This is a genomic window from Kribbella capetownensis (genome assembly GCF_004331485.1).
Taxonomy (GTDB): Bacteria; Actinomycetota; Actinomycetes; order Propionibacteriales; family Kribbellaceae; genus Kribbella; species Kribbella capetownensis.
In genome coordinates, this window is record NZ_SJKD01000001.1 from 168756 (window position 1) to 224458 (window position 55703).

Genomic DNA, 55703 nt, shown 5'->3' on the forward strand with positions numbered 1-55703 from the left:
GTACCGATCGCGTTGTACCGCCGGGAACTCGGCACACCTTCAGATTCGTCGTACCGACATCGACACCCAGCCAGGTCACCGTCACAGGCTAGACGGCCCGATACGGTAGCGTCCGGTGTCTCCGAAGAAGGAATGTCATGGGTGAGCTAGCGAAGATCGTGGTCGTGGTGCCGACCTACAACGAGCGGGAGAACCTGCCCGTTCTGGCCGGGCTGCTGTCCGACCTGAACCTGCCCGGCCTGCAGATGCTGGTCGTCGACGACAACTCCCCGGACGGCACCGGCGACGTCGCCGACGAGCTGGCGAAGGCGTCGCCGGAGCAGGTCTCGGTGCTGCACCGGACCGAGAAGAACGGCCTCGGCCGCGCCTACATCGCCGGCATCAGCCGCGCCCTGGACGACGGCGCCGACATCGTCATCCAGATGGACGCCGACCTGTCCCACCCGGCCTCGGTGGTCCCGATCATGGTCGAGACGCTGCGGACGACCGACGCCGGCGTGGTGATCGGGTCGCGGTACGTCGAGGGTGGTTCGGCCGCCGCGGAGTGGGGCTGGCACCGCCGGGCGCTGTCGGCCTGGGCGAACTTCTACGTGAACGCGATCCTGCGCCTGCACGTGAAGGACGCGACCGCCGGCTTCAAGGCCTGGAAGGCGGACACGCTCCGCTGGATCGACGTCACCACCATCCAGAGCAACGGGTACTCGTTCCAGGTGGAGATGAACTACCGCACGGTCCGCCGTGGGCTGCACATCGCCGAGGTACCGATCCGGTTCGAGGAGCGGACGGCGGGTGCGTCGAAGATGAGCCTCAAGGTGCAGCTGGAGTCGGCGCTGATGCCTTGGAAGCTGTTGTTCAAGCGGTCTTCTTAGAGCCTGTGGCTCAGCCGTAGCCGAGCTCGTGCAGGCGGGCGTCGTCGATACCGAAGTGGTGCGCGATCTCGTGCACCACGGTGATGTTCACCTCGTCGACGACGTCGTCCACGGTGTCGCAGATCGCCAGCGTCGGGTTGCGGTAGATCGTGATCCGGTCCGGCAGTACGCCGCCGTAGTAGTGCCCGCGCTCGGTCAGCGGGATGCCCTCGTAGATCCCGAGCAGCGCCGGGTCCCCGGCCGGCGCGTCGTCCTCGACGAAGATCGCGACGTTGTCGATCAACGCCGCCAGCTCCGGCGGCACCTCGTCCAGCGCCTCGGACACCAGCACCTCGAAGTCCGCCCGGCTCATCTCGATCACGCTGCCAGCGTAGTGAGTCAGAGCCAGCCCTGACGGGACGCCTGGACGCCGAGCTGGAACCTCGTCTGGGCGTCGAGCGCCTCCTGCAGCCGGCCGATCCGGCGCGCGACCGCACCATGTGCAAGGTGTTGGCGTCCTGGAGGACGTGGGCTCCGTAGATGACCTCGTACCTGACGCCTCGCTCGAGCGCGTCGAACATGCCCTCGACGATCCGGATCTCGCGGGCCGCCAGGTTGCCTATGGTCATGGCCCGGACCTGGCTGTGCGTGTCCGACTGGACCGAGTTCAGGACGGCCTGCGCGGCGGCGTACGTCGGCAGGATCTCCAAGTAATCGTGGCGGCCTGCGGCCGACTTCCAGAGCTCGGTGAGGACATCGGCGCTCTCGTGGGCCAGGGCTGCCTGCTTGGTGTGCCGCTCCGCGAGCGCGTCCATCGCCAGCCGCGGCGGACGGACCACCAGGCCGTCGTCGATTCGTTCGACCAGGCCGAGCCCGATGCGGTCCAGAGCGCCGTACCACAGCAGTTGTCCCCCGAGATCCAGCAGATCGTCGACAATCTGCCGGCGATGCGGGCACGGGCGGACGCCGTACGCGCACAGCTCGGTCTGCCGGACGACCCGGTCCGTTCACCTGCGGCGCCCATGGAGAGTTCACCAACCAGGTCACGCACGATCAAGGACCTGCGCCGCTTCTGGGACATCCCGTCCAGCGACATCGAGCTGGTGCCTGCCCACGGCCGCTCCATGCTCGACCCAGAGGTGAACTACCGGGTCTTCACCGCCGTCTACGGCTTCAACGCGGAGCAGTCCCGGGTGTCCGCCGACCTGGTCGCCCGTGAGCTCAACAGCGCGACCCTGGGGTACGGCGATCTGCGGATCTTCACGTTCAACGCGTACGCGGCTTCCGGTGGCGAGACCATCCCCGGGTACGGCATCGCTCCGAAGCGGATCGCGTTCGGCGACGGCGTGATGGAGGGCTTTGCCCAGGTCGGACTCGGCGATGTGGCACCGCAGGCGATCCTGGCTTATGAGTTCGGTCACCACGTCCAGTACGCCGGCGGCCTGATGCGGGACGACCTGCCGGCGCCCGAGGCGTCGCGCTGGGCCGAACTGATGCCGGACGCGTTCAGTGCGTACTTCCTCACCCATGCTCGCGGTGCCTCGATGAACTGGAAGCGGGTCCAGTCGTTCGGCCAGATGTTCTACCAACTGGGCGACTGCGGCTTCACCGCCGCCGGCCACCACGGCACACCGAACAGCGGATGCGCTCGGCCCTCTGGGCGTACGGCGTCGCCGACTCGGCCCGTCCACAGGGTCACATCCTGCCGTCCCGCAGCTTCTACGACCTGTTCGCAGCGCAGTACCCCGACGCTGATCGCCCCTGACGCGACCGCCTGACCCAGGGCCGCGCGATCCCGGCTCTCTCCGGCCAGGGCGCCGTACGCCGACCTCCTCCCCGGCGTACGGCGCCCCGCTCCGGAACTCGTTTTGGAGCGCGGGGACAAACCCTCTATGCTTACGGCTGTCCCTGGAGCTTCGGCTCCCGCGGGTCCGAGTCCCCATCGTCTAGTGGCCTAGGACGCTGCCCTTTCAAGGCGGTAACGCGGGTTCGAATCCCGTTGGGGATACGGCCGAAAGGCCGGTGTCAGAACCACCTCGGAGATGCTGTACGATCGTCGAGTCAATCTGGCCCAGTGGCGCAGTTGGTTAGCGTGCCGCCCTGTCACGGCGGAGGTCGCGGGTTCGAGTCCCGTCTGGGTCGCCAGGAGAAGGCGGCGGTGTTCACACACCGCCGCTTACTTTCTCCCCGGTCAGGTAGCTCAGCTGGTAGAGCGTCCGCCTGAAAAGCGGAAGGTCGGCGGTTCGAGACCGCCCCTGACCACCACCACCCTCTCCGCTCAACCGGGGAGGGATTTTCTTTTCCCAGCGTGCTCCCGCCCACCCGACGTAGCCTGCGGCTCATCGCCGCACTTGTGCGCTTGTCGCGCGCATTCGACCCCACACGCTGGCCGTCTCCTCCAAGTGACCGTGGTCACGCCGATCGCGTGGCTCCGAACACCCAGGCTGCCCGACATCAGCCAGGACGCAGGATCCCATCGGGCGATGGTCATCGAGTGCAGCGCACCTGCGAGCGGCCGGCGAGGCGGCAGATGCTTCTGGCAACGATTGCTGTGTGGGACATCATCCGGGGCTGAGCGGATGCCGCAGGCGCTCGATGCCTGAATCGGCGCGCGCTCAGGGCTGCGTCAAAAACTTACCTGATCTTGTAACGCGTGGGTGGTCTGGACCGATGTAGGTCTCGAACGGGTGGGGATCGACTATTCACGCGCGCCCGGGCCCGGCCCGGATGTGAGGCGTGTGCGGAACCGCTGACCCGGACTGTCGAGCAAGTCTGGAAGGGTTGAGATGTTCCGCAAGCTGATGACGTCTGCTGTCGTTCTTGTGGTGGTGGCGTCCGCCACGTTGTTCGTTTTGCGGTCCGCGGACGCGGCCGGCGCCAATGTGACCATCACGGCGACCACAGCCTCGAACGGTACGACGACCTTGACCTACCGGGCGAGCGTGCTCCGGGCCGGGTCCCTGCGGGACATCGTGGTCTCGATTCCTTCCGGCTCGACCGGGCGGATTACCTCGGTCAACGGGACAGTGAGCACGGCGTCACCCGGCGTGCTCACGTGGCGGCCCAGTAAGACCGTGAACGTTGCCGTCGGCGCTCGTTTCTCTATCCCGCTGTACGGGCTGCGGTTGCCCGCCGGTGGGCCGTGGACGCTCAGCTTCAAGGCGACCGGAACGGCCGGGCAGGTCCTGACCTCCGGCACCGGGGTCCTTCAGCCGCTCAAGACCTACAAGCCCGATGTGCGCATCACCGCGACCAAACCGATTCCTGGTCAGACCACGACGCTGACCTACGCAGGTACGGTGACGCGGGCTGGGGTTCTGTCGTCTGTGCGCATGCAGCTGCCGGGGGGATCGCGCGGTGCGATCACCAGCGTGAACGGGACACTCAGGACATTGAGCGGCTATGTGACTTGGACGCCCAAGGCTCCCATCAGCGTTGCCGCCGGCGCACGCCTGGCGATTCCGATCTACGGACTGGTGCTGTCCAAGTACGGCGGTGTCCTCACCCTCGGGATGTCTGCCCAGACGTCGACAGGAACGTTGCTGCTGTCCGGGACCGGCTCCATCGCGTTGATCGCTCCGCCGGTCGCGATGCCGGCGGTGTCGGCGGCGGGTTTCGCGGCCGTTCCGGAGGGGTGCCCGACCAGTTGGCCGACGACCGCCGCGGAGAACGCGAAGCCCGGCGACGACGAGTGGGTCATCCCGACGTCGATGAACGGCCCGCTGTCGGCGTACCTCACCGAGGTCTCGGCGACGTGCGGCGACGCCGTTGACCTCAAGGTGACCTCCGGCAAACCGGTCAGCGTGGTGGCGTACCGGATGGGCTACTACCAGGGCCTCGGTGGCCGTGAGGTCTGGCGGCAGGACGACGTACCGACCGTCGTGCAGCCGGCACCGACCACGGGCGGCACCGCCAACGGCAAAGAGTTGCGGATGACGTCCGCGGCGACCTGGACCAAGACGCTGACCATCCCCGTGGACAAGGACTGGATTCCTGGCACGTATCTGATCAAGGTCAGTGATGGCCAGTATGCGTCGTACGCACCGCTGACCGTCAGGGACGACACCGGGATCAAGCACGACCTGCTGATCCAGCAGGCGACCGCGACCTGGCAGGCCTACAACTCCTATGGTGGCTTGGGCTTCTACTCCGGGGGTGTGGCCGGAGGTTCCGGTCGGCTGACCTCCGATCGCCCGTACAACGACGGCCAGGGATCGGGGCAGTTCCTCTCGCTGGAGCAGGGGCTGGTGTTCTGGGCCGAGTCGAAGGGTCTCGACGTCACGTATTGGACCAACAACGATCTGGACGAGTTCGGCGGTCAGCTACCGGCGCGGGCCGGGACGATTTTCCTGCCCGGGCACGACGAGTACTACTCGCTCCGGATGCGCGCGGCGCTGAGTCAGGCGATCAATCGTGGCGTGAATGTGGCGAACCTCGGCGCGAACACGGCGTACCGGCTCATCACCTTCACCGACGCCAGTCGGCGGGCGTGGGATATCGACCGGTACACCGACGGCTACAACTCGACGACGTGGCGGTACCAGGGCGATGCCTATGCTTCGCAGCCGTTGCTCGGTGCGGAATACATCTGCCCGGTGCTGGGGCAAACGCTGACCACGGGGACCAGCTGGATGTTCGACGGCATCCCGGCAGGCACTGCACTGCCAGGGTTCATCGCGGGCGAGGTCGACTACGTCTGGCCAGGGCTGTACAAGCACCCGGGGCTGACCACGATCGCGAGCGGTACCGGCAACTGCCACTCGAACAACCAGGCCGTGCCAATGCACACGACCGCGTACACCGCACCGTCCGGTGCCCGGGTGGTCAACGGCTCGACGTTCGCCTACGGCTGCTTCCTCGTCCGCCGCTGCCCTTCCAACTGGACAGTTCCCGCACCGTCCCTGGCCTCGCAGCAGGCCGTCGGCACGATCGTCGGCAACATCACCGAGTGGGTCAGCAAAGGCACCATCCAGGTACCGGCCGACACCACAGCGGCCGCGATACGCGTCGCCCCACCAAAGCACACCCTCCAAACCAACACCCAACCCTGACCTTGGATGGACGGATTCGAGGCGCTCGCGGGACTGATGTGATCTCTCGGCGGCTAGGTTGGCGGCGCGTTCGGCGGCAACCTTCTCCACCGAGAGTCCGCGCGAGCTCGTACCGCCCAACATCGGGGACCGGTCACGGTTCCTGTCCTTCATCTTCTTTGTTCTCGAAGCAAGCTGAGTCGCCGTCAGGTCTGTTCGAACGTGCGCGGCTTGTCTGGTAGGTCTTCGACGAAGGGGATCTTGCTGACGGACTGGTGGTACTGCTCGGCTGCCTCTTCCACGGAGAGGTGGCCGAACTGGAGGGAGGTCGCCACACCCTCGAGCTCGGTGCTGCAGACCTCGGCGGCGGTGACGCGTGCGGCGAGATCCTGCGATTTGCTCAGGTTCGCGGAAATCACCGACACCAAAGAGACGATCAATGCGGCCACGCAGAGCGGTCTCCAAACGCCCGCAGCGGTGGCGATTGACAGTTCTTCTTTTACGCTGTTTGTGAATGCCAGACCGCCGACGGCCGGACCTGCCACCAAAACCGCCGCTAGCGCGCTGCTGACGATGCTGATATTGGTGAGGCGGTTGCGGCGTGGGCGGACGTCGTGCAGAAAGGCGGTGATACCCGCCCGCCGTGTTTCGATTTGGGCGCGCAACTCTGCGCGCACTGCAGGATCATCGGACATCCTGCGCCTGCCTTCCCCCGGGCCGGTCGGCCGTGGTCTGCGGCGACCGGCAGATGGTGCCAGGTCGCGCAACAGGCACAGGGCCTTCGCTGAGGCTCGGCGGCCCGAGGCACGGCCACTTCGTGTCCGCCGGCCGAAGGACTCGCACCCGCGGATTAATGTTTCGCCTGATCCAATAATACCGCTGCGCTGACGTCGGCACACAGGCATTTTAATGAGCGTCACATCGACGACCTTGAGTGGTCACCCAAACCAACTGCGGCAATGATCAAATGCTTGCTGGATATGCGGAGACCATGAGCAAATCCGATGCGCAGAGGCGGGTGCCTGGCATGCTGGGCGGCATGGCTGATGATCGGTCGGTTCGGGGTGCTGGGGCAGGTGATCGGGACGAGGTCTGGAAGCTGGCGCGGGAGACGGAGGTGCCCGGGCAAGGTGTTGCCGGGTATCTGCTCGCCGACAGTCATACGACCTTCTCGCCAACGGATCTGTCGCCTGGGTTGAGGAGTGATGGTCGACGAGGGTGCCCGTCGGATGGGCGTCGGACGACGGCTGATGGAGCATGCCGAGGAGTGAGCACAGTCGGTCGGCGCTTCCTACCTTGCGATCGCCAGTCGGCGCGCCGGGGACTCTTATGTTGCCCTGGGCTACGAAGACCCGGCCACGTTCTACAAGAAGACGTTCAGGTAGGTCAGGAGAACGCGCGGGCTGCGGCGGCTACCACTTCTTCGTGGGGTACGTCGTGCAGGTGTTGGTCGATGTTCCAGACGTGGCCGAAAGGGTCGGCCAGTTGGCCATGGCGGGCGCCCCAGAACGTGTCCTGCAGTGGCTGGCGGACCTCGGCGCCGGCGGCGAGCGCCTGGGCGAAGACTGCGTCCGCGTCGGCGACGTCGAGCGCGAGTACGACGGGAGTGCCGCCGATGGTGGGCGGGGCCAGGACGTTCATCTCGGGGAACTCGTCGGCGAGGTGGAGCAGGGAGTCGCCGATACGGAGCCGGACGGACATGAGTCGGCCGTCCGGCGTCGGGATTCGTTCCAGTTCTTCGGCGGTGAAGGCCTCGCGGTAGAAGGCCGCAGCGCGGTCGGCGCCCTGAACGACGAGGTGTGGGGTGATCGACATGTCGATCAACCTAGGTCGCCACTGTCGAGGGTGTCTTGAACGTTCTTGCGCGTGCCTAGCATGGCGGGGTGGAGCAGGTTCGGATGTGGCGCGCGCCCGGCGAGGGACGGGTGCTGCTGATGGCAGGGCGGACCACTCGGTACGCCGTGGATCCGCGAGGTGAGTACGTGTTCGGCGTCGTCGGTGGCGAGCCGATGCGGTCGTGGCGGGGGCGGCAGAAGCGGGTGGTACGGCCGGGGCAGTTGGTTGCCTGGGATCCGTCGTACCCGCACTCGGGGCGATCGGTCGATGAGAGTCGGCCGTGGGATGCGCGGTTGATGGTGATCGAGGTGGCTGATCTGGCGGCGCTGGCTGAGGATGCGGAGGCTGATCCACTCGCCGACGTACTGTTCCCGGAGCCGGTGTTGAATGATCCGGAGTTGGCTGCAGGGTTCCTGCGGTTGCATGCCACGCTCGAGGCGCCGAGTTCACGGCTCGAGCAGGACGAGCGGCTGGTCGAGTGGCTACGCCTTCTCATCGACCGAACCTCAGCCATCCGCTCGGCACGCCCAGCGATCACCTCACAAGACGATCGCGCTCTTCGCAGTGCCTTGGAGTACCTCGCTGATCAGCCTGAGCGGAACGTCGGCCTGGACGAGCTTGCCGGGGTCGCGGGCATCGGGAAGTTCCGGCTTATTCGGCTCTTCAGGCAACGGACCGGGCTTCCACCGCATGCGCTGCAGCTTGCTCACCGGATCCGGGCGGCGCGACGTCTACTCGAGGCGGGAGTACCAATCGCCGAAGCCGCCGAAGCCACGGGGTTCGCTGATCAGAGCCATCTGCACCGGCACTTCCAGCGGAGCCTCGGCATGACACCGGCTGAGTATCAGCACCGCTTCGGCTAGTGCGTCAGCGTGCGGTCGAGTAAGGCGAAGAGCTCGGTGAAGTGGCGTTCGGCGGCGGGTTCGTCGTACGCCGTGGTATCGGCCATGGTGTAGCCGTGGGCGGCGCCCGGGTAGACCTCGGCGCGGTGCCGGACGTCGGCGTCGGTGAGGGTCCGGTCGAGTTCGGCGATCTGCTCAGGGGTCGCGTTGCGGTCGTTGTCCGCAAAGCCCAGGTAGACGTCGGCCGTGAGGTTCCCGGCGGTCAGGTGCGGGCTGTCGTCGCCGTCGGCGACCAGGCCGCCGACGTGGAAGCCGGCGAGCGCGGCGACGCGGTCCGGGTACGCCGCGGCGATCCGCCAGCCAACCCGTCCACCCATGCAGTAGCCGGTGATCGCGACCGGTCCGGGCGCGACGCGCTCCAAGGTGTCCAGGTAGACGCGGCCGTCACTGACAATCCGCTCGGGCGTCAGTTCGTTCATCATCGGCCGGATCCGCGCGAACAGGCCCGGATCGCTGATCTCGTCCAGCGGGACCACGGGAGACCGGCCGGAGCGGTAGAAGACGTTCGGCGCGAGTACGACGTACCCGCGCTCGGCGATCCGATCCGCCATCCGCTCGATCTGCGGCCGCACGCCGTACGCGTCCATCACGAACAACACGCCTGGATGTTCTCCGCCGCCCGAGGGCCGAGCGAGGTAGGCGTCAGCAACGCCGTCGGACATGGTGATGTCGATCGTCTCGGACGCCATATCCGCACCTTAGCCCTGCCGATCCGCCTGACCGAGGCGGGTGGTCAACGACGTCAGGTGGGTGGTGGTTGCGCCGGCTTGGATGACGTACGCGACGGGGCCGCCGTACTTGGTGTCCAGGTGGGCGAGGACCCGAAGGATGGTTTCGGCGGTGGGGAGGTCGAAGCCGGGGCGGGATTCGGTGAGGTTGGTGATGGCGTAGTCGGCGGCGATGGCGTCGCGCGGTACGCCGATCAGGGCAAGCGTGAGGGCGGTGACGAGGCCGGTGCGGTCTTTGCCGGCGTGGCAGGTGAGTACGACTCCGCCCGGTGGAGCTTCGGCGATGGCTGTGATCGCGGAGGCGAAGCGGTCGGGGTAGTCGTCGATGAGGATCCGGTATTGCTCGAACAGTTCCGACGTGGAGACGTCCGGGTCGGCGGGGTCGGTGAGGGGGACGTTGAGCCAGCGGTCGTCGTGGGTGAACGGGGACGGGAACGTCTCGCACTCCCAGACACTGCGCAGGTCGACGATGCGACTCACACCTGCTGCACGCACGGCGGCGACGCCTGCGTCGGTGAGCTGATCGAGGTTGTCGCTGCGCACGAGTGCGCCGGCGCGGATCCGGCCGCCGTCGGTCAACGGCAGGCCGCCGAGGTCTCGTACGTTGGTGCAGTTCGGCCAATCGAGCACGGCCGTCAGTCTAGGGTCCGGGGCAGGCCGAAGTACGGCGCGAGGGTTGTTTCGAAGTGGGTCAGTTCGTGGATGCGGGTGCCGGTGATGCCGATGACGAGCACGCCGACGATGTGCAGGGCTCCGGTGACCGGGTCGCGGATGTATTCGCCCCAGGCGGGTTGGCGATTCGCACCAACCGGGACCATCTTCGCGATCTCGCGGCGGTGTCCGGCGAGGACGGTGAAGAAGCGGTGGACGGCTTCGGTGCCGCCGTACTCGAACGGGAGCGGTGGCATCCGCACCCAGACGTCGTCGGTCATGAGTGCGAGCAGTGCGTCGACGTCCTGCGCGGTGAAGGCCGTGACGAAGCGCTCGACCAGATCAGGATCCTCGGGACCGCGCGTCGGCCGACCGGTCGACTGAGCGTCCATCGTCGTACGGGCTCGTTTGAGTGCGCTGTTGACGGCCGGCTCGGTCAGGCCAAGGATCTCAGCGGCTTCGCGAGCCCGATACCCGAGTACGTCGCGCAGCAGCAACACCGCGCGCTGGTTCGGCGGCAGCAGTTGTACGGCGGTCACGAACGCGAGCGAAATCGCCTCGCGGGACTCGTAGCGGGCCTCGGGCCCAGGGTCGTCGCCAGGCAGACCGTCGAGCAGCAGGTCGGGATACGGCTGCAGCCACGGGACCTCACCCAGCCGCGAGGGCTCCGGTGGCGGCGTGACCGGGAACGGTGTCGCGGCCGGCGGTCGGCGTGACGACGATCGCAGTACGTTCAGGCAACGGTTGGTCGCGATCCGGTACAGCCAGGTCCGGATCGACGACCGGCCCTCGAACCCGTCCAGCCCGATCCATGCCGAGAGCAACGTTTCCTGCAACGCGTCCTCGGCGTCCTGCAACGATCCGAGCATGCGGTAGCAATGCACCTGCAACTCCCGGCGATGCGGCTCGACCAGCTCCGTGAATGCGTCCCGGTCCCCTGCCCGCGCGCGCTGCAACAACACTTTGTCCACCTCCATGTCGATACTGACACCGGCCATGGACAGAACTGGTCGCTTCCCCAGCGACCACTTTCCCAAGCCCGCCCTGTCTGTCTCCTCAGCAGCCTCAACAAGCCCAACCAGACACCATGCCGGAAGACCCCATCGCGGACCGGACCGTCCTGATCACCGGCGCCAATCGAGGCATCGGACAGGCCCTGGTCGAGGAGGCGCTGCGCCGCGGCGCCTCCCGCGTGTACGCCGCACTTGCCGGACCGGTGGACACGCTCGCTGAGCTGGCCGGGCAGGGCACAGCCCCGGCTGGGATGGCCGGGGCTGTGGAGTGGTTAGGCGGCGGCGGTGGCTTCGGTTAGTTGTTCTGAGGTGGGCTGGAGCTGGGGGGATGCCAGGGTCAGCAGAACGTTGGCTACGGCGAAGGCCGCGGCTACCAGGAGGCCGCGTTCGAAGCCGGCTTCCAGGGCCTGTTGCTGAGTGGCGCCGTGGGTCAGTTCGTTGGTGGTGTGGGTGATGGACAAGGTCGTGACGATGGCCAGACCCAGTGCACCGCCGACCTGGTACATCGCGTTGACCACACCGGAAGCTGCACCCGCCTCCTGCGGCTGTACTTCGGAGACAGCGGTGATCTGACCAGGTACGCCGACGCCGATGATGCCGAAGCCGAAGATGATGAACCCGGGGAGTAACTGGGAGACGTAGCTGCCGGACGCGTCGGCCTGCGAGAGAAGCAGCAGACCAACCACACTCAGTACGGCGCCGGAGAGCTGCACGGTCCGCGTACCAACGCGCTGCACGAGCTGCGAAGCCAGCACTGCCCCGACGATCGCCGCACCACCCATGGGCAGGAAGTGAACACCGGCGTCGAGCGCACTGTCTCCACGGACCTGCTGCAGGTAGATAGCAGTCAGGAAGAACATGGAGAGGAACCCAGCACCGTTCAGGGCAAGCGATGCGCTCGAAACACTCAACGCACGCGACCGGAACAGCCGCAGTGGCACCAGCGGAGCAGCAGACCGCCGTTCCACCACGACGAAGGAGATCAGCAGCGCCACTCCGGCGACCAGCACGCCGACCACCTCAAACGAGCCCCAACCAGCAGGCTCGGACCGCACCACGCCGTACACGATCGCCATCAGGCCAGCCGTACCGAGCACTGCGCCCAGCGTGTCGAACGTACGCCGTCCGGAGTGGTGCCGTACGTCGGGCACGAACACCGGAATGAGTGCGACCAGTGCGAGCACGATCGGCACGTTGACGAAGAACACCCACTGCCAGCTGAGCGAGTCGACCAGCAGACCGCCGGCCACGACGCCGAGCGTTCCACCGAGGCCGGCAAGACCGCCCCACACGCCCATCGCGATGTTCCGCTCCCGCCCGTGCGCGAACGTCATCGTCAGGATCGCCAGCGCCGCCGGCGACAGCAGCGCACCGCCGAGACCCTGTACGGCGCGCGCACCGATCAGGAACTCAGGCGAGTTGGACAACCCGGCCACCAGCGAGGTGACACCGAACAGCAGCAGCCCGCCGACGAACACCCGGCGCGGCCCGAGCAGGTCGGCCATCCGCCCGCCGAGCAGCAGGAAGCCGCCGAAGAGCAGGGTGTAGGCGTTGATGACCCACTGCAGGGAGTCGGCGGAGAAGTTCAGGTCCGCCTGGATGTGCGGCAGCGCGACGTTCACGATCGTCACGTCGAGCACCACGATGAACTGCGCTAGGGCCAGCACCGCCAGGGTGGCCCAGGGACTGCGTCGCATGCCTACCTCACTCAGAACGAGAGTCTACGTTGTATGTATACGCTGTATGCGTACCCTGTAGACGGTAGGTCTACGGTGTAAACTTGTCAACGTGATTGCCAAAGAACCCGTTCGCCGCCTGGATCCGGACAAGGTCGTCGACAGCGCGCTGGCCCTCGCCGACGTGGAGGGACCGGCCGCGGTGACGCTCCGCCGTCTGGCGACCCAGCACAGCGTCACGCCGATGGCGCTGTACCGGCACTTCAAGGACAAGGACGATCTGCTGGCCGCGCTCGGCGACCGGCTGCTCGCGGACGTCGTGCTGCCGGAGCCGACCGACGAACGGTGGGACCTGCAGCTGACCGAGGTGCTGATGGCGTTCGTGACGGCGCTCCGTGCGCACCCGAAGCTGGCGGACCTCACGCTGACCCGGATCCTGGCCTCCGAGGCTGGGCTGGCGATGTCCGAGCGGATCATGGAACTGCTCACCGAGGGCGGATTCTCGGCCGACGACGCGGCCGAGGTCGGCCGGCAGTCCGTCTGCTCGCTGATCTCCCTGGTGACCACCGACCCGATCACCCGCGAGGTGACTGACCCGGTCGCGCGCGAGGATTCCCTGCGGATGAAGCGTGCCGCCCTGGCCGCCCTGTCACCGCGGAAGTATCCGCTGATCACGGCCGCCGCCGACACGCTGATCTGCCCGACCTCGACCGACCGTTACTACGCCCTGGGGATCGACCTGGTGGTCGCCGGCATCTGCGGCGTACTGAAGAAGGAGCAGTAGTTGGCACTCAGCGTCATGACCTACCTGCAGCAGCACAGCCCGGACGAGTTGATCGCGGCGCGGGAGCAGCCGGTGGAGATCAGGCGGGTCGAGGAGGTGTCACCGGAGTTCGCGCGGTACCTCTACACCGCGGTCGGCGGTCACTGGCACTGGATCGGCAAGCTCGGCTGGAACTGGGACCAGTGGGTCGACTGGCTGAGCCGCCCCGGCTTCGAGACCTACGTCCCGTGGGCCGGCGGCATCCCGGCCGGGTACGTCGCGATGCGCGGGGTCGGCAGCGAGGTCGAGATCGAGAACTTCGGACTGCTGCGCGGATTCATCGGCCGCGGGCTCGGCGGCCACCTGCTGACGGTCGGCCTGCGGAACGCCTGGACCCTGCACGAGCGGCACGAGAGCGTCGACCCGATCACCCGCGTCTGGGTGAACACGAACACGCTCGACGGTCCGGCCGCGCTGGCCAACTACCAGGCCCGCGGCCTGAAGCCGTACAAGACAGTGGAAGAGGAACGCCCCGACGGCGACGGCCCGTCGCCCGGTCCGTGGCCGGGCTGGTCCGGCCCGCCCGGCGTGGTGCGCGAGGTTCCGGCGGGCTGACGGCGTTACGCTCCCGGCACGGACAGTGATACCGATCCTCACGGAGGTAGACCGATGGCGGGGAAGTTCGAGCTGTACAAGGACAAGTCGGGCGAGTTCCGGTTCCGGCTCAAGGCCGGCAACGGCGAGGTGATCGCGACCAGCAGCGAGAGCTACTCGAGCAAGGCCGCGGCGATGAACGGCATCGAGTCGATCAAGAAGAACGCCGCCGAGGCGAACGTCGACGACCAGACGTCCTGAAACCCACAGAAACAAGGGGTTCTCCACACCCTGTGGAGAACCCCTTGCTGTGGGCAAGCGTCAGAGGCCTTCCTCGAACACGACCGGCCGGACCTCGACGCCCAGGCCCTCGATCGCGGCGTCCGGGATCATCGCGGCCAACTCGTAGGCCCGCTCCGCCGACGCGACGTCGACCAGGTAGTAGCCGCCGAGGAACTCCTTCGCCTCGACGAACGGCCCGTCCGTCACCGCCGGTACGCCGCCGCGGACCGTGACCACCGCGGACTTGGGCGGCTCGGCCAGCGCGACCGTGCTGTGGAACTCGCCCGACGCCTTCATGGCCGCCATCACCTTCTGGTGCCCGGCGCCGATCGCCTGCTGCTCCTCTTCACTCAGCGCGGCGAGAACGTCGGGGTTGATGTTCATGATCAGCAGGTACTTCACAATCTCTCCTTCACCACAGCCCCCGGTGCGGGAGCCTCTCGTCGATGAGTACGGAGCCGCCCGGACGATCTTGACATCGCGATAGCGTCGCCCCATGGCCGAGCTGAGTCTCACAGATGTCCGGGCCGCCGCCGAGCGCATCGCCGGGGTCGCCCACCGTACGCCGGTCCTCACCTCGAGGACACTGGACGAGCGGGTCGGAGCGCACGTCTTCCTCAAGGCGGAGAACTTCCAGCGGATCGGCGCGTTCAAGTTCCGCGGCGCCTACAACGCGGTCAGCCGGTTGTCCGCCGACCAGCTCCAGCACGGCGTGGCGGCGTACTCGTCGGGGAATCACGCGCAGGCCGTCGCCCTCGCGGCCCGGATCGCGGGGACGGCCGCGGTGATCCTGATGCCCGAGGACGCTCCCCCGACGAAGCTCGCGGCCACCCGTGGGTACGGCGCCGAGGTGGTCACGTACGACCGGTACACGCAGGACCGGGCCGCCCTGGCCAAGGAGTTGGCCGCCGAACGCGGACTCACGCTGATCCCGCCGTACGACCACTACGACGTGATGGCCGGGCAGGGGACGGTCGCACTGGAGCTGATCGAGGAGGTCGGCCGGCTCGGCGCGCTCCTGGTGCCGGTCGGCGGCGGTGGGTTGATGGCCGGCTGCGCGACCGCGGCGTCACAGCTGTCGCCGGGGATCCGGATGATCGGCGTGGAGCCGGAGGCCGGCGATGACCATGCCCGTTCCCTGACCGCGGGCGAGCGGGTGGAGATCGACGTACCGCGGACGATCGCTGACGGGCAGGCGATCTCCTCACCCGGCGAGCTGACGTTCGCGGTGAACCGGCGGCTGGTGGACCGCTTCGAGCTGGTCAGCGACGACGAGATCGTGGCCGCGATGGCGTTCGCGTTCGAACGGCTGAAGATCGTGCTGGAGCCGAGCGGGGCCAGCGCGCTGGCGGCCTTGCTGGCCGGGCGGATCCAGGGGCTGCCCGAGCGCGTCGGGGTGGTGCTGTCCGGCGGGAACGTGGGGCTGGACCGGTTCCGCGAGCTGCTCGGAGATAGCTGAATGCGCAAGCATCTTAGGCTGCCCTGTGTACTCGCTGTGCCCGTTGTCACAGAAAGCCACGATGGAATGTGACCGGGGTCATATCAAGCCGCTGATTTGGCGTCTGCGCCCCGCTCAGACACGCTCAGGACGCCTGGTGTTCACGCCAACTCCCTGATCCGTCAGAGAGCCACTGAGGGCCTTTCCGGAGGGTGTCTGTGGATCTGAGGGTTTGCGTCGTGATCGTTCTGTTATACAGTCGTCGGCGGTTCGGTAAACAACACGGACCGCACATGTGTCAACGCCGAGCTCTGCCAGGCACTTGTGCTCCCCTCGAAGAACCATGGCAGAGGTGGGGGACCCAGGAAGTTGGGTCTCGACCGTGAGTGGTCGAAACCCTGGGGTGAAGTCCGCGGGAGCGGACCGGGCGATGATTCCCAGCCCGAACCCGACAGCTAACTTCACAGGCGTCGGGAGACAACCATGCCCGTCACTGCCCGACGGACGTCGCTTTCGCGCGCCGTCAGCCAGCCCAGCGAGGCCAGTATCGTCCGGCCCACCGGCCGGACCCTCGCCAAACACCGCAAGCCCACCAAGTCCGGCGCACCCCGGGCGGCCGCAGCAGTTCTGTCGGTCGGTCTTGCTGTCGGCGGTGGAGCCGCGATCAGCGTCACCACCAGCCCGGCGCCCGCTTCGGCGGCCACCACCACCCTGACCCCGGCCCAGATCCGCGGCAACGCGCCGATCAACAGCCACCCGTACCTCCGGTTCAGGGACAAGGGCAAGACGGTCTCGTACGTGCAGCGTGCCCTGCACCTCGGACCGGATGGCTACTTCGGCACCAGCACGGTCAACACCCTGGCCAAGTTCCAGCGCTCCTGGGGCATTCGTGTCACCGGCTACACGGACCCGAAGACCTGGGGCCGGCTCACCTGGGCCGCGAAGCACAAGGTCCTGTGGGGTCCGTACGGCAAGAGCACCACGACGACCTTCCGGGCCAAGGTGCTCAAGGAGGCCGCGAAGCTGAAGGGCACCCCGTACCGCTACGGCGGCACCACCCCGCGCGGCTTCGACTGCTCCGGCTACACCGGCTACGTCTACAAGAAGGCCGGCAAGAAGCTGCCGCGTACGTCGCGAGCGCAGTACTCCGCGACCAAGCACATCAGCCGCAAGTCCGCGAAGCCGGGTGACCTCGTCTTCTTCAAGAGCGGTGGCGGCAGCGTGTACCACGTCGGCATCTACGCCGGCGGCAACCTGCTGTGGCACGCCTCGAAGCCGGGCCGCCCGGTCGCCAAGGCGAAGATCTGGACCAGCAGCGTGGCCTTCGGCCGCGTCTGAGTCCGACCCGTCAGCGTCTCCTCCCCCACGGGCGCCGCTGACCCCGAAACCGGTCCGGGCCGTCGATCCCCCACCCCTCCGACGGCCTGGGCCGGTTTCTCTATCCGTCCAGCAGACCGGCCTCGTAGGCGAGGATCGCGACCTGGACCCGGTTGGTGGCGTCCAGCTTCACCAGCGCCCGCGACACGTGCGCCTTGACCGTCGCCTCGCTCATGAACAGTGCCTTGCCGATGTCGGAGTTCTGCAGCCCGCGGCCGACCTCCACCAGCACCTCGCGCTCGCGGTCGGTGAGCTTCGCGATCCGCTCCTTCGCCGCCCGCCGGCGGTCCGTCAGTGGATCGGCGGCGAAGTGCCCGATCAGCCGCCGGGTCACCGCGGGCGACAGCATCGCGTCCCCTGCCGCCACCACCTTGATCGCTTGCACCAACTCGCGCGGCGGGGTGTCCTTCAGCAGGAATCCGCTCGCCCCGGCCTGCAGCGCCCGGAAAACATAGTCGTCCAGGTCGAACGTCGTCAGGACGACGATCTTCGGCGGATCCGGCAGGGCCTGGACCTCACGGGTCGCGGCCAGGCCGTCCAGCCGCGGCATCCGGATATCCATCAGTACGACGTCCGGCCGGTGTTCCTTCACCATCCGCGCGGCGTCGGCACCGTCCTCGGCCTCGGCGACCACCTCGAGCTCGTCGTCCGACTCCAGGATCATCTTCAGCCCGGCCCGCACCAGCGCCTCGTCGTCCACGATCAGCAGCCGCGTCATCGTTCCCCTTCGTCCACATGCACAGGCTCGGCACTCTCCCGGCTGTCCGGCCAGGGCAGCCAGCCCTCGACCCGCCAGCCGCCTTCGGGCGTCGGTCCCGTCGACAGCCGCCCGCCGGCCAGCTGGACCCGCTCACGCAGTCCGACCAGTCCGGCACCGGCGCCCGGGAGCAGTGAACCAGCAGCCACAGGGCGCACGTTCGTCACCCTCACCGTCACGCCGTCGCCGCGGTCGCCGTACACGAGGACCTCGGTCGAGGCACCGCGGGCGTGCTTGTGCACGTTGGTCAGTGACTCCTGGACCACGCGGTAGACCGTCCGCCCGATCGATACCGGTACGTCGTCCGGCAGGTTGAACTCGCCCGCCACACTCACGCCCGCATCCCGCGACGCCATCACGAGGCGCTCGAGGTCAGCGGCCCGCGGCACCGGAGTCAGGTCGGCACCGTCGACGCTGACGTCGGAACGCAGTACGCCGAGAACTTCGCGGAGATCCTCCATCGCCTGCCGCGCGGTCTCCCGGATCAACCGGGCCGACCCCTCGACCTTGTCCGGACCGACGGCCGGGTTCACCTCGAGGCCGCCGGCGTGCAGAGCGATCAGCGAGACCTTGTGCGCCAGTACGTCGTGCATCTCCTGGGCGATCCGGGCCCGCTCGCCCAGCCGCGCCTGCTCGCTGCGCAACTCGCGTTCGGCCTCGGCGCGCTCGGCCCGATCCCGCAGCGACACCATCAGGTCCCGGCGGGCGCCGATGTAGGCACCGGCCGCGATCCAGCTCCCGATCAGGAACGGTCCGCTGAAGACCGACACCCAGAACCCGCCGCCCTCACTCCAGATGTTGAGGACGTAGGCGGCGTACGCGGACAGGCCGAGGATCGCGAGGACGAGGTCGCGGCGGCGGATCGCCAGGGTCAGCAGGGCGAGACCCATCGGGACGACGAGGCCCGCCGTCAGCATCGCGAGTACGCCGATCGCGGTCACGACGGCCGGGAACCGCCGGCGCCAGAACAGCGCGACCGACGCCACCCCGCCGGCGGCCAGGACGTACCAGTCCTTGATGTCCCAGCCGCCGTCACCGGAGGCCGCCTGGAGAACGATCGTGAGCAGGCTGAAGCCGACGTACAGGAAGTCGCGCAGGCGCGGGGCATGCCTGACCCACCAGGCGTACCACCGGCGCAACCGTCGCATTCTGTCAGCGTAGTTGCCCGCAGTACGCCGTCTCGTCCCCCATCCGGTGGGGGTCGGGGATGTCCCCGACAGACTTTCGTAGGGGGCTGGTCGAGCCTGTCGTCCGATGTGCCGAGGGGGTCGGCGACGGTTGACTCGACGTCATGATCACCGTCGAGAACCTGACCAAGCGGTACGGCAGCACCACTGCCGTCCAGGACGTGTCCTTCACCGTCCAGCCCGGGAGCATCACCGGCTTCCTCGGCCCGAACGGCGCCGGCAAGTCCACCACGCTCCGGATGCTGACCGGGCTCACCCCGCCCTCCTCCGGCACCGCGACCATCAACGGCAAGAAGTACGCCGACCTGCCGAACCCGGGCCGGATCGTCGGGGTCATGCTGGACGCCGCCGCGCAGCACGCGGGCCGGAGTGGACGGGAGACGCTCCTGCTCAACGCCAGCCTGCTCGGTGTGCCGAAGACTCGTGTGGACGAGATGCTCGAGGCCGTCGGCCTCAGCCACGCCGCCAAGCGCCGGGTCGGGCAGTACTCGCTCGGCATGCGGCAGCGGCTCGGCATCGCGAGTGCGCTGCTGGGCGATCCCGCCGTACTGATCCTGGACGAGCCCGCCAACGGGATGGACCCGGAGGGCATCCGGTGGATGCGCGGACTGCTCCAGGACTTCGCGTCCCGCGGCGGCACGGTGATCCTGTCCAGCCACCTGCTGGGTGAGGTGCAGGCGACCGTCGACCGGCTGGTCGTGATCGGGGGCGGCCGGATCGTTGCCAACGGCTCGCTGGAGGAACTGCTGGCCGGCAGCGGCACGCTCGTCCGCGGCCTCGACCCGATCGGCCTGAACGAGGCCCTGACCGCGGCCGGTCTGCGGCCGGAGCCGCTGCACGACGGCGCGCTGCGCGTCGACGCCACCGCCGAGCAGGTCGGCCGAGCCGCAGCGGCCGCCGGCCAGATCCTGCTCGAACTGCGCCAGAGCGACGGCGCCGGCCTGGAGGACCTGTTCTTCCAGCTGACCACCCCGACCGCCGCAGCGGCCTGACCACTTCGACTGAACGAGCGAAGCGAGTTCAGCATCAAGCACCGAGTCTGGAGCTCATGACCATGACCACCCTTACCGACGTCGCGCCCACCACCCCGGCGAAGCACCGGGCCGAGGCGACGACCAGTCTTCCGCCCGTCCGCGGGCAGTCCTTCCTGAAACTCGTCGGCATCGAACTGCGCAAGTCCGTGAACACCCGCAGCGGCAAGTTGCTGATCGCCGCGATCGTGGCGCTGGCCCTGGTCGCGATCGGCTGGGAGCTGACCCACCTGCCGGACGGCCCGGCCACCGCCGACCGCTTCCTCGGGGCCGCCTCGACCGGCGTGATGCTGTTGCTGCCGGTCATCGGCGTGATGGCGATGACGAGCGAGTGGACCCAGCGCACCGCGCTGACCACGTTCACGCTGTCGCCCCGGCGGGTCCGGGTGCAGATCGCCAAGTTCGTCTCCGCGCTCATCATGAGCGTCGTCGTACTGACCGTGACCAACCTGCTGGCGCTGGCCGGCACCGCACTCGGTGGCGCGGTCGGCGGCGACGGTACGTCGTACTCCGGGCTCGGCGGGGCGCTGGCCGGGTCGTACCTGACCAACGCGCTCAACGTGGTGATGGCTGCCGCCTTCGGCGCCGTGATCGCTCAGACCGCGGTCGCGATTCTGGTCTACTTCATCGCCCCGACCGCCTGGTCGCTGGCCGGGCCGGCGCTGTTCAAGGACAACGCGAACTGGCTGGACGTATTCGGCGCCTTCGGCCGGATCGCGGACCGCAACCTGCACGGCATGCTGCCCGAGACGCTGACCGCGATCGGCATCTGGATCGTTCTCCCAACCATAGTCGGACTGTGGGCAAGCTCACGTCGCGAGGTCAAGTAACAAGGGTCCGACGAGGCGGGGTGGGCCGGTTTGAGGGGACCGGCCCACCCCGCCGACGGGGTGATCGGACCTCTTCGGCGGTTCAGCCAGGGGGCGGTGCGTGTGTCGATCCCCCGGTCCGGGTAACCTAGAACCACGATTACTGACGACTGATCCGTGGGCGCCACGCTGCGTACCCGGTTGACTTGTGCGAGGGGGTCGACGCTATGGGGCGCGGCCGTGCAAAGGCCAAGCAGACGAAGGTCGCTCGCGACCTGAAGTACCGCACCTGGGACACCGACTTGGACCAGCTCAAGAAAGAGCTGTCCGGTGACCAGGGTGGCGACCGTTCTGCGAACGGCGACAACGACGGCGACGATTACGACGCCGACGAATACCACCCCCGTCGGTAAGCAACGACAGCGCGGCTGACCTGCTCAGTGCCCTCGGGTGCTGAGCAGGCTGACCGTGCGCCCGACGTGTTCCACCACACCAGCACCACCCGGAGTAGTCGAGCCTGCCCAGAAATCGGTTGCTCGAGCGGGCGGCGACTGGGCCGGCACCGCGTGAGGGGCTATCTTTGCTTACTTGGCGTAGGTGCCTTCCAGGGCGACCGTGCCACCGGCGTCCGCGGTAACCTCACCGCAGATCCAGGCCGGGATGTCCCGGACGGCCAGCTCGGCGATCGCGGCGTCGGCGGACGACGGGTCGAGTACGGCGACCATGCCGGCACCCATGTTCAGCGTCTTCTCCAGCTCGGGCAGCGCGACGTCGCCGAGCAGCCCGACCAGGCCGAAGATCGGCGCCGGCGCCCAGGTCGACCGGTCGATCCGGACCGAGAGGTCCTCGGGGATGACCCGGGCCAGGTTCGCCGCGAAGCCACCGCCGGTGATGTGCGACATCGCGTGCAGCGGCTTCGCGTCGCCCTCGACGTCGCCGTTCAGCTCCGCGATCAGCTCGAGGCAGTGCTTGGCGTACACCCGGGTCGGCGTCAGCAGCACCTCGCCCAGCGTCGTACCCAGCTCGGGAACCACGCGGTCCAGCGTCCAGCGGGCGCGGTTGAAGAAGACGTGGCGCACGAGGGAGTACCCGTTCGAGTGCAGGCCCGACGACGCCATCGCCACGACCACATCGCCCGCGCGGACCCGGTCCGCACCGAGCACCTCGTCGGCCTCGACCACACCGGTCGATGCCCCGGCCACGTCGTACTCGTCCGGCTCCAGCAGGCCCGGGTGCTCCGCGGTCTCGCCGCCGACGAGCGCCGTACCGGCCTCCACACACGCCTCGGCGATGCCCTTGACGATCTGCGCGATCGTCTCCGGGACCACCTTGCCGGTGCAGATGTAGTCGGTCATGAACAGCGGCTCGGCGCCGCACACGACCAGGTCGTCGACGACCATCCCGACCAGGTCGAACCCGATCGTGTCGTGCTTGTCCAGCTTCTGCGCGATCGCGACCTTGGTCCCGATCCCGTCCGTCGAGGTTGCCAGCAGCGGCCGCCGGTACGACGTCAGCGCGGTGGCGTCGAACAGCCCGGCGAACCCACCGAGCCCGCCGACCACCTCCGGGCGGGTCGCCTTCGCCACCCACTCCTTCATCAGCTCGACGGCCCGGTCACCGGCCTCGATGTCGACTCCGGCAGCGGCGTAGCTCGCGCCTTCGCTCACGTTCATCTCCTCGATACTGCGGCGGTACGACGTACGCCGGGCTGATCTGGCTACGGACGGCTCAGGGCGTCGGCGGCACCGGCGCCACCGGAGACCGTGGCCAGGCCGTCGACGTCGGTGGACACCGGCAGCTCCAGCAGGTGCTTGCCGAGCTGCTCCGGATCCGGCAGCGCGACCGGGTAGACCCCGTCGAAGCAGGCCCGGCAGAGCTTGTCCTTCGGCACCGTGGTCGCCGCGATCAGGCCGTCCAGGCTGATGTAGCCGAGCGAGTCGGCGCCGAGCGAACGGCAGATCTCCTCGGTGTTCAGCCCGTTCGCGATCAGTTCGGCGCGGCTGGCGAAGTCGATGCCGTAGAAGCACGGCCACTTCACCGGCGGCGCCGTGATCCGGACGTGGATCTCCTTGGCGCCGGCCTCACGCAGCATCCGGATCACCGCACGCTGGGTGTTGCCGCGCACGATCGTGTCGTCGACCACGACCAGCCGCTTGCCCTCGATCACCTCACGCAGCGGGTTCAGCTTCAGCCGGATGCCCAGTTGGCGGATGGTCTGGCTGGGCTGGATGAACGTGCGGCCGACGTATGCGTTCTTGACCAGGCCCGATCCGTACGGGATGCCGGAGGCTTCGGCGTACCCGATCGCGCCGGGCGTCCCGGACTCCGGGGTCGCGATGACCAGGTCGGCGTCGGCCGGGTGCTCACCGGCCAGCCGGCGGCCGATCTCGACGCGGGTGGAGTAGATCCGGCGGCCGGAGATCTGGGTGTCCGGGCGGGCCAGGTAGACGAACTCGAACAGGCAGCCCTTCGGCTCCGGCTCGGCGAACCGGGTCGAGCGCAGCCCGTCGGCGTCGACCGCGACGATCTCGCCCGGCTCCACCTCGCGGATGAACGACGCACCGACGATGTCGAGGGCCGCGGTCTCGCTGGCGATCACCCAGCCGCGCTCCAGCCGGCCCAGCACCAGCGGGCGGATGCCCTGCGGGTCGCGAGCGGCGTACAGGGTGTTCTCGTCCATGAAGATCAGGCTGTAGGCGCCCTTGACCTTCGGCAGCACCTTCGCGGCCGCCTCCTCGATGGTCAGGTCCGGGTACCCGGCGAGCATCGAGGTGAGGATGTCGGTGTCGGAGGAGGCGCCGTGCTTCGCGTTCGCCTTGGCGTGCTCGACGTCGGCGTCCAGGCCGAGATCGAGGCCGCCGCCGCCGTTCAGGCTCTCGGCCAGCTCGCCGGTGTTGGTCAGGTTCCCGTTGTGCCCGAGCGCGATCGAGCCGGTCGCGGTCGACCGGAACGTCGGCTGCGCGTTGGCCCAGACGCTGGAACCGGTCGTCGAGTACCGGCAGTGCCCGATCGCGATGTGTCCGCGCAGGGACGCGAGAGTCGCCTCGTCGAACGCCTGACTGACCAGACCCATGTCCTTGTAGACCAGAATCTGGCTTCCGTTGCTGACCGCGATGCCAGCCGACTCCTGCCCTCGATGCTGCAAGGCGTAGAGCCCGAAGTAGGTGAGTTTGGCAACCTCTTCCCCCGGTGCCCAGACCCCGAAGACGCCACATGCGTCCTGCGGTCCCAGGTCCTGCGGGTCAAGGTCATGGGTTAGCCGACCATCGCCACGAGCCACGGCGTCAGTCTACGGGACGTCACGGGGTGCCCTGGCCCGATCCAATGGCCGGGCACAGGGAACCCGTCGTACGACTACTCAGTGGAAAGCCACGGTCACCAGCAGAGCACCGGGATGCAGCCCGGTTCGCTGCCGCTGACCGCCGACGCGGTCAGTGGGGCGCCACCGAATATCAGTACCGCCGCGACACCAACTACAATGAGCAATTTCCTGATCACACATCTGTCCCTTCGAAAATGAGCCGGAACCGGCTGAGGAGTGCTCTGTGTCGACGCGCTCTGTATATGGTCGGTTCCGACAAGACTGAGAAGGAGGAGGACGTGCTCGAACCGCTGGGTGTTGATGAAGCCACCTTCGCGGTTTATCACGCCCTTCTCAGCCACCCAGACAGTACGCCCGAGAACATTGCCGCGCTAGTAAAAAGGCCCGTGACCGAGGTTCACGAGCTGATGGAGAAGCTGCGCAAGCTCGAGCTGCTGGTCCCGACCTGGACGAACCCCGACGGTGAGCACGCGGTGCACCCGCGGGTCGGCCTGACCGGCCTGGCCGAACGCCGCCGGACCGAGTTGAACAAGATGCTCGGCGAGCTCAAGGAAGCCGAAGCCTCGGCCGAGGTGCTGGCCGAGCAGTACAACGAGCTCCTGACCGCCCGCAGCAGCGGGGACGTCGAGGTTCTGAACGGCCGGGCGAACGCGTCCCGGCGGATCGAAGAGCTGGGCCTGAAGGCCAAGGACACGTTGTGGGGCCTGGTGCCCGCGCACATCGACGACGTCACCCACCCGTTCGACAAGTCACCGGACGTTCCGTTGCTGGAGCGCGGGCTGCGGATGCGGACCGTCTATCTCCAGAGCATCACGTCGTCCAAGCAGGCGCTGGACTACGCCGCGGCCATGCACCAGCTCGGCGGTGAGATCCGGGCGACGCCCACGCTGCCGCTGCGGCTGCTGATCTTCGACCAGGAGATCGCGGTCATGCCGATGGACCCGGAGAACCCGACCGTCGGCGCGGTCATCCACCGCAGCCCCGCCGTGGTCTCGGTCGCGCTCGCCTTGTTCGACTCCTACTGGGCCCGCGCCACCGAGCTCTTCGACGCGGACGACCGGGAGGACAACGTGCCCCTGACGCCGCACGAGGCCGAGGTACTGCGGCTACTCGCCGGCGGCGCGAAGGACGAGCAGGTCGCGCGTCTGCTGGGCATCTCGTTGCGGACGGCCCGCCGCATCACCGCGACCCTGTCGGAGCGCCTCAATGCCGCCAGCCGCTTCGAGCTCGGCGTGGCGGCAGCGAAGCGCGGCTGGGTCTAGCCGCTCCCGGTCAGACGGACTTCAGCGCGGCCAGCAGCTTGGTCAGGGATTCGCGGGCGTCGCCGAACAGCAGCGTGGTCCGGGGGTCGTAGAGGAGTTCGTTCTCGATGCCGGCGAATCCGGGGCGCATGGAGCGCTTGAGGAAGATCACCCGCTGCGCCTCGTCGGCGTTCAGGATCGGCATGCCGTAGATCGGCGCGCTCGGCGTGTTCCGGGCGGCCGGGTTGACGACGTCGTTGGCGCCGACCACCAGGACGACGTCCGTCGACTTGAAGTCGGCGTTGATGTCGTCCATCTCGCGCAACTGGTCGTACGGGACCTGGGCCTCGGCCAGCAGCACGTTCATGTGGCCAGGCATCCGTCCGGCCACCGGGTGGATCGCGTAGTCGACCTTCACGCCGCGGCTCTGCAGCTCGTCGACCAGGTCGCGCAGGGTGTGCTGCGCCTGCGCCACGGCCAGGCCGTAGCCGGGAACGATGATGACCTTGTTCGCGTACCCGAGCAGGATCGCGACGTCCTCCGCGCCACCGGAGATGACCGGCCGCTCGGACGCCGTACCGCCGCCCAGAGTCGAACCACCGCGGACGGCGCCGAAGAGGATGTTGAAGACGGACCGGCCCATCGCATCGGCCATCAGCTTGGTCAGCAACGTACCGGCGGCGCCGACCAGGGTGCCGGCCACCAGCAGCAGGGTGTTGCCGAGCACGTAACCGCCCGCGGCCACAGTGAGACCGGTGAAGGCGTTCAGCAGCGAGATGACGATCGGTACGTCGGCACCGCCCACAGGCAGGACCAGCATCACGCCGACCGCGAGACCGACCAGGCAGAGCAGTACGCCGACCCACACGCGCGGATCGGAGACGAGCCAGCCGGCCAGCGCGATGCCGCCGATGATCGAGGCGATGAAGAGCACCGGCAGACCGGGGAACGTCACCGGCCGCGTGGTCATCAATTCCTGCAGTTTGGCGAACGTGACGATCGAGCCGGAGAAGCTGACCGCACCGACCAGGATGGTGAACGCGGTCGCGATCGCGGCGACCGTCGCGTCGTCGCTGACCTCGCCGAGCTCCATCAACGCGACCAGCGCGGCCGCGCCACCACCGACACCGTTGAACAGGGCAACGAGCTGCGGCATGTGCGTCATCTGCACCCGGCGCGACCCGACCACGCCGACGACCGTGCCGGCCGCCAGCGCGATCAGGATCGGCGTCAGGTGATCGGGCTTGTAGGCGACGAAGGTGATGATGACGGCGAGCACCGCACCGGCGGCACCGAGCAGGTTGCCGGCCCGGGCACTGCGAGGCGACGACAGCGCCTTCAGCGCGACGATGAAGCAGACCGCGGCGACCAGGTAACCGATCTGGGCCCAGGTGGGGATCACTTGCGCAGCTCCTTCTTGCGTGCCCCCGGGCCTCTGAACATCTGCAGCATCCGGTCGGTGACCACGAACCCGCCGACCATGTTGACTGTCGCCAGTACGACGGCCAGCAGTCCGACGACCACCACGATCGCGGAGTCGGCCTGCCCGGTGACGATGATGGCGCCGACCAGGATGACGCCGTGGATGGCGTTCGCGCCGGACATCAGCGGGGTGTGCAGGGTCGAGGAGACCTTGCTGATCACCTCGACGCCGACGAACGCCGCCAGTACGAAGATCGTCAGCAGCGCGATGGACTCGGTCACGGGGCCTGTCCTTTCAGGAGCTCGCGGGTCGGCTCGTGGAGCACGCTGCCGTCGTGGGTGACGCAGCAGCCGCGGACGATCTCGTCGTTGAAGTCCGGATCGAACGAGGCGTTCCGGGTCATCAGGCGGATCAGGTTCGCGATGTTCTGACCGTAGAGCCGGCTGGCCGGTCCGGCCATCTGGCTGGCGACGTTCGCGCCGCCCCAGACCAGCGCGTTGCCGATGGTGAGCTCGGTGCCGGCCACCGAGCCCTCGACGTTGCCGCCCTGCTCGGAGGCCAGGTCGACGACGACGGAGCCGGGCTTCATCTGCTCGACCATCGCTCGCGACACCAGGATCGGCGCGGTCCGCCCGGGGACGGCGGCGGTCGTGATCAGGGCGTCCGCGGCGGCGACGAACGGGGTCAGCAGCTCACGCTGGAGCTGGGCCCGTTCCGGCGTCATCTCGCGGGCGTACCCGCCGGGGCCGTCCAGGGTGCCGAGCTCGAGCTCGATCGGCTGCGCGCCCATCGAGGCGATCTCCTCGGCGGCCGCGGTCCGGACGTCGTACGCCCTGACGACGGCGCCGAGCCGCTTGGCGGTCGCGATGGCCTGCAGGCCGGCGACGCCGGCGCCGAGGACCAGGACCTGGGCCGGCGGCACGGTCCCCGCCGCGGTCATGTTCAGCGGGAAGAAGCGTGGCAGCCGCTCGGCCGCCACGATCGCGGCGCGGTACCCGGCGACCAGCGCCTGGGAGGACAGGGCGTCCATCGACTGGGCCCGCGAGATCCGCGGGACCAGCTCCATCGCGAACGCCGTGAGCTTCGCCGTGGTTGCGGTGCGGACCACATCCGGTGGATTCGTCGGCAGGAACGACATCAGCGCCGTACCGGCGTGCAGCCGCTGCAGGCGTTCCCGCTCCAACGGCTGGACCGACGTCACGATGGTGGCCGCGTGGTCGGCGCCCCAGGCGACCTCGGCACCGGCGTCGCGGTACTGGTCGTCGGAGTACAGGGCCCGTTCGCCGGCGGCCGGCTCGACCGCCACCTCGTAGCCGAGCTCGATGAGTTTCGCGACTTGTTCCGGCACCAGCGCGACCCGGCGCTCCGCCGGTCTGGTCTCCCGTACGACTGCGATCTTCACTCGCCGAAACCTATGCCAAACACTGGGTCGCCGGAAAGCCCGGTCCCCAGGTCGTGGTCAGGTTGTTGTCCCATGATTTCAGGCGTTCCCGGCCAGGTTCTGAAGAAGCAGTGCCTCGGCGAGACACACCTTGGTGAACTCGGCGAGGTGCAGGCCCTCGTCGATCCCGTGGGCGCGGGTGTCCGGATCCTCCACGCCGGTGACCAGAATCGAGGCCTCCGGGAAGGTCTGCTGGAACTCCGCGATGAACGGAATCGAACCGCCCATCCCCATGTCGATCGGCTCGACACCCCACGCGGTCTGGAAGGCGGACCGGGCCGCTTCGTACCCGGCGCCGCGCGCGTTCACGCTGCAGGGCTGGCCGGTCTGGCCCTCGGTGACGGTGACCTGTGCACCCCACGGCGCGTGGTTCTCGAGGTGCTCCTTCAGCGCCGCGCTCGCCTTGATCGCGTCGTCGCCCGGCGCGACCCGCAGGCTCACCTTGGCCCGCGCGACCGGCACCAGCGTGTTGCTCGCCTCTGCCACGGACGGCGCGTCGATCCCGAGTACGGCGATCGACGGCCGGGTCCACAGGCGGTCGACAAGCGAACCCGAACCGGTCAACCGGACGGAATCCAGCACACTCGACTCAGCCCGCAGCCGCGCTTCGGGGTAGTCCACATCCGCCGCCCGCGAAGCGTGCAGCCCGTCCACGGCGACGTCACCCTTGTCGTCGTGCAGGGTGGCGAGCAACCGGCACAGCGTCGACAGCGCGTCCGGGATCGGCCCACCGAACAACCCCGAGTGAACCGCGTGGTCGAGCGTCCGCACCTCGACGTACGCCTCGACCAGGCCGCGCAGCGACACGGTCAGCGCCGGCCGCCCGACATCCCAGTTGCCCGAGTCGGCGATCACGATCGCGTCGGCGGCGAGGTCCTCGGAGTACTCGTCCAGCAACTGCAGCAGGGTCGGCGAGCCGATCTCCTCCTCGCCCTCGACGAACACGGTCACGCCCACCGGCAGATCGTTGCCGAAGGCCCGTACGGCGGCCAGGTGCGCGGCGATGCCGGCCTTGTCGTCGGCCGCACCCCGGCCGTACAGCCGGTCGCCGCGCTCGGTCGGCACGAACGGGTCCGAGGTCCACTGGTCGACCGGTCCGGTCGGCTGGACGTCGTGGTGCGCGTACAGCAGCACGGTCGGTTTGCCGGCCGGCGCGGCCTTCTTCGCGATCACCGCGGGCGCGCCGTCGCCGGCCCGGACGATCTTCACCGTGAACCCCTCGGCCTCGAACAGCGCCGCGGTCGCCTCGGCGGAGCGCTGGACGTCGGCCGCGCGGGCGGGTTCGTAGCTGACCGACGGGATCCGGATGAGGTCCTCGAGGTCGGCACGGACACTGGGCAGAACGCGGTCGATCGCCGCGGACAGATCGGTCATGCGCCTACCGTACGGCCTCCGTTCGTGCACTCGCCGCCCGGAATACCCTGGTCTTGTTACTGATTGTCGGCATACTCTGGTGCCCTCGTAGGTTTCCGCCCGACCGAAGAGGACTTCACTCATGGCCCGTCGCCCCCTCGCCATCCTGACCGCCGTCGTCACGTCCGCGGCCGCACTCACCGCGGCGCTGCCCGCCAGTGCCGCGATCACCTGCGACACCGCCACCACCGGCGGCGCCACCTTCTACGACGGCCCGTCCGCGTCGAAGAAGTACGACGCCCGGTTCAGCAACAGCGCGAGCATCCCCAACCTGAGCACCTACACCCCACAGGGCGCGGGCACTTGGTACAACTGGGACGGCTCCGGCAAGAACCTGCTGTTGGTCGGCTCGTACCGCGCCGGCGCCGACTCACAGCTCTATGGCATCGACCCGGCCACCGGATCCACCGTCGGTGTGGTCGCCATCGCCGAGTCGCACGTCGGCGGCATCACCGTCAGCAAGGGCTGGGCGTTCGTATCCGGCGCCGGCAGCAGCATCCGCAAGTACAGCCTGACCTCGCTGCGCGACGCCATGAAGGCCGCGGGTACGCCGTACCTCGCACAGGTAGGGACCGCGCGGGACGTGGCAGGTTCGTCGTTCATCGGCAGCTACGGCGACTCGCTGTTCTCCGGGACGTTCAACGACACCGGCCGCGGGACCATGTACGAGTACAAGATCGCCGACGACGGCACGCTGACCACAGTGGCCGGCGCGTGGGAGGTGCCGACCAAGACGCAGGGTCTGACCGTCACCGCCAACCACTTCATCTACAGCACGTCGTACGGGCGCGGGAACCGCAGCAACCTGTACGTCGTGAAGCGCGGCCAGAAGGACCTGGACGCGGCCGCCCTCAGCTGCTTCCGGGCGCCGAGCATGACCGAGGGCATCACCGAGTACAACGGAACGGCCTACCTGGTCTACGAGTCCGGCTCGTACCTGTACTCCGGCGATCCCGCGACCCTCAACGTCATCCCCCGGCTGCACAAGGCGTCGATCTCGTCGCTGACGTCCCTGGTCCCCTAAGGCTTGTACTCCGCGGAGTCCAGCACGGCCTGACGCTTCTTCGGGTTGTCCTCACGGACCTGGACCCGGAGCAGAGTCGACGCGTCCACCTTCCGGTACTGCTCCACAACGGTCGGCACGTTGTTGCAGCTGTATCGGAAGGTGGCAGTCGTGTCAGTGGTTTCCGGCGTCGGCGACGTACAGCCCTCGGGCGCCGTCGCACTCGTGGGCAGCGTCGACGCGGCCACCAGTCCGAGGTAGACACCTTCGACGCTGGTATCCGTCTGCCATCCGGCAGTCTCGGTTGCGACCAGCAACTGAGTGTCTGCCTGCGCCTTCTGGGACCACTCGCGTGGGACCTCCACCGACAGACCGTTGGCTTCCACCTTCACCGGGCGGCTCAAGACGTACCGGTAGCCGCCGTACCCACCGCCGGCTGCCAGCACGACGGCCAGCACGGTGGCGATCACGCGGGACCGGCTGGAGCGCTTCGCAGGTACTGCGACGGTCGGCTCGTTGGCGGTGACCAGAGCGGTCTCCTGGTCGACGTCACCCGCCTTGGGAACCGGCGTCGGCATCTCGGCCGCGGGCACCAGGCCGACTGGGACCTTGCCAGTGGTGTGGGCCTCCCGCAACGCGTTGAGGAAGCTGTCCAGATCCGGCCACCGCTTGTCCCGGTCCGGCTCTAGTGCACGACGTACAACGACGTCGATCGCGTCGGAGACATCCTCGCGCAGCGTCGTCATCGACGGCGGCGGTGAGTCGATCTGCATCACCGCACCGAGGCTGGCCACACCATGGGGCGCTTGGCCGGTGAAGGCGGCGTACGCGACCGCCCCGAGCGAGTAGAGGTCCGCGCGGTGGTCCAGCCGCTCGCCGCGCACCTGCTCCGGGGCGACGTACGCCGGAGTGCCGCCGGGCATGGTCAGCTGGGACACGTCCTGAACCGCTTTACCCAGACCGAGGTCGCCGAGCATCGCGCGGTCGCCGCCCGGCTCGGTGCGGAACAGCACGTTGGCCGGCTTCACGTCGCGATGCAGAACGCCGCGCGTGTGCAGGTGCTTGAGGCCCTTACCGACCTCGGTGATGACGCGGACCGCCTCGCCGAGCTCAAGCGATCCGGCCTTGATCCGGTCCGCGAGCGTCCCACCGTCGGCGTAGGTGAGGACCATGTACGGGCGTCCGTCCTCGGCCTCCCCGATGTCGTGCACGCCGACGACATACAGCGAGTCGACCTTGCGCAGAAAGCGACCCTCGGCCAGGAACCGGCGGCGGACGTCCTCGTCGTCGACCCACAGGTCGGACAGGATCTTGACCGCCACCTCGGCGTCCAGTTGCTCGTCCCGGGCCAGCCAAACCGTCGCGAAACCACCGGCACCGACCCGGCGGACCAGGGCGTACCGGCCGATCCGCGCTGGCTGGTCCATGCACGCATTATGCTCGATCGCTCGTGCGACTGGTTCGCCGGAGCGAACAAAAGCATGTTCTGACGCGTCACAACGGGGATGGATACGGGACGGGTGCCGAGCTGGAATCGGTCGCTGGTGGCGGTGCCGGCCGCGATCGCGGTGGTTGCTGTCGCCGGTGGCGGCTTGCTGGCTGCTGCCCGGGGGCCACGCGACCAGTCCGGCGCGGCCGCCGCTCCCTTGTCTGCCACCGTCGCCAAGGCTTCCGCCGCTACCAAGACCCGTGCTGCCACCAAGGTCGCCGTTGACGCGACCAAGTTGCCGACTGGCCGGGATCCGCAGCTCACCTATGTCCGCGGCCGCGCAGTCCTAGGTGGAGTGGGCAGACCGGTTCGAGTGCCGGGTGAGTACGAGATCGCTGCCGCAGCACGGCTCTGGGACACCACGCTGACCGTGCAGATCACCAGCGCGACCAGCAGCCTGCTGATGATCCAGGACTACACCGGCAAGGTCGTGAACGAGATCCGGAGCGTCGACTCCCTCGTAACCAGTGCCGACGGCAAGTACGTCGCCTATGCCTCGGGCGGACAGTTCTCCGACCACCAGTCCGGCGGCACGCTGTACTTCCAGGAGCACAACACCGGACCGGCCGACGTACTGCGGCAGCCCAAGCTGACCGACGTCGCGGTGCTGGCAGTGGTCGGCCATGAGGTGTACTTCCGTGGCGGCACCGAGCCGGGCAGTGCCTGGGACCTGTATCGCTGGGACACCGAGAAGATGTCGGTGCAGAAGCTGTCCAAGGTGAAGTCACCGCTGTCCGTCGCGGCCGACGGCAGTCTGGCTGCCGGGATGACCATCTTCACCGACAGCGGGCAGTGCACGGCCGTCCTGGACGTGGCCGGCCAGCTGCAGCGATGGCGCACCTGTCAGTACCGGCTGGACCGGTTCAGCCCGGGTGATGCTTTCGTCGTCGGCCTGCCGCCCGGGACCGGCGAGCCGTACGGCGAGAAGCGCACCGCTGTCCTGGACGCCAGGACCGGGAAGCTGCTCCGCGAGTGGACCGCACCGTCGCTGCGGGCAGCGGTCGCGGAGGACGACGACCACCTCCTGCTCCAGTGGCACGACCGGCAGGAGCCTCAGTCCCGCTCGGCGCTGGTCCGCTGCACGGTCAGCACCGGTGATTGCGAACTGGCCACACCCATATCCCCGGAACCCCTGCTCCTCGGATCATGAGGGCGGGGAGCGAGAGTGTTAGGAGTCCGCTGATGCCGAACAAGAACGGCCGGCTGGTGGCCCTGGTCGCATCGATCGCGGTCGCCGCGGTCGCCATCGGCGCCGCCCTCGCCTACCGCCAGGGCCCCCAAGCCGCCCAAGCCGACGCAGCCCCCCTCAGCGGCAGCCCGTCGCCCATCTCGACGCCGACCCCGACGCCGACGCCCAAGCCGTCCGTGACCCCGTCGGCCACGGCCGTCACCACCCCGAAGCCGCCGGCCAAGACGCCGACCAAGAGCGGACCGCTCAAGTCGAAGGTCAACCTGCCGAAGCTCCCCGAGGGCCGCGCGCCCCAGGTCACCTACCTGGCCGGCCGCACCGTCCGCGGCGGCCCCGGCCAGGACGTGAAGGTCCCGGGCTCGGCGGACATCCTGGAGGTCGCGCGCCTGCACCAGTCTGTGCTGGCGGTCGTCCAGAAGGGCACCGACACCGAGATGCTGACCGTCGACAGCAGCGGGAAGGTGCTCCGGACGACCCCGGACGTCACCGGGATCGTGACCACCGAGGACGGCCTGGCCGCCGCGTACGTCGCCACCCGCCGGTCGGAGCAGAGCGCGGCGCTGCCCGGCGCCGTGGTCTACGCAGAGCAGGAGTCGGTCCGCAAGCTCGACGTACCGGACATCTGGGACGCGGTTCCGCTCGGCTACCTGAACGGCAAGGTCTACTTCCGGGGTGAGACCGCGGAGGGCGCGCTCGCCTGGAACCTCTACGAGTGGGTCCCGGGCGCCGCGAAGGCGAGTGTGGTCAAGTCGGTGCCGAAGCCGTCCGCCGTGTCCGACGACGGCTCGCTCGCCGCTTCGCTGGTCAATCTCACCGACTACAACAGCTGCACCAACGTGGTTACCCTGAACGGCGGCAAGCGGCTGTGGCGCACCTGCGACTACCAGGTCGTGGGCTTCACCCGGGACGGCGCCACCGCCATCGGAGCACCCTTCTACCGCGACGGGTACGCCGACGGCATCGCCTCGGCCCTCGATGCGAAAACAGGCACTCTGCTGCACGAGTGGTCCGGGACGTTCCGGCAGTCGGTCGCCGAGGACGACCAGCACCTGTTGTTGCTGGCCGACACCGGCCCGGATAGCCCGGCCTCGATCATCCGCTGCTCGACAGTGACCGGTGCGTGCGAGAGGGCGACCCCGCTTGCCACGGGCCGGCTCGCGATCGGCAGCTGATCTGCCGAGAGCAGATATCCCTGTGGGGTAAGAGGTTCGGCGGCAGACTGGCGGGATGGAACGCATTGCGGTGCTGGCTGATGTGCATGGGGTGTTGCCTGCTCTGGAGGCGGTGCTGGCGGAGGACGACGTACGGTCGGCCGATGCGATCGTGCTGGCCGGGGACATCGCCAGTGGGCCGCAGCCGGTCGAGACTCTGGACCTGCTGACGTCGCTGGGCGACCGGGTGGTGTGGGTGCGGGGGAACGCCGACCGGGAGCTGGTGGAGATGGCCCGGTCTGAATTCACTGGCGAACCGCCGGATGCAGTGAGTCCGTGGGCGGCGCAGGAGTTGCGGCCGGACCAGGTGGAGTTGCTGGCGCCCTTGCCGACGACCGTGACCATCGGGGACGTGCTGTTCTGCCACGCGACGCCGCGGGACGACGAGGAGATGGTGCTGGTCGACAGCCCGATCTCACGCTGGGCCGAGGTCTTCACCGGCCTGTCCGAGGACATCAGGACGGTCGTGTGCGGCCACACCCACATGCCCTTCGCTCGGCAGGTGGACCGGCGTCTGGTGGTCAACGCCGGCAGTGTCGGCATGCCGTACGGCGCTCCTGGTCCGAGCTGGGCATTGCTGACCCCGGACGGCGTACAACTCCGACGCGCACCCCTGGACGCCGTCAAGGCCGCGGAGCGCATCACCACGGAGTCGACGTACCCGGGCCGGCAGGAGTGGGTGGAGGAGTACCTGCTGACCAACTACTCCGACACCGAGGCGCTCGAAGCGTTCAGACCCCGCGCGGAGGGTTGACCGGCTACCGTCGACACGTGTTCGCACGGCGGCGGAAGCATTTCGGGACTCCGGCTGACAAGGCGACGTATGCGACCCTGCATACCGCCTCGCTGGCCTCTCCCCACCTGCGCGAGGGTCTGACGCCCGCCGCGGCAGGCAAGGCGAGCCGCCACCTCAGAGACCTCCTCGGTACGGCGGCCATCGCGATCTGCGACTCCTCCGGCGTACTGGCGTGGGACGGCGTCGGTGGACCGTACGAGAGCAACCACCGTGGCGATGCGAAGGCTCTCGCGGCTCCCACACTCCGCTCCGGACGTACGGCGGTCCTCGGCGCGCATGACGTGGCCTGTAGCGACCCGCAATGCCCAATCCGTACGGCGGTGGTCGCGCCGATCGTCACCGAGGAGCGAGTGGTCGCCGTACTGGTCGCCTACAGCATCCGCTCGTCGGCCGCGCTGGTCCGGGCCACCGAGGAGGTCGCCCGCTGGGTGTCCGGCCAGGTGGAGCTGGCCGAGCTCAACAAGGAACGCACCCGCGCGATCGAGGCCGAGCTGCGCGCACTACGGGCGCAGATCAGCCCGCACTTCATCTACAACGCGCTGGCCGCGATCGCGTCGTTCGTCCGGACCGACCCGGGACGGGCTCGGGAACTGCTGCTGGAGTTCGCCGACTTCTCCCGGTACGCGCTGCGGCGCGGTGGCGAGTTCACCACGCTGGCCGACGAGCTGCGCAACGTGGAGCGCTACCTGGTGCTGGAGCAGGCGCGGTTCGGTGATCGGCTCAAGGTGTCGCTGCAGATCGCGCCCGAAGTACTGCCGGTGGTCATCCCGTTCCTCGTCGTCCAGCCGCTGGTGGAGAACGCCGTACGCCATGGCCTGGAAGGCACCACCGGCGTCGGGCACATTACGATCCGGGCCCGGGACCGGATCAACGAGGCCGAGATCAGCGTCGAGGACGACGGCTCCGGAAGCGACCCGGAGGTGATCCGGGCCGCACTGTCCGGCGAGTCCGGCAGCGACTCGGTCGGCCTCGGCAACGTCGACGCCCGGCTCCGCCAGGTGTACGGCGACGCGTACGGCCTGGTCGTCGAAACGGCGGTCGACGCCGGCACCAAGGTCACGTTCCGCGTGCCCAAATACTCCTCAGGAGTACATGCCACGCCGTAGTCCACTGTCCCGTTGACGGTAGTAGTGGTGCGGACTAGCGTCGGCAGCAATCCCCTTACGGCGTTGGGAATGCGCGTCTGCGCGAGCGTCGTCACGGAGTGGATTCACCTGCACGGGGCAGGCGACGGCCGGATCGCTGTCCGCACGCGGCGATCGCGGCCCACGAAGAGTGCCGATGGGCTGGTCGAGCCCGGACGGAGAGGAGCACTACTCGTGCCAGGTAACAGGGCAGTGATTTACAAGGGGCCAGGCGACGTGGCGGTCGAGACGATCGACTACCCGGGTCTGGAGCTCAAGGACGGTCCAGGGGTCAACCCCGCCAACGTGGGTCGGCAGATTCCGCACGGGGCGATTCTCAAGGTGGTCGCCAGCAACATCTGCGGCAGCGATCAGCACATGGTTCGTGGCCGGACCACGGCACCGCCGGGACTCGCTCTCGGCCATGAGATCACCGGCGAGGTGGCCGAGGTCGGCCGTGACGTCGAGTTCATCAAGGTCGGCGACCTGGTGTCCGTCCCGTTCAACATCGCCTGCGGGCGGTGCGTCAACTGCAAGGAGGGCAAGACCGGCGTCTGCCTGAACGTGAATCCGGATCGACCCGGATCCGCGTACGGGTACGTCGACATGGGCGGCTGGGTCGGCGGACAGGCGGAGTACGCGCTGGTGCCGTACGCCGACTGGAACCTGCTGAAGTTCCCCGACAAGGACCGGGCGCTGGAGAAGATCCGCGACCTGGCGATGCTGTCGGACATCTTCCCGACCGGCTACCACGGCGCTGTCACGGCAGGGGTTGGGACCGGTTCGGCCGTCTATGTCGCCGGCGCGGGGCCGGTCGGCCTGGCCGCGGCCACGTCGGCGTTCCTGCTCGGCGCGGCCGTCGTCATCGTCGCCGACCTGCAGAAGGAACGGCTGGAGCAGGCCCGCAGCTTCGGCTGCGAGACGATCGATGTGTCCGAAGGCGATCCGAAGGACCAGATCGAGCGGATCCTCGGCGTACCGGAGGTCGACTGCGCGATCGACGCCGTCGGGTTCGAGGCCCATGGCCACGGCACCGACGCCCGGTCCGAGCGCCCGGCCACCGTGCTGAACACGGTGATGGACGTGACCGCAGCCGGTGGTGCGGTCGGCATTCCTGGCCTGTACGTCACCGGTGATCCCGGTGCGGCCGACGAGGCCGCGAAGACCGGCTCGCTGTCGATCCGGCTGGGCCTGGGCTGGGCGAAGTCGCTGTCGTTCACGACCGGACAGTGTCCGGTGATGCGGTACAACCGCCAGCTGATGCAGGCGATCCTGCACGACCGTACGCAGATCGCGAGGAACGTGAACGCCACGGTCATCCCGCTGGACCAGGCACCGCAGGGCTACGCCGACTTCGACAAGGGTGCGGCCCGCAAGTACGTGCTCGACCCGCACGGACTGATCAAGTAAGGAGCGGGCGACGGGGGCTGGGCGCAGGGGTCCGGCTCCCGTCGTTCCCACCGGCCGGGTCATCCTGCGAAGGAAAGCCAGGTACGACGAGAGCGCCTTCATGAGCAGTGACGAGCGACTGGATCTCGAGTTCGCCTACACGGCGTACCAGGACTCGTGCCGCGACCTGTATTCGCCGCACTACTACTGCCGGCGGCCGAGCGGCCACGACGGCGTACACGCGGCCGGCTTCGGCTCGGGCCGCCTCCGCTGGGAACACCAGCCCGACCACGCTCCCCACATGCTGTCCTGACCAGCTCACCTGTCGTCCGCGACGGCCCGGCTGGTGGCTCCAATTCCGGATTCCCTGGCACTACTGTGAGGGCATGGCCGAGACTGCCCTGCGCGCGCTGGTCGCGGACGACGAGGAGCCCGCGCTGGCCGAACTCGTGTATCTGCTGCAGCGGGACGACCGGATCGGCGAGATCCGGACCGCGTCGAACGGGCCGGACGCGCTGAAGATCCTGCAGGCGGCCGACCTGGACGTGGTGTTCTGCGACATCAAGATGCCCGGACTGGACGGGATCGACCTGGCCAGCGTCATCTCGAAGTTCCGCCCACCGCGCCCGCAGATCGTCTTCGTCACGGCGTACGACGAACACGCGGTCGAGGCCTTCGAGCTCGAGGCCACCGACTACGTGATGAAACCGGTCCGGGCCGAGCGCCTGGCCGAGGCGGTCCGCCGGGTCGTCACCGCGGGTGCGCCGGCGGCGCTGCAGACGCCGGACGAAACCGACGATGAGGTGATCCCGGTCGAGCTCGCCGGCGTCACCCGCTTCGTCCAGCGCTCGACGGTCCGGTACGTCGAGGCGCAAGGCGACTACGCCCGGCTGCACACCGGCCGGAACTCGCACTTGGTCCGCATCCCGCTGAGCACGCTGGAGGAACGCTGGGGCGACGCCGGGTTCACCCGCATCCACCGCAGCACGCTCGTCGCCCTCGCGCACGTGGACGAGATGCGCGTCGATGGCGGACGATGCGCGGTCCGGGTCGGCGACGACTGGCTCCCGGTGAGTCGCCGCCACACCCGCGAGCTCCGCGACCTCCTGGTTCGCTCGACCTCGCTGCGCGGCTGACATGAGTACGCCGGACAGTCCGCGACGGGTTCGGGTCACCAGCCCGCGCAGGACTGCTACCCGGCGACCCGTCATCCCCACCGGCACCCGGGAGATCGACGAACAGACCCGGCTCGGCGAGATCTACATGCACTCGCTGATCCAGTCCCAGCTCCGGCTCACCCTCGCGGTGATCGCCGGCGCCGTGGTCATCCTCGGCGGCATCCCGCTGCTGTTCGCTCTCGTCCCCGCGACCCGCACGCTCTCGGTCCTCGGACTGCCCCTGCCCTGGGTCATCCTCGGCATCGTGGTCTACCCGGTTGTGTACGTCGCCGCCCGCGTGTACGTCCGCAACGCCGAACGGATCGAAGCCGAGTTCACCGAGTTCGTCGGGAGGCGCTAATTGTCGTCGGCGATGAGTCTGACTGCCATCGGATTGGTGGTCTTGGCAACGATCGGGATCGGCCTGTTCGGGCTGCGGATCTCACGGACCACCAGCGACTTCTACGTCGCGAGCCGCGCAGTGACGCCACGTTGGAACGCTTCCGCGATCAGCGGTGAGTACCTGTCGGCAGCGTCGTTCCTCGGTGTCGCCGGTCTCGTGCTCGTGAACGGCGCGGACATGCTGTGGTTCTCGGTCGGCTACACCGTCGGCTACCTGATGCTGCTGGTCCTGGTCGCCGCGCCGCTGCGACGAAGCGGTGCCTACACGTTGCCCGACTTCGCCGAGACCCGGTTCGAATCAGCCGTGGTCCGCCGGATCTGCTCGGGTCTGGTCGTCGGCATCGGCACGCTGTACCTGCTGCCCCAGTTGCACGGCGCCGGCCTCACCGTCCAGACCGTCACGGGCGCCCCGCCGGACGTCGGCGCCGCTGTCGTCGCGGTGATCGTGGTGTTCAACGTCGCCGCCGGCGGCATGCGTTCGATCACGTTCGTCCAGGCCTTCCAGTACTGGCTGAAGCTCACCGCGCTGGCCACGCCGATCTTCGTCATCCTGATCGCGTGGCGCTCCGGTGACCACCCGGCCGGCGTACTGCAGTCGTTGCAGGGCGCGGCCTCCGAGTGGTCCGAGCCGCTGTCCCGCGCGGGCGGCCGGGACCACCCGCTCTACGCGACGTATTCGTTGCTCCTGGCCCTTTGTTTCGGAACGATGGGCCTGCCGCATGTGCTCGTTCGCTTCTACACCAACCCGGACGGCCGGGCGGCCCGCCGTACGACTGTCGTCGTCCTTGCACTGCTCGGACTCTTCTACCTGTTCCCACCGATGTACGCAGTACTCGGCCGGACGTTCGCGCCCGACCTGGTGAGTGCGGGCGCGGACACCGTCGTACTCGAGCTGCCGAACCGGATTCTCCCTGGTACAGCAGGGGATTTGCTCGGTGCACTGGTCGCGGCCGGGGCGTTCGCGGCGTTCCTGTCGACGTCGTCGGGACTGACGGTCGCGATCGCCGGAGTGACCGACCAGGACCTGTTCCGGAGCCGGCTGCATCGGTGGACGGGCGGGGACTACGTGGCGGTCAACAGCTTCCGGATCGCTGCGGTGCTCTCGATGACCGTTCCCTACTTGGCGTTCCTGGTGACCGGCTCGCTGAGTCTGGCCGACACTGTGGGCCTGGCGTTCGCAGTCGCCGCTTCGACGTTCTGTCCCCTGCTGGTGCTGGGGATCTGGTGGCGCCGGATGTCGACGACCGGTGCCGCGGCCGGCCTGGTCGTCGGTGGAGTCGCCGCTAGTGCGGCCGCGTTGATCAACGTGCTCGGCGGCCCCGACGGCGGTTGGCCGAAGGCTCTGGTCGGTCAGCCCGCCGCCTGGACGATGCCGCTCGCATTCATCACCGTCATCGTGGTGTCGAAGCTGACCCCGGACAAGATCCCCGCCGGCGCCGCCCGCAGCATGGTCCGCCTCCACACCCCCGAAGCCGTCGACGTCGACCGCGGCCTGCCGTCTCGGTGAGACCGCTCGTCGTGGGATTCCTACCGCTCGCCGCAGCGGAGTGATCCACCGGGCGACTGGTGTGGTCCACTGAGCGCTCGATGCGTGTGGGTGCTGTCGGGCGGCAGTGACCAAGGCCACAGTACGGACCAGCAGCCCCCTGCCTGGCCCATCCGCCTGGCCTGATCACCGTCTGGAGGTCCCGCGATGTCCGATACGCGCCCCGCGGGTGACCCGGACCTGACGACGTACCGGGACGTCCAGCTCTCGCCGGACTTCTCCGATCTGCGTCGCCGGTTCCGGCGCTTCGTGTTCCCGATGACCGCCCTGTTCCTGGTCTGGTACTTCCTCTATGTCCTGCTCGCCGCCTACGCACCCGGGTTCATGTCGCACAAGGTCGGCGGCAACATCAACGTGGCCTTGCTGTTCGGCCTCGGCCAGTTCGTGTCGACGTTCGCGATCACGATGATCTACGTCCGCTGGGCCGACCGGCGGATCGACCCTGATGCCGAGCGGATGCGCCACCAGATCGAGGGAGAGCCGAAGTGACCGCCCCACTGATGTTGCCAATGGCAACCGACATCGGGAACCCGACCGTCAACATCATCATCTTCGGTCTGTTCGTGCTGGCCACCCTCGCGATCGTGCTGCGGGCGTCACGGAACAACCGGACCGCGGCCGACTTCTACGCCGGCGGCCGGTCCTTCACCGGCCCGCAGAACGGCATCGCGATCGCCGGCGACTACCTGTCCGCCGCGTCCTTCCTCGGCATCGCGGGTGCGATCGCCCTGAACGGGTACGACGGCTTCCTCTACTCGATCGGCTTCCTGGTGGCATGGCTTGTCGCCCTGCTGCTGGTCGCCGAACTGCTCCGGAACACCGGCCGATTCACGATGGCCGACGTACTGTCCTTCCGGCTCAAGCAGCGACCGGTCCGGATGGCCGCCGCGATCTCGACCCTCGGCGTCTGCTTCTTCTACCTGCTGGCGCAGATGGCCGGCGCCGGCGGTCTGGTCGCGCTGCTGCTCGGTGTCTCCGGCCGTACCGGCCAGAGCATTGTGATCGCCGTGGTCGGCGCGATCATGATCACCTACGTCCTGGTCGGCGGCATGAAGGGCACCACCTGGGTGCAGATCATCAAGGCCGTCCTGCTGGTGATCGGCGCCGGCATCATGACGATCTGGGTGCTGGCGAAGTACTCGTTCAACCTGTCCGGTCTGCTCGGTGCGGCCGTCGACAACAGCCCGGCGGCCGGCGAGAAGCTGCTCAACCCGGGTCTGCAGTACGGCGCAACGGGGATCAGCAAGCTGGACTTCATCTCACTGGCGCTGGCACTGGTGCTCGGCACCGCCGGCCTGCCGCACGTCCTGATGCGGTTCTACACGGTGCCGAACTCCAAGGAGGCCCGGCGCAGTGTCAGCTGGGCGATCTGGATCATCGGCATCTTCTACCTGTTCACCCTGGTGCTCGGGTACGGCGCTGCCGCGATCGTCGGCCCGGACGCGATCAAGGCCGCGCCCGGCAAGGCGAACTCGGCCGCTCCACTGCTGGCGTTCGAGCTCGGCGGTGAGCTGCTCCTCGGCGTCATCTCCGCGGTCGCCTTCGCCACGATTCTGGCGGTCGTGGCCGGCCTGACGATCACCGCGAGTACGTCGTTCGCGCACGACGTCTACGGCCAGATCATCAAGAAAGGCCAGATCAGCGGCGACGGTGAGGTCCGGGTGGCCCGGTACACCGCGGTCGTGATCGGCATCGTCGCGATCATCGGCGGCATCTTCGCCAACGGCCAGAACATCGCCTTCCTGGTGGCGCTCGCGTTCGCGGTCGCGGCCAGTGCGAACCTGCCGACGATCCTGTACTCGCTGTTCTGGCGGCGGTTCAACACTCGCGGCGCACTCTGGAGCATCTACGGCGGCCTCGGCTCGGCGATCATCCTGATCGCGTTCAGCCCGGTCGTCTCCGGCAAGGTCGACGCGAAGACCGGCCAGAGTCTGTCGATGATCACCGACACCAGCATCGACTTCCACTGGTTCCCGCTGGACAACCCCGGCATCGTCTCGATCCCGCTGGCCTTCGTGCTCGGCTGGCTCGGCACGGTCACCAGCAAGGAGCCGGTCGACACCGACAAGTTCGCCGAGATGGAGGTCCGCTCCCTCACCGGCGCGGGCGCCGAGAAGGCGGTCCAGCACTGAGGTGACTCCAGACCTGTCAGGCAGGCTCTGCGGACCGTACGCGATCCTGCCTGGCAGCCCCACCTCCGCCCCTCGAGACGGACCCGGTACCCCCTGGCCGGGTCCGTCTCGCGTTGTCAGGACAGCTTGAGAGTGGGCCAGAGGGCGAGGAAGCTGTCGCGGGATCGGATGCCGCGGAGTTCTTCGGCGGCGTGCAGGCGGCCGAAGGTGAAGGCGTTCCCGCCGTCGAGGTGGACCTGGATCGCGAGCTGACGCAGCAGGTCCCGGGACACGACGCTGTCCTGGTGCTCGCCGAGGATCTCCTGGACCTCTTCGGCCCGAGCCGCCAGGTCGGACGCTTCGTCCCCGAGCACGGGTACGGCGGACTCCGCGGCGTACCGCAGCCGCTTGGCCGCCTTGCGGACCTCGTGCAGCTCGTGGTCCTGCTCGGCCGAGCTCTCCGCGTCCTGGGCGCGGCGGACCGCCTTCCGCATCCGCTTCCAGTCGTGGTGCAGCAGGTCGCCGATCTGCTTGGAAGCCTTCCGGTCTTTCCCGGCCAGCGGCGGCTCGGCGATCAGCTCGTCGAGCGTGTCGAGCAACTGGAAGTACCGCTCGCTCTCCAGCGCGGCCAGCGCGCCCGCCCGGCCCTCCTTGTACACGCCACGCAGATGATCGTCGATCCGGCCGCCGACCCTGCCCATCACCAGCTCGACGGGCTGCTCCGCCACTTCCGCAGCGAAGTGCTCGCGCTGCACCTCGGCGTCCCGAGCGACACCGAGCTCCCCGGCCAGCCACTTCAGCTCGGCCCGGATCTCGTCACCCACCTCGCGGTCCACCACGGGCCGGTACGTCGCCAGGGCGGATCGCAGTCGCCGGGTCGCCACCCTGAACTTGTGGATCGAGTCCGGGACATCACGCCGTACCTGCGGATCCCGGTCCCGGATCGCCTGCACCTGCTCACCGGCGTACGCGCGGAAGAGGTCCGACGTCCGCGGCTTGCTCGGCAGCTCCCAGCCGGTCGCGCTGGGAACACGGTCGCCGAGTGCCCGTGCGAGTTTGCTCGGTCCCGCCGCGGGCTCGGCTCCGGCCGACCGCAGCACGGGATCGACGGCTTCGAGGAGCTCACGCTCGCCGGCGACGAGCTCGACCTCCCACTCCCGCCACCTGTCCGGCTCGGCACCATCGACGGTCGCGGTGACGCGGTCGTCGGCCACCTCTGCGAGCACATTGCCGTCGCCGTCCAGCAGCTTGTGGACGACCCGGTGCGTCTGCAGCGTGACGACCGGGATCAGCTTGTGGTCCCGGACGTGTACCCGCACCGTGCGGACCAGCGCGATCGGAACGTCGCGCACCGACCGTCCGAGCGGGTGGTGGATCTCCAGCCGTTCGCCCGAGGCCTTCGGGAACTTGATGTGCCAGCCGTCGTCCTCGCCACCGGTCCGCCGTCTCAGCGTCACCTTGTTCGCGGCGAGGTCCAGCGCCTCGGTGTCGTAGTACACCGCCTCGAGGTCCAGCTCGACCGGCTGCGCCACACTCACGACCCCAGGCAGCTCGTGCAGCGCGGGCAGACCCGTGCTGTCGTCGACGTCGTACTTGGTCTCGATCTCGAGCTGCTCAGTCGGCGCCATACCTCTTGTTTACCAGGCGTTCACGAATTGGTCAGCCGAGTGCGCGCAAGTCGGCGACCAGCCGCTCCAGATCCCGATCCGGTACGCCGTTGGGTGAGGTGGTCCGCAGCTGCCGCCGCCGGTTGCGGTTGAGCCCCCAGCAGATCAGTACGACGAGAATCAGCAGAGCGATCATGTCCCGCCCACCGCCTTGAAGAACGTGTAGTGGAAGGTGCCACCGGACTCCGCGGACTTCTCCAGGTCGCGGATGCCCTGCGCCCATTCGGCCGGTGTTCGCATCCCGGCGGCGAGGGCGCGTTCCCGGACCGACTCGACCATCGCGATGAACGTTTTCCGGGTGAAGCCGTCGACCAGGTGCGGCAGGGTCTCGTCGGCGTACACCGTGCACGGGTGCGCCCGGACGGCGGCGTACCCGGCGTCCTTGAGGAGCGGCTGCAACCGCCGGCCGATGAGGGAGTCGCCGCCGGCCTCGGCCTGCAGATCGACGAGGCAGTCGACCACTGCCTGCGCCGCCGTACTGCGAGGGTGGAAGAACGCCGACTGGTGGTCGCCCTCGATCGCGGTGATCGTGCCGCCGGGTTTGATCAGGCGGCGCAACGCGACCAGAGCGGCGTGCGGGTCCGCGAGGTGTTCGAGCACGAAGCAGACGAAGATGTGGTCGAAGGTCTCTTCCGGAAGGTCTCGGAGGTCGGCGTGCCGGAAGTCGACGCGGACCTCGGGGGCGACAGCGGCAACTCGGGCCTTGGCTCGGGCGAGCGACTCTTCGGAGATGTCGACCGAGACGAGGTCGATCCCCGGACTCCGGGTGACCAGCTGGACGGTCTGCGCGCCGACGCCGCAGCCGGCTTCGAGGACGCGGCTCCCGGGCGGGTACGTCGTCCCGCCGTGCAGGAGATCGGCGAGAGTTTGCGCCTGGTCGGTCAGCCGGCGGGTCTCGGCCGGGGTGTAGCCGTGCACGTAGTCAGTTCCCATACCTCCAAAGTGCCGCCACAATGGTCCAGTGAACAGGTCCAATCCGAGCCAAAGTGGTAGGTCCAAAGGACTGCTCAACGCGGGCACAGACTTCCTGCAGCTGAACCCAGCGGACGCGCCGCCGGGCGGATTGTCGGACTGGCTCACCGAGAACCTGCGTGCCGCGATCTCCGACGGTCGCCTCCCGATCGGCAGCCGCCTCCCCGCCACTCGCCTCCTCGCGGCCGAACTCCGCCTCTCCCGTGGCGTGGTCACCGAGGCCTATCAACGCCTCACCGAAGACGGCCACGTCGCCGGCCGCGGCCGAGCCGGCACCGTGGTCGTCGCCGTTCCGGTCGTCGCCGCGATGGGCGTTGCAGCGGGCGAGGTCACGCCGCCAACCGTCGTACCCGAGCCCGGCCTGGATGTGTTCGACAGTTTGCGGGCAGCTCCGGCTCGGATCGACCTCACGCCCGGTGTGCCTGATCTCGCGGCCTTTCCGCGGGCGGCCTGGCTGCGGGCCGAGCGCGCGGTGCTCAGCGATCTCGAGTCGTCCGAGTTCGGGTACGGCGATCCGTCCGGTACGCCGGCGCTCCGTCGCGCGGTCGCGAACTGGCTGGCCCGCAACCGCGGGATCGCGGCGGATCCGGACGACCTGATCGTCGTCGCCGGGGTCTCGCAGGCGATCGGGCTGGTTGCGCAGGTGCTGAAGGACCGCGGGATCCACGAGATCGCGGTGGAGGATCCGGGGTCGCTCGGCTCCCGGCAGCACCTCCAGAACTGGGGGATGCGGACGCCGCCGATCCCGGTGGACGACGGTGGGCTGCGGGTCGAGCTGCTGCGGGAGTCGCGCGCTCGGGCGGTGATGGCGACTCCGGCGCACCATTTCCCGACGGGCGTCGTACTGGAAGGTGAGCGGCGGCGGGAGCTGATTCAGTGGGCCGCCGAGGGTGGGCTGATCATCGAGGACGACTACGACGCCGAGCACCGGTACGACCGTCCGCCGGTTCCGGCGCTGCGCGCGATGCTGGCTGATCAGGTGATCTATGCGGGCAGCGTGTCGAAGCTGCTCGCGCCGTCGCTGCGGATCGGGTGGATGCTGCCGCCGCCGCAGTACAAGGACGCGCTCATCGGTATGAAGCGGTTGGCCGACCTCGGGAACGCCGCGCTCCCGCAACTCACGCTCGCGCACCTGATGGAGTCAGGCGAGCTCGAACGCCAACTCCGGTTCCTGCGCCGCCGCCACCGGACCCGCCGCGACGCGATGGTCGATGCCATCAGCAACTACTTGCCGACCGCGACCGTCCACGGCGCCGCGGCCGGGCTGCACCTCACCATCACCTTCGACGACACCCTGAACGACGTCGACCTGGCCGCCCGAGCGCTCCAGAAGGGCATCAAGACCCACCCACTCTCCTGGCACTGCCAACTCCCCCACGCCCCCGGCCTCGTCCTCGGCTACGCGGCCCGTACTCCCACCGAAATCACCGAGGCCATCCGCACCATCGCCGAGGTCATGGGGAGCTAACGACAGGAGGTAGTCGGCTCCAGGACCGTAGAACGGGCAGCGCCCCCGCCTGAGGCATCCCGGATCGAGGGGATACCTCCTGTCGTTAGCGCACTCAGCGGGTGTAGAGCGGGGACATGGCGAGGGCGAACTTCGTCATCAGGTCGGGGTCGACCGCCCGGGCCGGTAGCGGGACCAGGTCGACCAGTTTGTCGTCGCCGACCCGGATGGTGGTGCGCCCGGTGGCGGTGTCGACGTACCCCTCGTCGCCGAGCGGGATCGACTGCGAGGTCGCGGCCTTGCGGAGCGGCGCCATCAGGGCCTCCGCCTTCGGAGTACGCCGTACTGACGTCGAGACGACGCTGGCCGGGTTCACCCAGCCGCAGACGAGGTCGCCGAGGGCGGTTTCGCCATCGCGCCGGATCATCGCGGGAGCACCGAGCACCTTCTCCGCGGCCGACGTACCGCGCTCGCAGTCCGGGCGGCTGATCAGCGGCGCTGCCTCGGGCAATCCCGGCGCCTGCCGGGCCACTTCCTGGCCGAGGAGGACGTACTTCGCCAAGGTCGCCGACGGACCGCTGACCTTGTACAGCCGTCCGTCGAGCAGGAACACCACGAACGTGCTGGTGCCGAATCCGCCCTCACCCACGGCCGCGGGCTTGGCCGGCTGCCGCTTGGTCGCGGCGTACGCCCGCTGGGTCGCGGCCAGCGTCGCTTTTGTTGCTGGGAGCACCGAAATCCCGACCCGCAGCACCGGGCCACTCGGGCTGGTGCTCAGACCAAGCTGACAGACGTCGTACGTCGGCAGGCCGAACTCGGCCGGGATCGCCTTCGGCTGGATCTGCACCACCGGGACCGCGAGCGTCGATTGCACGAGCGTTTGATCCATCCGCACGCACAACGTGTCCGCGACCTTGGAGGTGGCCGGTCCGCTCGGGGTCGCCGACGGTGTCTCCGAGGGCGTCCCGGTCGGTGGCGTGCTCACCGAGACCAGCGGCGGCACGTTCGGCGCCGTCTCCTGACCCGGTCCACCGCAACCGGCAAGAGCAGCCGCGGTCAGCCCGGCGATCACAACACGGCGGATACGCATGATGACCGAGCCTAACCGGCTGTGCGCAATTCCCTTTCGCGGACCGCGTGTTCGTCGGTGCGGGAGTCGTACTGCCAGAACTCGCGCAGCCAGACCGCGGTTCCGATCACGCCGGCGACGCAGAGGATGCCACCGCTGACGATCGCGGTCCGGACGCCGGTGAGGTCGGCGACGATGCCGGAGCGCGCCTGGCCGCCGAGTGGGCCGAGCGAGTAGCCGAGCATCTCGATCCCGGCCAGCCGGCCACGCATCTCGTCCGGGATCGTCTGGTTCCAGATCACCGACCTGAACAGCACCGACACCATGTCCGCGGCACCCGCCACGGCGAAGAACGCGATCGCGAACCAGATGTCCGGCGCCAGGCCGGCGACACCCACCGCGGCACCCCAGGTCATGGTCGCGAGTACGACGGCCCGGCCCTGGTGATGGACGTGCTTCGCCCAGCCGCTGGTGAGGCTGGCGACCATCGCGCCGATCGCTTCAGCGCTGTACAGGAGACCGAGCAGCTTCGGCTGCTGCAGGATCTCGGTGGCGAACGCCGGGAACAGCACGATCGGCATCGCCAGGAACATCCCGACCATGTCGACCAGGTACGTCGCGAGCAGGTCCTTGCGGCGAAACGCGTAAACGATCCCACCGCCGATCGCCCGCAGACTTGGCGGCGTGCTGTGCTCACTCGTCTTGTACGAACGCAGGCGGAGGTAGAGCCCGGTGGCGACCACCAGCCCGGTGAGCTCGACCGCAAACGCCCAGGTCACGCCCACCGACCCGACCAGTACGCCGCCCAGGGCCGGCCCTGCGAGCTGCCCGATCTGCATGGTCAGAGAGCTCAGCGCGACCGCGGCCGGGATCTCGGCATGCTTGACCACCCGCGGGAGCAGTGCCTCGCGGCTGGGGCGCTGCAGCGACGAGGCGATCGCGTTCAGGCCACCGCAGACGTAGATGAGCCACACTCGCGGGCTGGCGAGCAGGGTGTTGCCGAGCAGGGCCGCGCAGATGAGGACCTGTGCGACCCCGGTGCCGACCAACAGCTTGCGGCGATCCACGTGGTCCGCGAGCGCACCGCCGTACAAGCCGAACACGACGAGTGGCGCGATCGTCACCAGTCCCATCGCACCGACGGCGAAGTTGGAGCCGGTGAGCTGGTACAGCTGGTAGGGCAGGGCGACGTACCCGACCATGCCGCCGAGGAAGAAGACGGAGCCCGAGACCACCAGGATGCGGAAATCGCGAGAGCCTCGCCAGGGCGTCAGATCGACGCGCAGCCGGCCCAGCCGCTCACGGACACTTGACGCCACCGGCACATAGTGACATCGGATCCCGACTCCGGCGAAAAGCTTTATCCATCCCTCGGGACCGATTGGTTGCCGTTGGCGTCGATCGCGTGTCAGGCCAGTGGAAGGTACGCGGTCAGGTCGGTGCGTTCGCCGCTGGCGCGGAGTTTGCCGGTGGCGCGGGCGTCGGTCCAGGTGATGCGGCCGAGGGCCAGCTCGATCCAGAGCTCCGGCGGGAGTTCGACCACCGCGCCGGGCGTGCCTCGGGTATGCCGGGGGCCTTCGATGCACTGCACCGCGCCGTACGGCGGGACGCGGACCTCGACCGCGTGACCGGGAGCCTTCGCGACCAGGCGTTTCAGCAGTTGCTTGGTGAGCAGCTTCAGGTCGGCGCGCTCCGCCGTACCGGCGTCGTACCGTTGGAGTGCTTGCTGGAAGGCTTGGTCCAGCGCGGGGTCGAGCGTGTTCACGACGTGCCAGCGTACGCCGCGGATTGTGGGGTCGCCCCCTGTGTGGACGATAATCAGGCGGGAGAGACGGAAGCGAGGTCGGGATGCTCACGCCCAGGCACCAGGCGCTGCTGATGACGCTGGCGGGAATGACCGTCGGCGTTGCCGTGTTCGGCAGCGTGCTGGCGATCAACGGGAACCCGCTGGCGAGCGACAAACCCGAGGTCGTGAACAGCCAACCCACCCCAGGCACGACGACCCGTTCCGACGGGCTGCAGGCCGACTCCCTGCGCTACACCGAGCAGACGTTCGGCACCGAGAAGGCGCCCGTCTCGGCCGAGGTCCCGGCCGGCTGGAAGAGCAGCCAGACGGGCACCCGGCCGCGCTTCATGGATCCGGCCGGCGTCTGGCAGATCCGGTTCGACACCCGCGGCAGCAAGTCGTCGCCGGACAAGCTGGTGGACGGCCGCGCGAAGAGCATCGACGAGCAGGACCTGGACGTGATCAGCCGCGCCGACGGCACCCTGATCTACACGTACGTCGACCAGAACCGCGGCCGGCGGATGGGCCTGTCGCGCTTCGTTTCCACCGACGGCGGCGAGAGCTCCGCGATCGAGATCACCGTCGGCGGCCGCCCGCAGGACGAGGCCGGACTGCGCGCCGTACTCGAGCGCGCCACCCAGTCCCTGCAGATGCCGTCCTCAAGCGGCGACAACCGCCCGAACTGACCTCAGCACTTGATGTCGGCGGTCGGCGCGGTGCCCTGCAGCAGGTAGGTCTCCACCGCGTTGTCGACGCACTCGTTCCCAGCCTTGTAACCGGTGTGCCCGTCACCGTCCCGAGTGACCAGGACACCGCTTTCCAGCTGGTGGGCCAGGCCGACGGCCCAGGCGTACGGCGTGGCCGGGTCGCGGGTCGTGCCGACGACCACGATCGGCTTCGCGCCGGGCGCCTTGATCGGGTGCGGCTTGTCCTCCGGCTTCACCGGCCAGTTCGCGCACGCCACCGAGCCCCACAACAGGAACGACCCGAACCGCGGTGAGGCGGCCTTGTACTCCGGCTCCTCGGCCTTGGCCTGGGCGACCGACGTGATGTCCGGGCGGTCCAGGCAGTTGACCGCATAGATGACCTCGTTCTGGTTGTTCTCGTACCCGGACGGCTTGCGGCCGGTGTACTCGTCAGCGAGCGCGAGCAGTCGCGCGCCCTTGCCGTCGAGGCCGTCCAGGACCGCATCCTCGAGCCGCGGCCAGAAGTCCTTCAGGTACAGCGGGTAGATCACCCCGAGCACCACCAGGGCCTGCGTGACCTGGCGTTTCCCATCGCCCGGGAGCGGAGTTGCGTCGCTGTCGTTGATCAGCTTGTCGACCTTCGCGAGCACCTCCGCCTTGGTGCTGCCGAGCCGGCAGGACCGTTGCGCACAGTCCTCCGCGAACGCGTCCAGCGCGGTGTCGAAGCCCTTCGCCTGGGCGATGTTGTTCTGCTCCGAGGTCTTCGACGGGTCGACCGCGCCGTCGAGCACGAGCCGGCCGACGTTCTTCGGGAACAGTTCGGCGTACGTCGCGCCAAGGTAGGTGCCGTACGACATGCCGAGGTAGTACAGCTGGGGATCGCCGACGATGCCCCGCAGTACGTCGATGTCGCGGGCGGCGTCCTTGGTCGACACGTGCGGCAGGAGGTCGCCGGAGCGCTGCTCACAGCCGTCGGCCAGGATCTTCGCCTCGCTGTTCAGCTCGTTGATCTCGGCCTCGTCGTCCGGGCTGCCGTCGGCCGCGATGAACTTGTCCAACTGCTCGGTGTCCAGGCACTTTACCGGCGTCGACTCGCCCACCCCGCGCGGGTCCCAGCCGATCACGTCGAACTTCCGCAGCAACGGCTGCCCAAGCACGAACCCGGCCGAAGCGGCGAACTCCTGCCCCGACCCACCCGGCCCGCCGGGGTTGATGAACAGCGTCCCGATCTTCCCGCCACGGTCCCGCGCGAGCACCTTCCGCGCCCGCAGCTCGATCGTCTGACCGGTCGGCTTCGAGTAGTCCAGCGGCACGGTGATGGTCGCGCACTGCTGGTTGGAACCGCAGCGCTCCCAGTCCGGCTGCTGCTGGTAGAACTTCTCCAGCCCCGCCGGGATCGGCCCGGCCGGGCCTTTCGGCTGGCCGGGACTCGAGCCGGCCGTCCCGCCGTTCTCCCCATCCTGGGCCCGGCTCGCCACCCCACATCCACTCGCCAGTACCGCAACGGCTGCCAGCAACACGGTAGTCATGCGGAATTTCACTGCGGGGCGTCTCCCTCGTCCTCGTGATGCAGGCGCCGACGGCGCCGGGGCTTGCGGCGGCGCCGCTGCTCCGTGGTCTCCTCCACCGGGCCCGCGGATTCCTCCGTGAGGTGCACCACCATGGTCTCCGGCGTGGGGGTCGGCGCGGTCCCCGGCGCGGTCTCCGGCTCGTCCGGTCCGGCGTCCGCCAGGTCCTCGGGCAGCGGCGCGTCGGGCGTCGTCGTACTGGAGGCTTCGTACTGCTGCCGCGGGGAACACACGTCCGCGCGGCTGCAGGCGCACCGCCGGCCCGATGCGGCCAGCCGGACGACCACGGTGTCGCTCGGCACGTTGTGTCCGACCACCACTCCATCACCCGCGGGGGTCTCCACCGGCGTACCGACGGACGGCGCCTTGGCGTTGAACTCCTGGTAGAGCGGGTGCTCGTACTTCAGGCAGCACATCAGCCGTCCGCACGCACCGGAGATCTTCAGCGGGTTCAGCGGTAGATCCTGGTCCTTCGCCATCCGCACACTGACCGGCTCGAAGTCCTTCAGGAACGTCGCGCAGCACAGGTCCCGCCCGCACGGCCCGATCCCGCCCTGCAGCCGGGCCTCGTCGCGGGCTCCGACCTGGCGCAGCTCGATCCGCGCCCGGAGTCCGCGAGCCAGATCCCGTACGAGCTCGCGGAAGTCGACCCGGTGTGGCGCGGAGAAGTACACGATGACCAGTTGGTCCACGTCCGGCCGCCGGTCGACGAAGTCGATGCCGACCACCTTCATCGGCAGCCCGTGCTGGCGGATCAGCCGCTTCGCGATCACCCGCGCGTCCGCCCGGCGCACCCGGTTCGCCTCGTCCCGGTCCAGATCGTCCGCCGTGGCGATCCCGTCACACAGCGGCAGCCCGCCGATCTCCTCCGTCACGTACTGCGGCGCCCAGACACACTCAGCCACCTCAGGCCCGTCATCGGTCGGCACCAACACCTTGTCCCCGACGCGCGGACGATGCGGGCCGGGGTCCAGGTAGTAGAGCCGCCCGTACCGCTCGAACGACACCGCCATAACCATGCCCACGCCAGCCAGAGTACTGGCCAACCCCCGCCGGCAGTCATTCCACGCGGCTACTCCATGACCTGTCTGGGCCGAGTGTTAACGGTGGGTGTTCTTGATTGTGCCTCTGAGAGTTTCGCCTTCGGGGGCGTAGGCGGCGCAGATCACCAGGCGGTCCTGGTCGTTCCAGAGGTCTTCGTCGGGGGTCCAGTAGGACATGTCGAGCTCCGAGGTGGCCGCGCTCTTGCCGACGTACTTGGCGAACTCCGCTGCGCAACTGCTCTTCGCGGCCTTCTCCACGCCTCGTTCGCCGGGGTACGGGCCGTCCGGGAGGGTGACGTCGGCGACGATCTCGCCGTCGTGCTCCTCCGAGCAGGGTTGGCGCAGCGCCTCGCCCTCATCGGTACCGTCGTCGAAGCACTCGCCGACGGCCAGATCCTCTACGTACGTGGTCGTCGGCGTGTACGACGTGGTGGGCTGGGGTGCGCCGTAGTAGTCGTCGTCGCGGTCCGAGCCGACGGCGATCATCACCACGATCAGGCCCAGCCAGAAGATCGTGACCAGGCCGCCGACGACGATGCCGGTGATTGCCAGCCCGGTACCGCTCTGCCGGCGCTTCTTGATCTGTACGAGCGCCCCGATGCCGAGACCGACCGCCACCGGAGCCGCGATCGAGAACACGATGCTGCCCAGACCGGTCACCAGGGCCGCGGTCGCGAGCGAGTTGGTGACGTTCGTCGCCGCCCCCGGATACCCATACCCGTACGCCGCCGGAAACTGCCCGTACCCCGGCTGCCCATACCCCGGCTGCCCGTACCCGGGCTGTCCGTACGGCGGCTGCCCGTAGTGCGGTTGCCCATACCCCTGCTGTGGTTGACCATACGGCCCCGGCTGACCGTAAGGCTGCTGCCCATAAGGCTGCGGCCCGTACGCCGGTCGCCCCGGCGGCGGCTGCGGTTGCCCCGGCGCCACCCAAGGCCCAGCGGCCGGCTGCTGAGCGCCCGGCTGCTGACCCGCACTCGGCCGTTGGCCCGGACTCGGCTGTTGGCCCGGACTTGGCTGTTGAGCAGGCGGGCGTCCGGCACGGCCGTAGGTCGGGAACGACCTCGGCGTGTCCTGTGGCCGGTCCGGCTCCGGACCGTACGGTGGTTGACTCACGCTTCCCCCAGCAATCCGCCGCGACAGCTACCGCTGCGACCCGCGCATGCTACCGGTCAACCGGGTCCCCGGCATCCCGACCAGGCACAGGACGTTGCCGTCAGCAACAGCGTGATCCTCCAGCACCACGTAGTACATGTCCAGCTCGGACTGCTCGTACGGCTTCCCGACGAACGTCTTGAACGCCGTCGCGCACTGCTGCGTCGCGACCGTCTGGGTCTCCTCCGCAGACAGTCCGGCCAGGTTCGCCCGGACCATCGCGTACGCCTCGCCCGTGTGCGCGATCGCGCAGTCCTGGATCCGCACCAGCCGCAGCGTCTCCGCCTCGAGGTCCGCGTCGAAGCACTGCTCCACGCGCACCTCCGCGATGCCTACCGTGCGGCCGATGCCCGCCTTCCGTTCGCCGTACAGGTTGAGGCCGACCGCGACGCTGGTAGCGATCACCCAGCAGAGCGTGATCGCCAACGCACCGTACGCGAGGCCCTTACCTCGGGCGCCGGTCCGCTTGATCCGGCGCAGCGCGATCCCGGCCAGGACCAGCGCCACCGGCACCAGGCCGGGCAGGCTGGTCACGAAGGCCGCGACGGCATAGCGATCCTGCCGCTGCTGGGCCGGCGTCGGGACGCCCTCCAGCCAGGACTCTGCCGACGGCAGCGACGGCCGCGCAGGCTGGATCGGAGAGTGCGGCTGGGTCATGGTGGTCCGTTCAGGCAAAACCGCCGAGCGGTCTGTTTTGCCCGGACACCCAGTCATCGGACTCGCCGGTCTCGGTGTTACATCGGCCGCCCGCTAACCGGACGCGGGGGCTGCCCGCTAGTCGGACGCCAGTCTCACGAACGGGCTGGCCGAGCCCTCGAACAGTGCGATCATGACTGCTTCCAGCGCCATCAGCGGAGCGACGTTCGTCACGATCGCCTCCCGGCAGCCTGACAGTGCGTCGATCCGTCGCAGCGTCTGCTCCGGTGTGGTCCGGGCTGCCAACTGCTCGACCGGGCGACTGAGTTCGGCGTTGATCAGCTCGGAGCCGGCGTGGGTCTGCACCACCAGCACGTCCCGGTAGAGCGCGATCAGGTCGACCAGTGACCGGTCCAGCACGTCGCGTTCCCAGCGCTTGGCCCGGGCCTTCTGCTGCTCCTCGAGCTCCTTGATCGCGGCGCCCGCCTCGCGTGG

Annotated in this window: 58 protein-coding genes, 3 tRNA genes and 1 riboswitch (2 of these 62 cut by a window edge); of the genes, 32 read left to right on the top strand and 29 right to left on the bottom strand. The window is 68.7% G+C overall.

What is annotated here, in order from left to right; translation table 11 throughout:
• Positions 1 to 79, bottom strand: the 5' portion of a protein-coding gene (locus E0H75_RS00840) for an FGGY-family carbohydrate kinase (protein ID WP_165553353.1). It extends 1274 nt beyond the left edge of the window; the window shows 79 of its 1353 coding nt (coding positions 1–79); its start codon is at positions 77 to 79; the stop codon falls past the left edge of the window.
• Between the two features lie 58 nt (positions 80 to 137).
• On the opposite strand from E0H75_RS00840, the gene E0H75_RS00845 reads away from it, so the two are divergent.
• Complete coding sequence (locus E0H75_RS00845) at positions 138 to 869, top strand: polyprenol monophosphomannose synthase (protein ID WP_131511117.1); 732 nt, start codon at positions 138 to 140, stop codon at positions 867 to 869.
• A 10-nt stretch (positions 870 to 879) separates the two neighbouring features.
• Here E0H75_RS00845 and E0H75_RS00850 read toward each other — a convergent pair whose 3' ends face one another.
• Positions 880 to 1221 carry a metallopeptidase family protein gene (locus E0H75_RS00850; protein WP_420323281.1) on the bottom strand — a complete coding sequence of 114 codons (342 nt, stop codon included), beginning with the start codon at positions 1219 to 1221 and terminating at the stop codon, positions 880 to 882.
• Positions 1222 to 1375: 154 nt separating this feature from the next.
• Between E0H75_RS00850 and E0H75_RS00855 the strand changes: the two genes are divergently transcribed.
• From E0H75_RS00855 to E0H75_RS00875, 5 genes are all read left to right on the top strand, one after another.
• Positions 1376 to 2626: a hypothetical protein gene (locus E0H75_RS00855; RefSeq protein WP_131511119.1), complete on the top strand. Its 1251-nt coding sequence runs from the start codon at positions 1376 to 1378 to the stop codon at positions 2624 to 2626.
• Positions 2627 to 2783: 157 nt separating this feature from the next.
• Positions 2784 to 2856, top strand: a tRNA-Glu gene (locus tag E0H75_RS00860).
• 60 nt (positions 2857 to 2916) lie between these two features.
• A tRNA-Asp gene (locus tag E0H75_RS00865) sits at positions 2917 to 2993 on the top strand.
• A gap of 44 nt (positions 2994 to 3037) precedes the next feature.
• Positions 3038 to 3113, top strand: a tRNA-Phe gene (locus tag E0H75_RS00870).
• Between the two features lie 521 nt (positions 3114 to 3634).
• On the top strand, positions 3635 to 5899 hold the full coding sequence (locus E0H75_RS00875; protein WP_131511120.1) for a N,N-dimethylformamidase beta subunit family domain-containing protein: 2265 nt from the start codon (positions 3635 to 3637) through the stop codon (positions 5897 to 5899).
• Positions 5900 to 6084: 185 nt separating this feature from the next.
• On the opposite strand, the gene E0H75_RS00880 is transcribed toward E0H75_RS00875, so the two are convergent.
• Positions 6085 to 6573 (bottom strand): hypothetical protein, encoded by a 489-nt coding sequence (locus E0H75_RS00880; protein WP_131511121.1) that lies wholly within the window; start codon positions 6571 to 6573, stop codon positions 6085 to 6087.
• A gap of 510 nt (positions 6574 to 7083) precedes the next feature.
• On the opposite strand from E0H75_RS00880, the gene E0H75_RS44890 reads away from it, so the two are divergent.
• Complete coding sequence (locus E0H75_RS44890; RefSeq protein WP_420323282.1) at positions 7084 to 7149, top strand: GNAT family N-acetyltransferase; 66 nt, start codon at positions 7084 to 7086, stop codon at positions 7147 to 7149.
• A 115-nt stretch (positions 7150 to 7264) separates the two neighbouring features.
• On the opposite strand, the gene E0H75_RS00885 is transcribed toward E0H75_RS44890, so the two are convergent.
• A complete protein-coding gene (locus tag E0H75_RS00885; protein WP_131511122.1) occupies positions 7265 to 7693 on the bottom strand; it encodes a VOC family protein in 429 nt (142 codons plus the stop codon).
• 68 nt (positions 7694 to 7761) lie between these two features.
• Here E0H75_RS00885 and E0H75_RS00890 point away from each other — a divergent pair, with 68 nt between their 5' ends.
• Positions 7762 to 8577 carry a helix-turn-helix domain-containing protein gene (locus tag E0H75_RS00890; protein WP_131511123.1) on the top strand — a complete coding sequence of 272 codons (816 nt, stop codon included), beginning with the start codon at positions 7762 to 7764 and terminating at the stop codon, positions 8575 to 8577.
• Here E0H75_RS00890 and E0H75_RS00895 read toward each other — a convergent pair.
• Genes E0H75_RS00895 through E0H75_RS00905 form a run of 3 tightly spaced genes read right to left on the bottom strand, consistent with a single transcriptional unit; the run spans position 8574 to position 10972 of the window.
• On the bottom strand, positions 8574 to 9305 hold the full coding sequence (locus E0H75_RS00895) for a dienelactone hydrolase family protein (RefSeq protein WP_131511124.1): 732 nt from the start codon (positions 9303 to 9305) through the stop codon (positions 8574 to 8576). The two genes, E0H75_RS00890 and E0H75_RS00895, sit on opposite strands and share 4 nt — an antisense overlap.
• A 9-nt stretch (positions 9306 to 9314) precedes the next feature.
• Positions 9315 to 9974 carry a tyrosine-protein phosphatase gene (locus E0H75_RS00900; protein WP_238162744.1) on the bottom strand — a complete coding sequence of 220 codons (660 nt, stop codon included), beginning with the start codon at positions 9972 to 9974 and terminating at the stop codon, positions 9315 to 9317.
• A gap of 5 nt (positions 9975 to 9979) precedes the next feature.
• Positions 9980 to 10972, bottom strand: a complete 993-nt coding sequence (locus E0H75_RS00905) for a sigma-70 family RNA polymerase sigma factor (RefSeq protein ID WP_131512912.1) — start codon at positions 10970 to 10972, stop codon at positions 9980 to 9982.
• Between the two features lie 110 nt (positions 10973 to 11082).
• On the opposite strand from E0H75_RS00905, the gene E0H75_RS43470 reads away from it, so the two are divergent.
• A complete protein-coding gene (locus E0H75_RS43470; RefSeq protein WP_202872788.1) occupies positions 11083 to 11307 on the top strand; it encodes a hypothetical protein in 225 nt (74 codons plus the stop codon).
• On the opposite strand, the gene E0H75_RS00915 is transcribed toward E0H75_RS43470, so the two are convergent.
• The gene (locus tag E0H75_RS00915; RefSeq protein WP_131511126.1) at positions 11281 to 12705 is read right to left on the bottom strand and encodes an MFS transporter; all 1425 of its coding nucleotides are present in this window, start codon (positions 12703 to 12705) and stop codon (positions 11281 to 11283) included. The two genes, E0H75_RS43470 and E0H75_RS00915, sit on opposite strands and share 27 nt — an antisense overlap.
• A 91-nt stretch (positions 12706 to 12796) precedes the next feature.
• Between E0H75_RS00915 and E0H75_RS00920 the strand changes: the two genes are divergently transcribed.
• From E0H75_RS00920 to E0H75_RS00930, 3 genes are read left to right on the top strand one after another with little or no spacing between them, the layout of a single operon-like run.
• The gene (locus tag E0H75_RS00920) at positions 12797 to 13468 is read left to right on the top strand and encodes a TetR/AcrR family transcriptional regulator (protein ID WP_131511127.1); all 672 of its coding nucleotides are present in this window, start codon (positions 12797 to 12799) and stop codon (positions 13466 to 13468) included.
• The gene (locus E0H75_RS00925; RefSeq protein ID WP_202872789.1) at positions 13469 to 14062 is read left to right on the top strand and encodes an N-acetyltransferase; all 594 of its coding nucleotides are present in this window, start codon (positions 13469 to 13471) and stop codon (positions 14060 to 14062) included.
• Positions 14063 to 14116: 54 nt separating this feature from the next.
• On the top strand, positions 14117 to 14302 hold the full coding sequence (locus E0H75_RS00930) for a YegP family protein (RefSeq protein WP_131511128.1): 186 nt from the start codon (positions 14117 to 14119) through the stop codon (positions 14300 to 14302).
• Positions 14303 to 14362: 60 nt separating this feature from the next.
• Here E0H75_RS00930 and E0H75_RS00935 read toward each other — a convergent pair whose 3' ends face one another.
• Positions 14363 to 14725, bottom strand: coding sequence for a YciI family protein (locus E0H75_RS00935; protein ID WP_131511129.1), 363 nt, complete (start codon positions 14723 to 14725; stop codon positions 14363 to 14365).
• A 94-nt stretch (positions 14726 to 14819) separates the two neighbouring features.
• On the opposite strand from E0H75_RS00935, the gene E0H75_RS00940 reads away from it, so the two are divergent.
• Positions 14820 to 15782, top strand: a complete 963-nt coding sequence (locus E0H75_RS00940; protein ID WP_131511130.1) for a threo-3-hydroxy-L-aspartate ammonia-lyase — start codon at positions 14820 to 14822, stop codon at positions 15780 to 15782.
• A gap of 272 nt (positions 15783 to 16054) precedes the next feature.
• Positions 16055 to 16245: riboswitch (cyclic di-AMP (ydaO/yuaA leader) on the top strand.
• Positions 16245 to 17099, top strand: a complete 855-nt coding sequence (locus E0H75_RS00945; RefSeq protein WP_131511131.1) for a C40 family peptidase — start codon at positions 16245 to 16247, stop codon at positions 17097 to 17099. (Overlaps the previous riboswitch by 1 nt.)
• A 100-nt stretch (positions 17100 to 17199) precedes the next feature.
• Here the strand turns inward: E0H75_RS00945 and E0H75_RS00950 are convergent, their stop codons facing one another.
• The gene (locus E0H75_RS00950) at positions 17200 to 17856 is read right to left on the bottom strand and encodes a response regulator (protein ID WP_131511132.1); all 657 of its coding nucleotides are present in this window, start codon (positions 17854 to 17856) and stop codon (positions 17200 to 17202) included.
• Positions 17853 to 19043, bottom strand: a complete 1191-nt coding sequence (locus E0H75_RS00955) for a sensor histidine kinase (protein ID WP_131511133.1) — start codon at positions 19041 to 19043, stop codon at positions 17853 to 17855. Before E0H75_RS00955 ends, E0H75_RS00950 begins: the two co-directional genes overlap by 4 nt.
• A gap of 143 nt (positions 19044 to 19186) precedes the next feature.
• On the opposite strand from E0H75_RS00955, the gene E0H75_RS00960 reads away from it, so the two are divergent.
• From E0H75_RS00960 to E0H75_RS00970, 3 genes are all read left to right on the top strand, one after another.
• Complete coding sequence (locus E0H75_RS00960; RefSeq protein WP_131511134.1) at positions 19187 to 20074, top strand: ABC transporter ATP-binding protein; 888 nt, start codon at positions 19187 to 19189, stop codon at positions 20072 to 20074.
• 56 nt (positions 20075 to 20130) lie between these two features.
• Positions 20131 to 20943, top strand: a complete 813-nt coding sequence (locus tag E0H75_RS00965) for an ABC transporter permease (protein ID WP_131511135.1) — start codon at positions 20131 to 20133, stop codon at positions 20941 to 20943.
• A gap of 206 nt (positions 20944 to 21149) precedes the next feature.
• The gene (locus tag E0H75_RS00970) at positions 21150 to 21335 is read left to right on the top strand and encodes a DUF3073 domain-containing protein (RefSeq protein ID WP_131361552.1); all 186 of its coding nucleotides are present in this window, start codon (positions 21150 to 21152) and stop codon (positions 21333 to 21335) included.
• 171 nt (positions 21336 to 21506) lie between these two features.
• Here E0H75_RS00970 and purM read toward each other — a convergent pair whose 3' ends face one another.
• Positions 21507 to 22595 (bottom strand): phosphoribosylformylglycinamidine cyclo-ligase, encoded by a 1089-nt coding sequence (purM, locus tag E0H75_RS00975; protein WP_131511136.1) that lies wholly within the window; start codon positions 22593 to 22595, stop codon positions 21507 to 21509.
• 44 nt (positions 22596 to 22639) lie between these two features.
• Complete coding sequence (gene purF / locus E0H75_RS00980) at positions 22640 to 24202, bottom strand: amidophosphoribosyltransferase (protein ID WP_131511137.1); 1563 nt, start codon at positions 24200 to 24202, stop codon at positions 22640 to 22642.
• Positions 24203 to 24630: 428 nt separating this feature from the next.
• Between purF and E0H75_RS00985 the strand changes: the two genes are divergently transcribed.
• The gene (locus tag E0H75_RS00985; RefSeq protein ID WP_238162746.1) at positions 24631 to 25506 is read left to right on the top strand and encodes a helix-turn-helix transcriptional regulator; all 876 of its coding nucleotides are present in this window, start codon (positions 24631 to 24633) and stop codon (positions 25504 to 25506) included.
• A 10-nt stretch (positions 25507 to 25516) separates the two neighbouring features.
• Here the strand turns inward: E0H75_RS00985 and E0H75_RS00990 are convergent, their stop codons facing one another.
• The 4 genes from E0H75_RS00990 to E0H75_RS01005 form a co-directional block, all read right to left on the bottom strand.
• On the bottom strand, positions 25517 to 26887 hold the full coding sequence (locus E0H75_RS00990; protein ID WP_131511139.1) for an NAD(P)(+) transhydrogenase (Re/Si-specific) subunit beta: 1371 nt from the start codon (positions 26885 to 26887) through the stop codon (positions 25517 to 25519).
• Positions 26884 to 27189, bottom strand: a complete 306-nt coding sequence (locus E0H75_RS00995) for an NAD(P) transhydrogenase subunit alpha part 2 (RefSeq protein ID WP_131511140.1) — start codon at positions 27187 to 27189, stop codon at positions 26884 to 26886. The genes E0H75_RS00990 and E0H75_RS00995 overlap by 4 nt, the downstream gene beginning before the upstream one ends.
• Positions 27186 to 28310 carry an NAD(P) transhydrogenase subunit alpha gene (locus E0H75_RS01000; RefSeq protein ID WP_131511141.1) on the bottom strand — a complete coding sequence of 375 codons (1125 nt, stop codon included), beginning with the start codon at positions 28308 to 28310 and terminating at the stop codon, positions 27186 to 27188. Before E0H75_RS01000 ends, E0H75_RS00995 begins: the two co-directional genes overlap by 4 nt.
• A gap of 78 nt (positions 28311 to 28388) precedes the next feature.
• The gene (locus tag E0H75_RS01005; RefSeq protein ID WP_131511142.1) at positions 28389 to 29723 is read right to left on the bottom strand and encodes a dipeptidase; all 1335 of its coding nucleotides are present in this window, start codon (positions 29721 to 29723) and stop codon (positions 28389 to 28391) included.
• Between the two features lie 121 nt (positions 29724 to 29844).
• Between E0H75_RS01005 and E0H75_RS01010 the strand changes: the two genes are divergently transcribed.
• Entirely contained in the window at positions 29845 to 30786 is a 942-nt protein-coding gene (locus tag E0H75_RS01010) for a hypothetical protein (RefSeq protein WP_131511143.1), read from the top strand.
• Here the strand turns inward: E0H75_RS01010 and E0H75_RS01015 are convergent.
• The gene (locus E0H75_RS01015; RefSeq protein WP_131511144.1) at positions 30783 to 32192 is read right to left on the bottom strand and encodes a serine/threonine-protein kinase; all 1410 of its coding nucleotides are present in this window, start codon (positions 32190 to 32192) and stop codon (positions 30783 to 30785) included. The genes E0H75_RS01010 and E0H75_RS01015 overlap by 4 nt on opposite strands.
• A gap of 93 nt (positions 32193 to 32285) precedes the next feature.
• Here E0H75_RS01015 and E0H75_RS01020 point away from each other — a divergent pair, with 93 nt between their 5' ends.
• From E0H75_RS01020 to E0H75_RS01070, 11 genes are all read left to right on the top strand, one after another.
• Complete coding sequence (locus E0H75_RS01020; protein ID WP_131511145.1) at positions 32286 to 33404, top strand: hypothetical protein; 1119 nt, start codon at positions 32286 to 32288, stop codon at positions 33402 to 33404.
• Between the two features lie 32 nt (positions 33405 to 33436).
• Entirely contained in the window at positions 33437 to 34615 is a 1179-nt protein-coding gene (locus E0H75_RS42840; RefSeq protein WP_165553355.1) for a hypothetical protein, read from the top strand.
• Between the two features lie 55 nt (positions 34616 to 34670).
• Entirely contained in the window at positions 34671 to 35408 is a 738-nt protein-coding gene (locus tag E0H75_RS01030; protein ID WP_131511146.1) for a metallophosphoesterase family protein, read from the top strand.
• Between the two features lie 17 nt (positions 35409 to 35425).
• Complete coding sequence (locus E0H75_RS01035) at positions 35426 to 36556, top strand: histidine kinase (RefSeq protein WP_131511147.1); 1131 nt, start codon at positions 35426 to 35428, stop codon at positions 36554 to 36556.
• Between the two features lie 231 nt (positions 36557 to 36787).
• Positions 36788 to 37984: a formaldehyde dehydrogenase, glutathione-independent gene (gene fdhA / locus E0H75_RS01040; RefSeq protein ID WP_272948865.1), complete on the top strand. Its 1197-nt coding sequence runs from the start codon at positions 36788 to 36790 to the stop codon at positions 37982 to 37984.
• Between the two features lie 100 nt (positions 37985 to 38084).
• Complete coding sequence (locus tag E0H75_RS01045; protein ID WP_131361538.1) at positions 38085 to 38276, top strand: hypothetical protein; 192 nt, start codon at positions 38085 to 38087, stop codon at positions 38274 to 38276.
• Positions 38277 to 38349: 73 nt separating this feature from the next.
• On the top strand, positions 38350 to 39099 hold the full coding sequence (locus tag E0H75_RS01050; RefSeq protein WP_131511149.1) for a LytR/AlgR family response regulator transcription factor: 750 nt from the start codon (positions 38350 to 38352) through the stop codon (positions 39097 to 39099).
• Position 39100: 1 nt separating this feature from the next.
• Positions 39101 to 39481 carry a hypothetical protein gene (locus E0H75_RS01055; protein ID WP_131511150.1) on the top strand — a complete coding sequence of 127 codons (381 nt, stop codon included), beginning with the start codon at positions 39101 to 39103 and terminating at the stop codon, positions 39479 to 39481.
• A gap of 12 nt (positions 39482 to 39493) precedes the next feature.
• On the top strand, positions 39494 to 41029 hold the full coding sequence (locus tag E0H75_RS01060; RefSeq protein ID WP_202872790.1) for a sodium/solute symporter: 1536 nt from the start codon (positions 39494 to 39496) through the stop codon (positions 41027 to 41029).
• Between the two features lie 186 nt (positions 41030 to 41215).
• A complete protein-coding gene (locus tag E0H75_RS01065; RefSeq protein WP_131511152.1) occupies positions 41216 to 41557 on the top strand; it encodes a DUF485 domain-containing protein in 342 nt (113 codons plus the stop codon).
• Positions 41558 to 41568: 11 nt separating this feature from the next.
• On the top strand, positions 41569 to 43200 hold the full coding sequence (locus E0H75_RS01070; RefSeq protein WP_131512914.1) for a solute symporter family protein: 1632 nt from the start codon (positions 41569 to 41571) through the stop codon (positions 43198 to 43200).
• Between the two features lie 116 nt (positions 43201 to 43316).
• Here the strand turns inward: E0H75_RS01070 and E0H75_RS01075 are convergent, their stop codons facing one another.
• From E0H75_RS01075 to E0H75_RS01080, 3 genes are read right to left on the bottom strand one after another with little or no spacing between them, the layout of a single operon-like run.
• Positions 43317 to 44807 (bottom strand): CYTH and CHAD domain-containing protein, encoded by a 1491-nt coding sequence (locus tag E0H75_RS01075; protein WP_131511153.1) that lies wholly within the window; start codon positions 44805 to 44807, stop codon positions 43317 to 43319.
• A 31-nt stretch (positions 44808 to 44838) separates the two neighbouring features.
• Positions 44839 to 44982 carry a hypothetical protein gene (locus E0H75_RS42845; protein ID WP_165553357.1) on the bottom strand — a complete coding sequence of 48 codons (144 nt, stop codon included), beginning with the start codon at positions 44980 to 44982 and terminating at the stop codon, positions 44839 to 44841.
• Positions 44979 to 45779: a class I SAM-dependent methyltransferase gene (locus tag E0H75_RS01080; protein WP_131511154.1), complete on the bottom strand. Its 801-nt coding sequence runs from the start codon at positions 45777 to 45779 to the stop codon at positions 44979 to 44981. Before E0H75_RS01080 ends, E0H75_RS42845 begins: the two co-directional genes overlap by 4 nt.
• Positions 45780 to 45807: 28 nt before the next feature.
• On the opposite strand from E0H75_RS01080, the gene pdxR reads away from it, so the two are divergent.
• The gene (gene pdxR, locus E0H75_RS01085) at positions 45808 to 47286 is read left to right on the top strand and encodes a MocR-like pyridoxine biosynthesis transcription factor PdxR (protein WP_202872791.1); all 1479 of its coding nucleotides are present in this window, start codon (positions 45808 to 45810) and stop codon (positions 47284 to 47286) included.
• Positions 47287 to 47380: 94 nt separating this feature from the next.
• Here the strand turns inward: pdxR and E0H75_RS01090 are convergent, their stop codons facing one another.
• The 3 genes from E0H75_RS01090 to E0H75_RS01100 form a co-directional block, all read right to left on the bottom strand.
• Positions 47381 to 48355, bottom strand: a complete 975-nt coding sequence (locus E0H75_RS01090; RefSeq protein ID WP_238162749.1) for a hypothetical protein — start codon at positions 48353 to 48355, stop codon at positions 47381 to 47383.
• A gap of 11 nt (positions 48356 to 48366) precedes the next feature.
• Entirely contained in the window at positions 48367 to 49653 is a 1287-nt protein-coding gene (locus E0H75_RS01095; protein WP_131511155.1) for an MFS transporter, read from the bottom strand.
• Between the two features lie 89 nt (positions 49654 to 49742).
• Positions 49743 to 50099, bottom strand: a complete 357-nt coding sequence (locus E0H75_RS01100; protein ID WP_165553359.1) for a sterol carrier family protein — start codon at positions 50097 to 50099, stop codon at positions 49743 to 49745.
• An 83-nt stretch (positions 50100 to 50182) separates the two neighbouring features.
• Here E0H75_RS01100 and E0H75_RS01105 point away from each other — a divergent pair, with 83 nt between their 5' ends.
• Positions 50183 to 50806, top strand: coding sequence for a hypothetical protein (locus tag E0H75_RS01105; protein WP_131511156.1), 624 nt, complete (start codon positions 50183 to 50185; stop codon positions 50804 to 50806).
• A gap of 2 nt (positions 50807 to 50808) precedes the next feature.
• On the opposite strand, the gene E0H75_RS01110 is transcribed toward E0H75_RS01105, so the two are convergent.
• From E0H75_RS01110 to E0H75_RS01130, 5 genes are all read right to left on the bottom strand, one after another.
• Positions 50809 to 52335 carry an alpha/beta hydrolase gene (locus E0H75_RS01110; RefSeq protein ID WP_165553361.1) on the bottom strand — a complete coding sequence of 509 codons (1527 nt, stop codon included), beginning with the start codon at positions 52333 to 52335 and terminating at the stop codon, positions 50809 to 50811.
• 8 nt (positions 52336 to 52343) lie between these two features.
• The gene (locus tag E0H75_RS01115; protein WP_131512922.1) at positions 52344 to 53393 is read right to left on the bottom strand and encodes a PSP1 domain-containing protein; all 1050 of its coding nucleotides are present in this window, start codon (positions 53391 to 53393) and stop codon (positions 52344 to 52346) included.
• Positions 53394 to 53474: 81 nt separating this feature from the next.
• The gene (locus E0H75_RS01120) at positions 53475 to 54347 is read right to left on the bottom strand and encodes a DUF4190 domain-containing protein (protein ID WP_131511158.1); all 873 of its coding nucleotides are present in this window, start codon (positions 54345 to 54347) and stop codon (positions 53475 to 53477) included.
• Positions 54348 to 54560: 213 nt separating this feature from the next.
• A complete protein-coding gene (locus E0H75_RS01125) occupies positions 54561 to 55229 on the bottom strand; it encodes a DUF4190 domain-containing protein (RefSeq protein WP_131511159.1) in 669 nt (222 codons plus the stop codon).
• Between the two features lie 117 nt (positions 55230 to 55346).
• On the bottom strand, positions 55347 to 55703 hold the 3' portion of the coding sequence (locus tag E0H75_RS01130) for a DNA polymerase III subunit delta' (protein WP_131511160.1). The gene runs 846 nt beyond the window's last position; only the last 357 of its 1203 coding nucleotides appear in the window; the start codon falls outside the window, past its right edge — the gene reads right to left on this strand; its stop codon occupies positions 55347 to 55349.

Bases quoted from the DNA above. Each gene is read 5' to 3' on its own strand.
- E0H75_RS43470 (WP_202872788.1), top strand. From the start codon at position 11,083: ATGCCGGAAGACCCCATCGCGGACCGGACCGTCCTGATCACCGGCGCC.
- E0H75_RS01065 (WP_131511152.1), top strand. From the start codon at position 41,216: ATGTCCGATACGCGCCCCGCGGGTGACCCGGACCTGACGACGTACCGG.
- E0H75_RS01125 (WP_131511159.1), bottom strand. From the start codon at position 55,229: ATGACCCAGCCGCACTCTCCGATCCAGCCTGCGCGGCCGTCGCTGCCG.
- E0H75_RS01090 (WP_238162749.1), bottom strand. From the start codon at position 48,355: ATGCGTATCCGCCGTGTTGTGATCGCCGGGCTGACCGCGGCTGCTCTT.
- E0H75_RS00850 (WP_420323281.1), bottom strand. From the start codon at position 1,221: ATGAGCCGGGCGGACTTCGAGGTGCTGGTGTCCGAGGCGCTGGACGAG.
- E0H75_RS01015 (WP_131511144.1), bottom strand. From the start codon at position 32,192: ATGGACCAGCCAGCGCGGATCGGCCGGTACGCCCTGGTCCGCCGGGTC.
- E0H75_RS00915 (WP_131511126.1), bottom strand. From the start codon at position 12,705: ATGCGACGCAGTCCCTGGGCCACCCTGGCGGTGCTGGCCCTAGCGCAG.
- E0H75_RS01105 (WP_131511156.1), top strand. From the start codon at position 50,183: ATGCTCACGCCCAGGCACCAGGCGCTGCTGATGACGCTGGCGGGAATG.
- E0H75_RS00930 (WP_131511128.1), top strand. From the start codon at position 14,117: ATGGCGGGGAAGTTCGAGCTGTACAAGGACAAGTCGGGCGAGTTCCGG.
- E0H75_RS42840 (WP_165553355.1), top strand. From the start codon at position 33,437: ATGCCGAACAAGAACGGCCGGCTGGTGGCCCTGGTCGCATCGATCGCG.
- E0H75_RS01075 (WP_131511153.1), bottom strand. From the start codon at position 44,807: ATGGCGCCGACTGAGCAGCTCGAGATCGAGACCAAGTACGACGTCGAC.
- E0H75_RS01030 (WP_131511146.1), top strand. From the start codon at position 34,671: ATGGAACGCATTGCGGTGCTGGCTGATGTGCATGGGGTGTTGCCTGCT.
- E0H75_RS00885 (WP_131511122.1), bottom strand. From the start codon at position 7,693: ATGTCGATCACCCCACACCTCGTCGTTCAGGGCGCCGACCGCGCTGCG.
- E0H75_RS00960 (WP_131511134.1), top strand. From the start codon at position 19,187: ATGATCACCGTCGAGAACCTGACCAAGCGGTACGGCAGCACCACTGCC.
- E0H75_RS00970 (WP_131361552.1), top strand. From the start codon at position 21,150: ATGGGGCGCGGCCGTGCAAAGGCCAAGCAGACGAAGGTCGCTCGCGAC.
- E0H75_RS00945 (WP_131511131.1), top strand. From the start codon at position 16,245: ATGCCCGTCACTGCCCGACGGACGTCGCTTTCGCGCGCCGTCAGCCAG.
- purM (WP_131511136.1), bottom strand. From the start codon at position 22,595: ATGAACGTGAGCGAAGGCGCGAGCTACGCCGCTGCCGGAGTCGACATC.
- E0H75_RS01110 (WP_165553361.1), bottom strand. From the start codon at position 52,335: ATGACTACCGTGTTGCTGGCAGCCGTTGCGGTACTGGCGAGTGGATGT.
- E0H75_RS00965 (WP_131511135.1), top strand. From the start codon at position 20,131: ATGACCATGACCACCCTTACCGACGTCGCGCCCACCACCCCGGCGAAG.
- E0H75_RS00895 (WP_131511124.1), bottom strand. From the start codon at position 9,305: ATGGCGTCCGAGACGATCGACATCACCATGTCCGACGGCGTTGCTGAC.
- E0H75_RS00845 (WP_131511117.1), top strand. From the start codon at position 138: ATGGGTGAGCTAGCGAAGATCGTGGTCGTGGTGCCGACCTACAACGAG.
- E0H75_RS00905 (WP_131512912.1), bottom strand. From the start codon at position 10,972: ATGGAGGTGGACAAAGTGTTGTTGCAGCGCGCGCGGGCAGGGGACCGG.
- E0H75_RS01060 (WP_202872790.1), top strand. From the start codon at position 39,494: ATGAGTCTGACTGCCATCGGATTGGTGGTCTTGGCAACGATCGGGATC.
- E0H75_RS01050 (WP_131511149.1), top strand. From the start codon at position 38,350: ATGGCCGAGACTGCCCTGCGCGCGCTGGTCGCGGACGACGAGGAGCCC.
- E0H75_RS00875 (WP_131511120.1), top strand. From the start codon at position 3,635: ATGTTCCGCAAGCTGATGACGTCTGCTGTCGTTCTTGTGGTGGTGGCG.
- E0H75_RS00880 (WP_131511121.1), bottom strand. From the start codon at position 6,573: ATGTCCGATGATCCTGCAGTGCGCGCAGAGTTGCGCGCCCAAATCGAA.
- E0H75_RS00955 (WP_131511133.1), bottom strand. From the start codon at position 19,043: ATGCGACGGTTGCGCCGGTGGTACGCCTGGTGGGTCAGGCATGCCCCG.
- E0H75_RS01115 (WP_131512922.1), bottom strand. From the start codon at position 53,393: ATGGTTATGGCGGTGTCGTTCGAGCGGTACGGGCGGCTCTACTACCTG.
- E0H75_RS01080 (WP_131511154.1), bottom strand. From the start codon at position 45,779: ATGGGAACTGACTACGTGCACGGCTACACCCCGGCCGAGACCCGCCGG.
- E0H75_RS42845 (WP_165553357.1), bottom strand. From the start codon at position 44,982: ATGATCGCTCTGCTGATTCTCGTCGTACTGATCTGCTGGGGGCTCAAC.
- E0H75_RS00940 (WP_131511130.1), top strand. From the start codon at position 14,820: ATGGCCGAGCTGAGTCTCACAGATGTCCGGGCCGCCGCCGAGCGCATC.
- E0H75_RS01005 (WP_131511142.1), bottom strand. From the start codon at position 29,723: ATGACCGATCTGTCCGCGGCGATCGACCGCGTTCTGCCCAGTGTCCGT.
- E0H75_RS01010 (WP_131511143.1), top strand. From the start codon at position 29,845: ATGGCCCGTCGCCCCCTCGCCATCCTGACCGCCGTCGTCACGTCCGCG.
- E0H75_RS01055 (WP_131511150.1), top strand. From the start codon at position 39,101: ATGAGTACGCCGGACAGTCCGCGACGGGTTCGGGTCACCAGCCCGCGC.
- E0H75_RS01045 (WP_131361538.1), top strand. From the start codon at position 38,085: ATGAGCAGTGACGAGCGACTGGATCTCGAGTTCGCCTACACGGCGTAC.
- E0H75_RS00950 (WP_131511132.1), bottom strand. From the start codon at position 17,856: ATGACGCGGCTGCTGATCGTGGACGACGAGGCGCTGGTGCGGGCCGGG.
- E0H75_RS01070 (WP_131512914.1), top strand. From the start codon at position 41,569: ATGTTGCCAATGGCAACCGACATCGGGAACCCGACCGTCAACATCATC.